The sequence below is a fragment of the Ralstonia insidiosa genome (assembly GCF_008801405.1).
Classification (GTDB): domain Bacteria; phylum Pseudomonadota; class Gammaproteobacteria; order Burkholderiales; family Burkholderiaceae; genus Ralstonia; species Ralstonia insidiosa.
The window spans coordinates 400872-458398 of the sequence record NZ_VZPV01000002.1; the positions used below are offsets into that span (position 1 = coordinate 400872).

Annotated in this window: 52 protein-coding genes (2 of these 52 cut by a window edge); 29 read left to right on the plus strand and 23 right to left on the minus strand. The window is 64.5% G+C overall.

The window, feature by feature from the left end; genetic code table 11:
• The 4 genes from F7R11_RS18545 to F7R11_RS18560 all read left to right on the plus strand — a co-directional run.
• Positions 1-1085: the 3' portion of a hypothetical protein gene (locus tag F7R11_RS18545; protein WP_231973340.1), read on the plus strand. The gene continues 508 nt to the left of window position 1, outside the view; only the last 1085 of its 1593 coding nucleotides appear in the window; its start codon lies beyond the left edge, outside the window; it ends in the stop codon at positions 1083-1085.
• 68 nt (positions 1086-1153) lie between these two features.
• On the plus strand, positions 1154-1573 hold the full coding sequence (locus tag F7R11_RS18550; protein ID WP_064808879.1) for a MarR family winged helix-turn-helix transcriptional regulator: 420 nt from the start codon (positions 1154-1156) through the stop codon (positions 1571-1573).
• Between the two features lie 78 nt (positions 1574-1651).
• Complete coding sequence (pcp, locus tag F7R11_RS18555) at positions 1652-2299, plus strand: pyroglutamyl-peptidase I (RefSeq protein WP_064808878.1); 648 nt, start codon at positions 1652-1654, stop codon at positions 2297-2299.
• A gap of 60 nt (positions 2300-2359) precedes the next feature.
• On the plus strand, positions 2360-2728 hold the full coding sequence (locus tag F7R11_RS18560) for a YXWGXW repeat-containing protein (RefSeq protein WP_082170187.1): 369 nt from the start codon (positions 2360-2362) through the stop codon (positions 2726-2728).
• Between the two features lie 54 nt (positions 2729-2782).
• Here F7R11_RS18560 and F7R11_RS18565 read toward each other — a convergent pair whose 3' ends face one another.
• From F7R11_RS18565 to F7R11_RS18575, 3 genes are read right to left on the minus strand one after another with little or no spacing between them, the layout of a single operon-like run.
• A complete protein-coding gene (locus tag F7R11_RS18565; RefSeq protein ID WP_064808877.1) occupies positions 2783-3409 on the minus strand; it encodes an FMN-dependent NADH-azoreductase in 627 nt (208 codons plus the stop codon).
• Positions 3406-3855, minus strand: a complete 450-nt coding sequence (locus F7R11_RS18570) for a GNAT family N-acetyltransferase (protein ID WP_064808876.1) — start codon at positions 3853-3855, stop codon at positions 3406-3408. Before F7R11_RS18570 ends, F7R11_RS18565 begins: the two co-directional genes overlap by 4 nt.
• Positions 3852-4355, minus strand: coding sequence for a carboxymuconolactone decarboxylase family protein (locus tag F7R11_RS18575; protein WP_064808874.1), 504 nt, complete (start codon positions 4353-4355; stop codon positions 3852-3854). Before F7R11_RS18575 ends, F7R11_RS18570 begins: the two co-directional genes overlap by 4 nt.
• An 88-nt stretch (positions 4356-4443) precedes the next feature.
• On the opposite strand from F7R11_RS18575, the gene F7R11_RS18580 reads away from it, so the two are divergent.
• From F7R11_RS18580 to F7R11_RS18590, 3 genes are all read left to right on the plus strand, one after another.
• A complete protein-coding gene (locus F7R11_RS18580) occupies positions 4444-4956 on the plus strand; it encodes a MarR family winged helix-turn-helix transcriptional regulator (protein WP_021192975.1) in 513 nt (170 codons plus the stop codon).
• A 110-nt stretch (positions 4957-5066) separates the two neighbouring features.
• A complete protein-coding gene (locus F7R11_RS18585; protein ID WP_021192976.1) occupies positions 5067-5747 on the plus strand; it encodes a PadR family transcriptional regulator in 681 nt (226 codons plus the stop codon).
• 86 nt (positions 5748-5833) lie between these two features.
• Entirely contained in the window at positions 5834-6658 is an 825-nt protein-coding gene (locus F7R11_RS18590) for a siderophore-interacting protein (protein WP_064808872.1), read from the plus strand.
• A 31-nt stretch (positions 6659-6689) separates the two neighbouring features.
• On the opposite strand, the gene F7R11_RS18595 is transcribed toward F7R11_RS18590, so the two are convergent.
• A complete protein-coding gene (locus tag F7R11_RS18595) occupies positions 6690-6920 on the minus strand; it encodes a hypothetical protein (RefSeq protein WP_021192978.1) in 231 nt (76 codons plus the stop codon).
• A gap of 240 nt (positions 6921-7160) precedes the next feature.
• Here F7R11_RS18595 and F7R11_RS18600 point away from each other — a divergent pair, with 240 nt between their 5' ends.
• Entirely contained in the window at positions 7161-8750 is a 1590-nt protein-coding gene (locus F7R11_RS18600; protein WP_021192979.1) for a methyl-accepting chemotaxis protein, read from the plus strand.
• 40 nt (positions 8751-8790) lie between these two features.
• Here the strand turns inward: F7R11_RS18600 and F7R11_RS18605 are convergent, their stop codons facing one another.
• On the minus strand, positions 8791-12342 hold the full coding sequence (locus tag F7R11_RS18605) for an EAL domain-containing protein (protein WP_064809128.1): 3552 nt from the start codon (positions 12340-12342) through the stop codon (positions 8791-8793).
• A 276-nt stretch (positions 12343-12618) separates the two neighbouring features.
• Between F7R11_RS18605 and F7R11_RS18610 the strand changes: the two genes are divergently transcribed.
• The 5 genes from F7R11_RS18610 to F7R11_RS18630 all read left to right on the plus strand — a co-directional run bounded on the left by F7R11_RS18610 (position 12619) and on the right by F7R11_RS18630 (position 18394).
• On the plus strand, positions 12619-15081 hold the full coding sequence (locus F7R11_RS18610) for a sensor domain-containing diguanylate cyclase (protein WP_064808870.1): 2463 nt from the start codon (positions 12619-12621) through the stop codon (positions 15079-15081).
• Positions 15082-15440: 359 nt separating this feature from the next.
• Entirely contained in the window at positions 15441-15752 is a 312-nt protein-coding gene (locus tag F7R11_RS18615; RefSeq protein WP_031328763.1) for a FeoA family protein, read from the plus strand.
• 47 nt (positions 15753-15799) lie between these two features.
• Positions 15800-17665: a ferrous iron transport protein B gene (gene feoB / locus F7R11_RS18620; RefSeq protein ID WP_064808868.1), complete on the plus strand. Its 1866-nt coding sequence runs from the start codon at positions 15800-15802 to the stop codon at positions 17663-17665.
• Positions 17662-17982 carry a DUF6587 family protein gene (locus F7R11_RS18625; RefSeq protein ID WP_064808865.1) on the plus strand — a complete coding sequence of 107 codons (321 nt, stop codon included), beginning with the start codon at positions 17662-17664 and terminating at the stop codon, positions 17980-17982. The genes feoB and F7R11_RS18625 overlap by 4 nt, the downstream gene beginning before the upstream one ends.
• Before the next feature lie 106 nt (positions 17983-18088).
• Positions 18089-18394 (plus strand): hypothetical protein, encoded by a 306-nt coding sequence (locus tag F7R11_RS18630; RefSeq protein ID WP_021192985.1) that lies wholly within the window; start codon positions 18089-18091, stop codon positions 18392-18394.
• A gap of 19 nt (positions 18395-18413) precedes the next feature.
• Here the strand turns inward: F7R11_RS18630 and F7R11_RS18635 are convergent, their stop codons facing one another.
• The 5 genes from F7R11_RS18635 to F7R11_RS18655 form a co-directional block, all read right to left on the minus strand.
• Positions 18414-18659, minus strand: a complete 246-nt coding sequence (locus tag F7R11_RS18635; protein WP_064808863.1) for a hypothetical protein — start codon at positions 18657-18659, stop codon at positions 18414-18416.
• Positions 18660-18757: 98 nt separating this feature from the next.
• Positions 18758-19216, minus strand: coding sequence for a ferric iron uptake transcriptional regulator (fur, locus tag F7R11_RS18640; protein ID WP_021192987.1), 459 nt, complete (start codon positions 19214-19216; stop codon positions 18758-18760).
• A 411-nt stretch (positions 19217-19627) separates the two neighbouring features.
• Complete coding sequence (locus F7R11_RS18645) at positions 19628-20854, minus strand: CynX/NimT family MFS transporter (RefSeq protein WP_064808861.1); 1227 nt, start codon at positions 20852-20854, stop codon at positions 19628-19630.
• Positions 20851-21306 carry a nucleoside deaminase gene (locus F7R11_RS18650; RefSeq protein ID WP_064808859.1) on the minus strand — a complete coding sequence of 152 codons (456 nt, stop codon included), beginning with the start codon at positions 21304-21306 and terminating at the stop codon, positions 20851-20853. The genes F7R11_RS18645 and F7R11_RS18650 overlap by 4 nt, the downstream gene beginning before the upstream one ends.
• Positions 21307-21338: 32 nt before the next feature.
• Positions 21339-22019, minus strand: coding sequence for an ankyrin repeat domain-containing protein (locus F7R11_RS18655; protein WP_064808857.1), 681 nt, complete (start codon positions 22017-22019; stop codon positions 21339-21341).
• A 99-nt stretch (positions 22020-22118) separates the two neighbouring features.
• Here F7R11_RS18655 and F7R11_RS18660 point away from each other — a divergent pair, with 99 nt between their 5' ends.
• A complete protein-coding gene (locus tag F7R11_RS18660) occupies positions 22119-23006 on the plus strand; it encodes a LysR family transcriptional regulator (RefSeq protein WP_064808854.1) in 888 nt (295 codons plus the stop codon).
• A gap of 73 nt (positions 23007-23079) precedes the next feature.
• On the opposite strand, the gene ahpF is transcribed toward F7R11_RS18660, so the two are convergent.
• Together ahpF and ahpC are read right to left on the minus strand one after the other, a co-directional pair.
• The gene (gene ahpF, locus F7R11_RS18665; protein ID WP_064808852.1) at positions 23080-24654 is read right to left on the minus strand and encodes an alkyl hydroperoxide reductase subunit F; all 1575 of its coding nucleotides are present in this window, start codon (positions 24652-24654) and stop codon (positions 23080-23082) included.
• 136 nt (positions 24655-24790) lie between these two features.
• The gene (gene ahpC, locus F7R11_RS18670) at positions 24791-25354 is read right to left on the minus strand and encodes an alkyl hydroperoxide reductase subunit C (RefSeq protein WP_021192992.1); all 564 of its coding nucleotides are present in this window, start codon (positions 25352-25354) and stop codon (positions 24791-24793) included.
• 389 nt (positions 25355-25743) lie between these two features.
• Here ahpC and treS point away from each other — a divergent pair, with 389 nt between their 5' ends.
• From treS to F7R11_RS18705, 7 genes are all read left to right on the plus strand, one after another.
• Positions 25744-29235, plus strand: coding sequence for a maltose alpha-D-glucosyltransferase (treS, locus tag F7R11_RS18675; protein WP_064808850.1), 3492 nt, complete (start codon positions 25744-25746; stop codon positions 29233-29235).
• Positions 29232-31181 carry a malto-oligosyltrehalose trehalohydrolase gene (gene treZ / locus F7R11_RS18680; protein ID WP_082932977.1) on the plus strand — a complete coding sequence of 650 codons (1950 nt, stop codon included), beginning with the start codon at positions 29232-29234 and terminating at the stop codon, positions 31179-31181. The genes treS and treZ overlap by 4 nt, the downstream gene beginning before the upstream one ends.
• 9 nt (positions 31182-31190) lie before the next feature.
• The gene (gene malQ / locus F7R11_RS18685; RefSeq protein ID WP_064808847.1) at positions 31191-33485 is read left to right on the plus strand and encodes a 4-alpha-glucanotransferase; all 2295 of its coding nucleotides are present in this window, start codon (positions 31191-31193) and stop codon (positions 33483-33485) included.
• Positions 33486-33611: 126 nt separating this feature from the next.
• On the plus strand, positions 33612-34859 hold the full coding sequence (locus F7R11_RS18690; RefSeq protein WP_064808845.1) for an MFS transporter: 1248 nt from the start codon (positions 33612-33614) through the stop codon (positions 34857-34859).
• A 65-nt stretch (positions 34860-34924) separates the two neighbouring features.
• On the plus strand, positions 34925-35854 hold the full coding sequence (locus F7R11_RS18695; protein ID WP_064808842.1) for an amidohydrolase family protein: 930 nt from the start codon (positions 34925-34927) through the stop codon (positions 35852-35854).
• Positions 35855-35979: 125 nt separating this feature from the next.
• Positions 35980-36732, plus strand: coding sequence for a class I SAM-dependent methyltransferase (locus tag F7R11_RS18700; protein ID WP_064808840.1), 753 nt, complete (start codon positions 35980-35982; stop codon positions 36730-36732).
• Positions 36733-36922: 190 nt separating this feature from the next.
• On the plus strand, positions 36923-38314 hold the full coding sequence (locus F7R11_RS18705) for a sensor histidine kinase (RefSeq protein WP_064808838.1): 1392 nt from the start codon (positions 36923-36925) through the stop codon (positions 38312-38314).
• A 20-nt stretch (positions 38315-38334) separates the two neighbouring features.
• Here the strand turns inward: F7R11_RS18705 and F7R11_RS18710 are convergent, their stop codons facing one another.
• Complete coding sequence (locus tag F7R11_RS18710) at positions 38335-38832, minus strand: acyl-CoA thioesterase (RefSeq protein ID WP_064808836.1); 498 nt, start codon at positions 38830-38832, stop codon at positions 38335-38337.
• A gap of 295 nt (positions 38833-39127) precedes the next feature.
• On the opposite strand from F7R11_RS18710, the gene F7R11_RS18715 reads away from it, so the two are divergent.
• Positions 39128-40513: a sensor histidine kinase gene (locus F7R11_RS18715; protein WP_064808834.1), complete on the plus strand. Its 1386-nt coding sequence runs from the start codon at positions 39128-39130 to the stop codon at positions 40511-40513.
• A 108-nt stretch (positions 40514-40621) separates the two neighbouring features.
• On the opposite strand, the gene F7R11_RS18720 is transcribed toward F7R11_RS18715, so the two are convergent.
• Positions 40622-40969: a hypothetical protein gene (locus F7R11_RS18720; RefSeq protein ID WP_151180545.1), complete on the minus strand. Its 348-nt coding sequence runs from the start codon at positions 40967-40969 to the stop codon at positions 40622-40624.
• A gap of 590 nt (positions 40970-41559) precedes the next feature.
• Here F7R11_RS18720 and F7R11_RS18725 point away from each other — a divergent pair.
• A complete protein-coding gene (locus F7R11_RS18725; RefSeq protein WP_064808830.1) occupies positions 41560-42357 on the plus strand; it encodes a DUF2491 family protein in 798 nt (265 codons plus the stop codon).
• 44 nt (positions 42358-42401) lie between these two features.
• Positions 42402-43157, plus strand: coding sequence for a hypothetical protein (locus F7R11_RS18730; RefSeq protein ID WP_064808828.1), 756 nt, complete (start codon positions 42402-42404; stop codon positions 43155-43157).
• A gap of 54 nt (positions 43158-43211) precedes the next feature.
• On the opposite strand, the gene F7R11_RS18735 is transcribed toward F7R11_RS18730, so the two are convergent.
• Positions 43212-44867: a GGDEF domain-containing protein gene (locus F7R11_RS18735; RefSeq protein ID WP_064809126.1), complete on the minus strand. Its 1656-nt coding sequence runs from the start codon at positions 44865-44867 to the stop codon at positions 43212-43214.
• A 326-nt stretch (positions 44868-45193) separates the two neighbouring features.
• On the opposite strand from F7R11_RS18735, the gene F7R11_RS18740 reads away from it, so the two are divergent.
• The 4 genes from F7R11_RS18740 to F7R11_RS18755 are packed head-to-tail and all read left to right on the plus strand — an operon-like array spanning position 45194 to position 49146.
• Positions 45194-46081 carry an ABC transporter substrate-binding protein gene (locus F7R11_RS18740; RefSeq protein ID WP_031328770.1) on the plus strand — a complete coding sequence of 296 codons (888 nt, stop codon included), beginning with the start codon at positions 45194-45196 and terminating at the stop codon, positions 46079-46081.
• A 53-nt stretch (positions 46082-46134) separates the two neighbouring features.
• A complete protein-coding gene (locus F7R11_RS18745; protein ID WP_080981235.1) occupies positions 46135-46848 on the plus strand; it encodes an amino acid ABC transporter permease in 714 nt (237 codons plus the stop codon).
• A complete protein-coding gene (locus F7R11_RS18750) occupies positions 46845-47606 on the plus strand; it encodes an amino acid ABC transporter permease (RefSeq protein ID WP_064809125.1) in 762 nt (253 codons plus the stop codon). The genes F7R11_RS18745 and F7R11_RS18750 overlap by 4 nt, the downstream gene beginning before the upstream one ends.
• A 58-nt stretch (positions 47607-47664) precedes the next feature.
• On the plus strand, positions 47665-49146 hold the full coding sequence (locus F7R11_RS18755) for an AMP nucleosidase (protein WP_021193005.1): 1482 nt from the start codon (positions 47665-47667) through the stop codon (positions 49144-49146).
• Positions 49147-49155: 9 nt separating this feature from the next.
• Here the strand turns inward: F7R11_RS18755 and F7R11_RS18760 are convergent, their stop codons facing one another.
• On the minus strand, positions 49156-50067 hold the full coding sequence (locus tag F7R11_RS18760) for a LysR family transcriptional regulator (RefSeq protein WP_031328772.1): 912 nt from the start codon (positions 50065-50067) through the stop codon (positions 49156-49158).
• 124 nt (positions 50068-50191) lie between these two features.
• On the opposite strand from F7R11_RS18760, the gene F7R11_RS18765 reads away from it, so the two are divergent.
• The gene (locus F7R11_RS18765; RefSeq protein WP_231973338.1) at positions 50192-51763 is read left to right on the plus strand and encodes a M20/M25/M40 family metallo-hydrolase; all 1572 of its coding nucleotides are present in this window, start codon (positions 50192-50194) and stop codon (positions 51761-51763) included.
• A 16-nt stretch (positions 51764-51779) separates the two neighbouring features.
• Here F7R11_RS18765 and F7R11_RS18770 read toward each other — a convergent pair whose 3' ends face one another.
• The 7 genes from F7R11_RS18770 to F7R11_RS18800 all read right to left on the minus strand — a co-directional run.
• Positions 51780-53312, minus strand: coding sequence for a carotenoid oxygenase family protein (locus F7R11_RS18770; RefSeq protein WP_064808826.1), 1533 nt, complete (start codon positions 53310-53312; stop codon positions 51780-51782).
• A gap of 19 nt (positions 53313-53331) precedes the next feature.
• Complete coding sequence (locus F7R11_RS18775) at positions 53332-53781, minus strand: DUF2141 domain-containing protein (protein ID WP_064808824.1); 450 nt, start codon at positions 53779-53781, stop codon at positions 53332-53334.
• A 219-nt stretch (positions 53782-54000) separates the two neighbouring features.
• Positions 54001-54804: a phytanoyl-CoA dioxygenase family protein gene (locus F7R11_RS18780; protein WP_064808821.1), complete on the minus strand. Its 804-nt coding sequence runs from the start codon at positions 54802-54804 to the stop codon at positions 54001-54003.
• 125 nt (positions 54805-54929) lie between these two features.
• The gene (locus F7R11_RS18785) at positions 54930-56000 is read right to left on the minus strand and encodes a glycosyltransferase family 90 protein (RefSeq protein ID WP_231973336.1); all 1071 of its coding nucleotides are present in this window, start codon (positions 55998-56000) and stop codon (positions 54930-54932) included.
• 421 nt (positions 56001-56421) lie between these two features.
• Positions 56422-56748, minus strand: a complete 327-nt coding sequence (locus F7R11_RS18790; protein WP_064808819.1) for a copper-binding protein — start codon at positions 56746-56748, stop codon at positions 56422-56424.
• A 34-nt stretch (positions 56749-56782) separates the two neighbouring features.
• A complete protein-coding gene (locus tag F7R11_RS18795) occupies positions 56783-57280 on the minus strand; it encodes a cupredoxin domain-containing protein (protein ID WP_064808818.1) in 498 nt (165 codons plus the stop codon).
• A gap of 36 nt (positions 57281-57316) precedes the next feature.
• A protein-coding gene (locus F7R11_RS18800) for a multicopper oxidase family protein (protein ID WP_064808816.1) crosses the window boundary here: on the minus strand, positions 57317-57527 show its 3' portion. The gene runs 1097 nt beyond the window's last position; only the last 211 of its 1308 coding nucleotides appear in the window; its start codon lies off the right edge, out of view; the stop codon is at positions 57317-57319.

Sequence of the window (57527 nt, forward strand, 5' to 3'; positions counted from 1 at the left end):
TGCGTGAAGGACGCCTGCTGCACGCGCTGGGGGCCGGCACCCACACCGGCAGCGCATCGGATGCCGAGCGCGGTGGTGCCTTGCTCGCCCTGCGCCACGCGGGGGATGCTGCCGACAACGATTTCCAACGCGCCCTCGTCACCCTGGGCGAGGCGATGGCCGCCCGCCGGCTGGGCGACTCCACGCGTGCCAGCGCCTTGCTCTCGCAACTGCGCGCGCACCGCCGCCAGCGGCACGTGCTGGGCAATGACTACCTCGCCGCCATGGAGCACGTCGTCACCGCCTGGTGCGCGTATGACCGGCGCGATCTCGACCTCGCCGCCGGCTTGCTCGCACGCATGGCCGACGCCGAACCCGGCCGCAGCCTGCTGCGCTATCACCCGCAGATCCGGTTTGAGTGGAACAACCTCAGTGCCCTGATCGAACGCGCACGGTTGCTCTACGCCGACACGGCTGACGTTGCGCCGGAAGTGCGGGGGCAAACAGCGCAGCGCATCGTCGCCCAGTTCGAAACTGCCCTGGCCGCCGCGCTGGAAAGCCAGGCCTCCGACGCCGTGCAGCAGGTTGCCGCCAACCTCGGCATGACATGCTGGCTGCTGCGGGATGCGCTGGGCAACTCGGCAACCGCCGACGGCACCACCGATGCCGTGCGCTGGCTGGCCATGAGCGAGTGGCAAGCGCTGCGTAACGGTGGGCCACTGCAGTCGGCCTGGAACGCCATCGCCCTGATGCGCATTGCGCGTGCCGATGCGCCGCGCGCTTCGCTCACGCTAGCAGACCTCCGGGCACAGGCCGGCCCGTTTGCCGAAGCCTTCGATGCGCGCTACTGGCCGCAACGCTGGGCCGATGTGGCGGCGCTGCGCCTGCGCGAGCACGACAGCGGCCGCCATCGATACGGCCACGTGCAAGTCAGCGGTTTGCTGCTGGAGCTGGCGTGGTTTGCCAAGGCCGACGGCGATCACGCCACCACCCGCACTGCCATGGAGCGGCTGTCGGAAACCACACAAGACCTCGCGCCGCATGACCGCGCCTACTTCGTGCAAGCACTCAAGCAACTTGCGCAGGCAACCGAGGCTGCACCCTGAACCTGTCGACCATGGATCGGCGGAAATATTCGTTGCATCCCTAACGATCTATCGCTAGACTGCCGCGCATGTTCGATCACTGCCTGTACTTCAACACGACTGCCCTCGCCCGCACCGTCGAGCGCGAATGGACCGCCGCGTACGCGCCGCTCAGCCTGACGCCGCCGCAGGGGTTCGTGCTGCGTGTGGTGCTCAAGCGGCCCGGGGTACTCAACCGCGAGCTGGCCGAGGTACTGGGCATTGCGCGGCCGACCGCCACGCGGCTTGTTGATGGCCTGATCGCCAAAGGATTGGTGGAACGCCAGCCCTCAGCGGAAGACGGCCGCGAGTGGAACCTGTTCCCCACCGATGCCGCACGTGCGATGGAAGCTGCGTTGCAGGCGGCCAGCGCCAAGGTGGCGCGGCGCTTGCGCGAACACGTAGGCACCAACGTATTTGACGACACGGTCCAGGCCCTCCGTGACGTACGCAGCGCACTGAACACGTAGCAAAAGCCAAAGCGGCATCTGCCGCCTTTTTTTATCACCATTTAGTTGCATCCCTACGCATTTTGCAAGGAGCCATGCATGACCACAGTCCTCGTCACCGGCATCGAGCCATTTGAATCCGACCCGACCAACCCCTCCTGGGATATCGCGCAGGCGCTCGATGGCACGCAAGTCGACGGCGCGACCATTGTGGCGCGGCAGTTGCCCTGCGTGTTCGGCGTGGCCAATGAACAGTTGGTGGCGGCAATTGAAGAGACGTCGCCCACGCTGGTGTTCGCGCTCGGGCTGGCGAGCGGGCGGGCGGAGATCTCGGTGGAGCGCGTAGCGATCAACATCATCGACGCGCGCATTCCCGATAACGCGGGCAACCAGCCGGTCGACACACCCGTGGTGGTAGACGGGCCGACGGCGTACTTCTCCACGCTGCCGATCAAGGCGATCGTGCAGACGCTGCGCGAGGCGGGCGTGCCCGCGGCGGTGTCGCAAAGTGCCGGCACGTACAACTGTAACCACTTGTTCTACGGTCTGATGCACCACATCGCCACGCGCGCGCCGCAGGTGCGCGGTGGCTTCATCCACGTGCCGACCACGCCCGAACTGGCGGCGCGGCATGCAGGCCGGCCAAGCCTGTCGCTCGATACGCAGGTCAAAGGGATACGCACGGCGATTAGCGTTGCGCTCGCCACGCGTGCTGATCTCAAGGTGAGCGGTGGTGCGGTGCACTAGGGCAGACGCGGCGCCCGATGCTACGATCCAGGCGACACTTCATTTCGCGAGGATCCTCACATGAAGAAGAATGCATGGATGCTCGGCATCTGCCTGGCGGTTGCAGGCGCGCTTGGTTCGATCACGTTACCTGCACAGGCGCAGGTGTCGGTGCACGTACGGATCGGCCCACCGCCGCCGCCACGCCACGAGCGGATTCCGAGACTGCCACCGGGCTACGTGTGGGCACCTGGCTACTGGCAATTGCACGGCAACCGTTACGTCTGGCGCCCTGGCCATCAGATGCGCGGGCGCCCCGGCCAACATTGGCGGGCCCCACATTGGGTGCACGGTCGCCATGGCTGGGAAATGCGTCAAGGTGGCTGGGACCGTAACCACGGTCACCCCAAGAACCGCATCCACGGCTGCCCTCCCGGCCGCCGGTGCTGAAGTAGTCAAGACAGGCCAGCCAAGCGCTGGCCTGTTTTTTTGGCCGCGGGCGACTTACGCCACCAGCGGCATCAGCAACCTGCGTGTCGCCAACTCTTGGCGGAAAACCTCAAACGCCTGCACCACCGAATCCGCACCGCGCGCCGTGTTCTGCAAGCGGATGCCCTCCACCTGCTGGATGCCCACGGTAGCAAACACATAGCGCAAATACGGCATCAGGAAATCCGTCTGCGCGTGGGCACCGTCAAAATTGCCGCCCGATGCCGACACCACCAGCACCGAGCGATCCGCCAGCACGCCCACCTTGCCTGTCGGCGTACGGCGGAACGTGCGCTCGGGCCGCACCACCAGGTCGATCCACGCCTTCAGTATCGACGGCACGGTGTAGTTGTGCACAGGCGTGGAGATCAACACAGCATCCGCCGCCTCCAGTTCACCGATCAACGTCTCGGACAGCGCCAGTTCCGCATGGTGTGCGTGGGTGCGATCGGCGTCGGGCATCAGGCTGGCCTCGACGAAGGCGGCATCGGGATGCGGCAGCGGCGTTGCCGCAAGATCGCGCTCGATGATGCGCAAGCCAGCGTTGGCCTCCGCCAGTTGATCGAGCATCAGCTGCGCAGCACGCCGGCTGTGCGATCGGCTCTCTCGCGGGCTCACGGCCACATGCAGCAGCGTCGTCATGCGGCGCCTCTTGCCGGCGTGTTGAACCCGAAACGCAGTGCACCAGCCAGCAGGCCATTGCGGTAGTAGAAGCGGTGACCAAGCACGTTGGACAAGGGCGTGTCGAGCACCAGCCGCGCGCATCCCAGGCGCTGTGCCGTGTCCTTCAGATGATCCATCAACACGTTGCCCAAACCGCTGCTGCGCAGGTTGGCGTCGGTCACCAGATCGTCGACGTACAGGAAGGGGCCGTAGACGAGGTTCTCCTGCAAGCGATAACCCGCCAGAGCGACAGGCATGCCGTCACGCCAGACCGCGATGAGGCGATAGCCGTCCTCGACCTGCCGGCGCCAGCGCGCGACCAGCTCATCGGCGTCGGCCAGATGCGGCCGCAGCTGATGCATGACGGGAAAGCACGCACGCAGCGCGGCTTCGTCTTCAACGGGGCGGATGGTGTCCATGGTCATGCCTCCTGCGATGCATCCGGGGTAGTTGCGGGCACCGGCGGCGCAAAGCGCAACGACACGGCAATGCGGTTCCACGCCTGGATATTGGCGATGGCGGCTGTCAGGAATGCCACTTCGGTCTTGGAGAAATGCTCGCGCACGGCATCGTACGCGTGGTCCTCCACACCGTGATCGACCGGGCGCGCCAAAGCCGTCAACGCTTCCGTCCAGGCCAGCGCAGCGCGCTCGCGCGGGGTGAACACCGCCGGCGTGTCGCGCCACACGGCCACCAAGTCCAGCTTGGAAGATGCCACCCCAAGCTTGCGCGACAGGTTCAGGTGGAACTGCACGCAAAATGCGCAGCCGTTGATTTGTGAAGCGCGCACCTTGATGAGCTCGGTCAGCGGCTTTTCCAGCCCGGAGGCGTCCACCGCCTTGCTCAATGCTTGCAATGCGGCCGGCACACCAACGGCGGTGGCGACGAATTCTGTGTAGTCCATGCGAGGCGAGAGATCGTGCATGTAGGGCTCCTGTTTTGTGCGCTGTCTGTGACGAAGTTGTCGGAGTGGTAATATCAGTGCACGAACATCATATTCGAACTCTTACATTATGAGCAAGCGCGCCCCTACCACCAACGCGGGCAACACGTTGGACACACCCTTCATTCCCGAGCCCGGTCAGGGCAAACGCGGTGAAGAGGGCTATCTTGGCTACCTGCTGCGCCAGGCCAGCGCGGCACACCGCCTGCGCATGGAGCGCGCCATGACGGACGTGGGTGTCACGTTGCCGCAGTTCCTGGTGCTGACCATGATCCGCGCCTACCCCGGCGTCTCGAACGCCGACCTCGCCCGCTTGGCCATGCTGACTCCGCAAACCGTGAGCGTGATCGTCGCCAACCTGGAGCGCAGCGGCGCCATCACGCGCCGGCCGCATGCCGTGCACGGCCGCATCCAGCACATCGACGTGACGCCAGAAGGCGCAGCCCTGCTGGCCGCCTGCCGGAAGCGATCCGGCGGCATTGAACAGGAACTGCTCGAAGGCTTCACGCCCGAAGAAGAACAGGTCGTGCGGCGCTGGCTGGTGCACGCGGCCATGGTGGGCAGCGACAAAGCGGCAACCTAACGCCCTGCCTCTCAAACTTTTTTCGCCCTCATCCTTGACTTCAGGACGGTCGTCACTATCATTCGATGTATCTTAAGATATATCGAATGATGTTCAGCAGGAGCGTGACGATGCACGGATGGTTTGGACGCCACCACAAAATGTGGATGGAAAAGCATTTCATGATGATGGGCCGGCACGGCCACGGCCGCGGTGGTTTTGGCCGTGGGATGGGCGGTGTGGGTGGTTTTGGCGGCCCGGGCGGCTACGGCGAGGGCGATGACGACGGCGGCAGCCCCTGGCGCGGCCGGCGACTCAGCTCGGCCGACCTGCAGCTCGTGCTGCTGGCGCTGCTCAAAGGCAGCCCGCGTCACGGCTATGAGCTCATCAAGGCCGTAGAAGAACACTCGCTGGGTTTCTACACACCGAGCCCTGGCATGGTCTACCCGGCGCTGTCGTATCTGGAAGATCACGGCTTCGCCTCCGTCACGGCCGAGGGCAACAAAAAGCGCTACGGCATCACGCCCGAAGGCGAGGCTTGGCTGGCCGAACGCCAGCACAGCGCAGACGCCATCCTCGCGCAACTGCGCGCCATGGGTGAACGCGTCAAACGCATGAACGAAGCCATGGCCTTCGACCGCGAAACCGACGGCTCGGCTGAATGGGCCGACACCGGCAACGACCCGCTGCGCACCGCACGCTGGCGCCTGAAGTTCGCCATCATGGAAAAACGCTTCGCCTCGCGCGAAGAGCAACAACGCGTGGCAGACATCCTGCTACGCGCCCTCAAGGAAATCACCGGGGAACGTTGAGCCGTGCAGCCTTGATCCGGGGTGGCCTACCGCCACCTGGATAACACCTGCGCAGCCATGTCTCCCTGCCTTTCCGCAGCCCAACTATGTTCGCCTTCTACCGCACACAAGGTCTCATGTCGCAGCTGCTTAGCCCTCTCAAACCCGCCACGCGCCGTGTGCGCGTGCACGCCATCCACACGCTGTCGCCGCGTATGCGCCGTGTGGTTTTTACCGGTGTCTCGCCGACCGACCTTGCCGATCTGGCCGACATGTCGCCGGGCGCCGCAATCAAACTGATGTTTCCACTCAAGGCAAACGGCGCCGCCGATCGCACACTGGGCCGCGCCTACACCATCCGCCGCTACCACGCCGAGCGTGCCGAGCTGGAGGTTGACTTTGTCGTGCACGACGAGACACCCACCGCGCAACACGGCCCCGCCGCGCGTTGGCTGGAGCACGCCGCCCCGGGCGATGAAGTGGAGTTTGCCGGCCCCAAACGCGGCTTCCAGGCGGATCCCGCTGCACCGTGGACGTTGCTGGTGGGGGATGAAACCGCGCTGCCGGCCATCTTCGCCATTCTGGAGAGCCTGCCGGAGCGCACGCCCGTACATGCCTTTATCGCCATCAGCGATGCCCGGGCGCGACTGCCACTCGAAGGTGCATTTGCAGGCCACCCGCGCAGTCACGACATCCACTGGATCGAAGCGGACACGGCACACGCAGGCGCCATGGTGGTGGGTGCGCTGAGCGCGCAGACGCTGCCGACAGGCACACCGCAAGTCTTTCTGGCGGGCGAAGCGTCACTGCTCAAACAGGTGCGCACGCTGCTCGAAGACACCTGGGCGGTACCGCGTGACGCCATCGATGCCAAAGGCTACTGGACAGCCGGACTCACGCGCGAGCAACGCAAGGCGCAAGAGCGCCGCTAAACCCACCTGACGTTTTCGGGGGCCGGTGCGTTCACGCCGCGCCGCGCACCCAGTCACTCAGTACGCGCTGCCCATACAGCAGCGCGGCATCCATCGCTTCACGCGGTGAGCCGAACGTGCAACTCGGCAGCACGGGCTGCGAGCCCCTCAGCGACTGCCCCTCCGCGCTACGGAAAACCACGTCGATACGGGCCTCCCAACCACGCTCGCCCACCGGGATCACGCGAGGGACGATCTCCACGTCTCCACAGATCTTGACCACCGTGTTCCTCCCTCTTCGGCAGATGCGCCCGTTGCCTTCGATTTAGCAATGGCTATGCCCACGCCTGCCCGTTCTGGGCGACTGGAGGAACCACTCGCCGATTTGATCTGGATCAAGTCGCGTCACATTTCAGCCTTCTTCGCCCTTTAGCACCGCGCCAGGCGTGCCGTTGCAAAGGAGGACTCCCGCCCATTCCTGCTGATTTCCGCTTACCTGCGCGCCCATAAGGCGCGGCACATCATGCGCACGAACCTCCCGGTCACCCAAGCCGAAACCGCACTCGCCCCCACCGATTACCTCATCTCCCGCACCGATCTCAAAGGCCGCATCGTCTTCGCCAACCCGGCGTTCGTGCGCGTGAGCGGCTACTCGCACGAAGAGCTGATGGGCGCGCCGCACAACCTCGTACGCCACCCCGACATGCCCGAGGCCGCCTTTGCGGACTTGTGGGCCACGCTGCAAGCCGGCAAGCCGTGGCGCGGCTTCGTCAAGAACCGCCGCAAGGACGGCGGCTTCTACTGGGTGCTCGCCAACGTCACGCCCGTGTTCCAGGGCAGCAACGTCGTCGGCTATACGTCCGTGCGCTCGATGGCCACGCCCTCGCAGATTGCACGCGCGCAACGCGCCTACGCCGCCATTAACGAAGGCGACACGTCGTACACCGTGCGCGCGGGACGCATCCTGCGCACAGGCTGGCGGCGCGCCGTCAATCTGTTCCAGCACGACAGCCTGCGCGTCAAGGTCATCGGGCTGCAAAGCCTGATTGCCGTGGCCATCCTGATCGGCACGGTGTGGGCGCACATCGCATTGGAAGCAGCGGACCTGCACGACAAAACGTGGCTGGTACTCAGCCGAGACTGGCTGTGGCTGACCGGTGTGGGCTGCGCGGGGTTGGCGACGATGTCAGGCGTGCTGCTGGCGCGCACGCTGATCCGCCCGCTGGAAGAAGCGGCCACGCTGGCCACGCGCCTGGCCGCGGGTGACCTGACCACGGCCGTGGAAGTCCGCTCCAACGACGAGCTGGGCGAAGTGATGCGCGCCATGGGCACCATGCGCGCGAGCCTGTCGTCCATCGTGCGCGACATCCAGGATGGCGCCACCAACGTCGCGCACAGCACGCTGCAGATTTCCGCCGGCAACCATGACCTGTCGGCCCGCACCGAGCAGCAGGCCGCCGCGCTGGAAGAAACCGCGTCAAGCATGGAAGAGCTCACGTCCATGGTTGCGCAGAATGCCGATCACGCGCGCGAAGCCAGCACACTGGCCGAACAGGCATCCCACATCGCAGCCGACGGCGGGCAAGTCGTGCAGCGCGTCGTGCAGACCATGGACGCCATCCGCGCTGACAGCCAGCGCGTGACCGAGATCATCGCCACCATCGAAAGCATCGCCTTCCAGACCAACATCCTCGCGCTCAACGCCGCGGTGGAAGCCGCCCGTGCCGGCGAAGAAGGCCGCGGCTTTGCCGTCGTGGCCGGTGAGGTGCGCAGCCTCGCGCAACGCAGCGCGCAGGCTGCTGCCCAGAGCAAGGAGATCATTCGCGCGTCGGATCAATCCGTGCGCGATGGCGTGGCGCTGGTGCACCAGGCCGGCGCCACCATGACGCAGATCGTGCAGTCCGTGCAGACCGTCACGCAGCTCATGTCGGAAATCTCGGCCAGCTCGCGCGAGCAAAGCAGCGGCATTGCGCAGATCAACGCCTCGGTCTCACAGCTCGATGGGGTGACGCAGCAGAACGCCACGCTGGTGGAAGAAGCCGCAGCAGCAGCCTCGGTGCTGGCGCGGCAGTCGGAAGATCTGAAGCACGCGGTGGCGGTGTTCCGCGCGTGACAGCAGGGCAGGCGCACCTTGCGTGCACCTGCCCCAGGCCCTAGATGGTAAAGCGCCCGTCGCGTTCCAGCAGCGCGGCCACGGCATCGGGCAGCAGTGGCTCGCTGAAGTAGTAACCCTGCAGCACGTCGCACTGGTGCGATGTGAGGAATACGGCCTGCGCAGCGTCTTCCACCCCTTCCGCGCACACCTTCACGCCCAGGTTGTGGGCCAGCACCACCACCGTCGTACAGATGGCGGCGTCATTGGAGTCGCGGTCAATGTCCTTGACGAAGGCGCGGTCGATCTTGATGAGGTCGATCGGCAGGCGCTTCAGATACGCCAGGCTCGAATACCCCGTACCGAAATCATCAATGGCGATACGCACGCCAAGCTGACGGATGGCGGTCAGGTCTTCGATGGTGCGCTCGGTACCTTCCATCAGCATCGACTCGGTCACTTCCAGCTCCAGGAAGCCCGAGCCGAGGCCGTATTGGCGCTGCAGCTTGAGCAGCGTCGGCAGCACGGTGCCGCGCTTGAACTGCAGCGGCGACACGTTCACGGCAATCGTCAGGTCGTCGGCCAAGCCGCGCGCATGCCAATCCGCGCGCTGCTGCGCTGCCTCGGCCAGCACCCAGTTGCCGATATCGACAATCAGCCCACTCTCTTCGGCCACCGGAATGAACGCTGCCGGCGGCAACAGTCCGCGCGTCGGGTGAATCCAGCGGATCAGTGCTTCCAGCCCGCACACGCGGCCGGTCTGGGTGTCGATCTGCGGTTGATACAGCAGGCGGAACTGGCCCTGCTCCAGCGCGGCCCGGATCTGGTGCTCCAGGTTCAACCGGTACGACACGCCGATGTCCATCTCGGGCGCGAAGAACTCCAGCCGGTTGCGGCCGTTCTGCTTGGCGTAGTACATCGCCATCTCGGCATGACGGATGAGTGTGTCGGCATCCGAGCCGTGTGTGGGGTACTCCGCCACGCCAATGCTCGCCGTCACGAACACTTCATGTCCTTCCACGCGGATGGCCTCGGCAAAGAGATCGAAGCCGAAATCGACGCCGTGCGAGCCGGCATGGGAGATGACCAGCGCAAACACGTCGCCGCCAAAGCGCGCCACAGTATCCACCGTATCGGCCGCGTCACGCAGGCGCTCGGCCACACGGCGCAGCACCTCGTCGCCCAGCAGATGCCCCAGGCTGTCGTTGATGACCTTGAAGCGGTCGATATTGACCAGCGCCACATAGAAGCGGCTGCGCTGGCGCGCGGCCATCTCCACCGACTGCTGCACACGGTCGGCCAGCAGCGTGCGATTGGGCAGACCGGTGAGCGGGTCGACCGTGGCGTGCTGCGCCAGGCGCGCGCGCGTCATCTCCTGCTCGGTCACATCGTCCTGGATGCCGACGTAGTGCGTGACCGCGCCCTTGGCATCGCGTACAGGCGAAAGCAGAAAGTTGTTCAGGAACGGGTGGCCATCCTTGCGGAAATTGCGCAGCAGTACGCGAATCTCACTGGCATCCCGCAGGGCGGTGCGCACTTCGTTCAGCGCCGGCTGCCCCGGCTCGGAGGAATGCAGGAAGCGGCAGTTGCGGCCCAGCACCTCATCGGCGCGGTAGCCGGTCATGCGCTCGAAGCCGGGGTTCACGTAGACCAGCGGCATGTCGGGCTGCTGCGCATCGGCCACGGCAATGCCCGATGGCACGGACTCCACCACACGGCGCAGCAGGCGCAACTGTTCGTCGGACTCGCGGCGCTCGGTGATGTCCTGCATGGTGCCGAAGAGCGCCACGACCTCGTCACGCTCGTTGCGTTCGATGTTGCCGCGCGAGAGCACCCACCGATGCTCGCCATCGCGTCGGATCATCTCCAGTTCCAGCGAATAGGGCTCGCCTTCGGTCACGGCATGGCTGGCGGCTTCGCGCAGGCGGTTGAAGCTGTCGGCCGTGAAGAACTGCGATTGCTGCGCAAACGTGGGCGGCGCCCCCGCCGGCACACCGGTCAGCACGTACATGCCAGAAGACCACGTGGTGGAGTCCCGCAACACGTCCCAGCGCCAGCTGCCGAGTTGCGCGATCTGTTCGGCCACGCGCAGGTTGGCCTCGCTCGCGCGCAGTTCCTGCTCCATGGCCGAGCGCTGCGAGATATCGCTCACGCCACCGACCATGCGCACGGCCCGGCCATCATTGCCGCGATAGATGCTGGCGCGGATCTCTACCGTGCGCGTGGCGCGGTTGGCGTCGATGACACGGCACACGCTGTGCCAGCTACCCCGGTCTGAATGCAGCACCGCACGCAGCTGCTGGCCGAACGCATCCACATCGTCGGGATGCACGAACTGGTGGAAAGTCAGCGTGCGCGAGGTGCCGCCACCCATGCCGTCGTCCTCGCCGGGGCCCAGCAGCGCGTCGCTGCCCAGTAGCCGGTGCAGGCTGGCATTGGCCCAGGATTCTCCGGTGGCGATATCCCAGTCGAAAATCCAGTCGTTGGTGGCACGTGCCACACGTTGGAAACGCTCGGTCAGGCGATGGACAGTGGCGTCGTGCCGCTGGATGGCCGCGCGCATCTCGTTGAACGTGCGTTCGAGCAACGACAGCTCATCGCGCGTGGTGCCCTGCTCGACCACGCGCGCGGAGAAATCACCCGCAGCGTAGTGGCGCGCCGCATCCACCAGCGCATCGACGCGCGGCAGCACCAGCCGCCGCATCGCTATCTGAATCAGCGCCAGCAACAGCACGATCATCAACAGGATGGCACCGCCGCCGGCCAGCGCGATGTCACGCTGCTGGCGAATGATGTCGGTCGCGTCCACCCCTCGCACGATGCGCAGGCGCCCGGCGGCAGCATGCGGCACCACCATGGCGGCATAGGCACGCTTCACGCCATCGGTGTCGTCCACCAACATGGGGTCGCCCGGCTGCTGGCCAGCCATCGCCACGAGCGTTCCCTTTGCAATCGTGGGTGCCTGCCCGGGCGTCATCGTGGCGTTGATCGACAGCACGTTGCCGGACGCGTCGATCAGGTAGACCGGCGCACCCGGCATACCACCGGAGGCTGCCGCAATCAGGGCACTCTGCCGCACGGCCGCATAGGCCACGCCCCGGATGGCGCCGTCGACGGCCACCACCGGCCGCGCAGAAACGATCACGGCCTGGTTGGACGCCCTCCCAATGACGAAGGTCGACAGCGCCGGCTGACCGGTCGTCAGAACCTCGTGGACATATTCACGATCCGACACGTCGATACCGAGACTGGCCGGATCGGGCGTGCACACCAGCTTGCCGTGCGCGTCAATCACGCCGAGGTTGGAAAGCTCGTTCTGGTTATGGAAAACGCGGTTGACGAAGCGGCTGCATTCCTGCTGGTCCATGCGCAGGGCCGAATCGTCGGCCACCAGCACGGAGAGCAGCTCGTTGGCATTGGACAGCACCATCCCGACGCGCGCGGCGGCGGACTCGGTCTCGTGGGTCAGGCGCTGGGCAAGATGATCGTTGAGCCGGTCACGGTAGAGCGCCACGCCGGCAATCGCCACAACAATGGCCGGCAAGGCGGCCACCGCAGCCAGTGCAAGCAAACGGCCGCGCAGCGTGGTGGGAAAAAAAGCGTGCTTCGGCACTTGAATGACCGGTAGAGCCTTGGTGTGGAGAGCGGATGCACTCTGCGGCTGCACCTCAGTGACGGCACGACATGCGGCTCAGAGGCCGTACGCCAAGGCACACGATGCAGTTGCGGCATCGTGCCGGCTGACGGCTGACGCAGTGCGCAAGCATTTTGCTTGCAATTCCTATCGCACGCAACTTGTGGAAACTGTGTACGCAACTGTTGCAATCTAGGTAGCTTTGTTGACGTTTCGGGGTTTCCACGGGGCCGACTCGCTCTAAAATCCGGCCACATGCCAAATACGCCCGAATTTCGCCCCGTAGGCACCGCCCCACGCCGCCTGTTGTTCCGCCTACTGCCGGGCGTGGTGTTTGCCGCGCTGGTACCGTTTGCGGGGTTGATTGCGGTGGCCGTCTCCACGGTGTACGACGACACCCGGCAGGAGATCGACAGCCGCCTGGACCAGGCAATATCGCAGGCGGCCCGCCCGATCGACGCGCGGCTGGCCAGCATCATCGACCGCCTCTCCGCCGCCACCGAGGGCGCCAGCAACCTGCACAAGCCTGCCGACGGCCAAGCCTGGCTCGACACGCATGCCGACTTGCGCGGCGCTTTCGACAACGTACTGGTGGTCGGTGCCGACGGCACCCTCCTGGCCGACGCACCGGCGCTGCCTGAACGGCGCGGCGACAACATGGCCGACCCCCCCATCTTCCAGACCGTGCGCGACACGCGCCGGCTCTACATGCCGGAGCCGTTCCTGGCACCGTCGGGCCAACGCCCGGTGGCCTCATTTGCGGCGCCGCTGCACGGCAATGACGGCAGCTTTGCGGGGCTGGTGATCGGCTCGATCGAGCTGTCGCGCAATCCAATGCTCGCCGACTTGGAAGCCGTCCGGATGGGACGCACCGGGCGCCTGGTGGTGGTGTCGGAAGGGGGCAAATACATTGTTGCGCCGGATCGCTCGCGCCTGCTGCAGCAAGCACCGGATCTGGCCGCCCTGCCCACTTCGGCGCGCGCGCTCGCGCAGGGCTGGAGCCAGGGCGCTGAATTCACCCCGCCGGGGCAGGCTCCCGTCATCGTCGGCTATCGCCGGCTGAGTGCCGTGCCCTGGAGCGTGGGCGTCTGGTGGCCGGTGCAGGAAGCCTACGCGGGCGCGGCACGTACGGCGCGCACGCTCATCGCGGCCGGCATTGCCTTCGGCGCCGTCTGCCTGCTGTTTGCCTGGTTCTGGATCGAGCGCGCGGTCAGCCCGCTGGAGCGCCTACGCCATGAGGTGGAAGGCGGCCTGCCGATCCACCCGGTCACGCCCACTTCCGGCCGCCCACCCTTGCACGATGCCCACCCGCCCGGCCCGCTCACCCGCCTGGGCGAGCTGGCAGACCCGCAGGTCTCCACGTTTGACCCGACCACCGAGGTCGGTGCGCTGGCCGTGCGTGTCGGCCACCTCGCCAAGTATTGGGAACAGGCACTGGAGATCAGCGAGCAGGACGTCGCCTTCTTCCGCGCATTGGCCGAGCAGGCCCCGGTCGGGCTGGCGTTTCTGGATCGCGCGCTGGCGGTGCCGTTTGCCAACGTGCGTTTCGAACGGCTGCTGGGCGCGAGTGCGCAGGCCATCAGCCTGGCATTGCAGGCCAAGGAGGGCGACCCGGTTCCACCTGCCGCGCGGGCCGTGGCCACCGCGCTTGCCCATCTGCCGCGCGCACCGCTGGCACTGGCGGATCAGCCGGTGGTGATTGCCACGGGGCAAGGTGCCGCTATTGGCGCGGTGCTGCTGACGGCGCGGCCCATCGGTGGCGCCGGTGCGCCGCTGGCCGGGTGGATCGTCGCCGTGGTCGACAGCACGCGCGAGCAACGCGCGAAGGAGGCGCTCGAACAGGAGGTCCGCGCCGCGCTGCTGGTGCTCGATGCCATTCAGGAGCCGCTGCTCACGATCGACGGCGATGGCATCGTCACCCACGCCAGCCGCGCCATTGAAACGCTCGTTGGCACACACCCCGCGCGCGCGGTCGGCCAATCGATCAACCGCCTGCTGCACCTGGTGGAGCACGACAGCGGCAGACGCGTCATCCCCACGCAGTTGTTGCGCTCGGGCGGCAGGCTCTCGGGCAACCTGCGGCTGGAACGCGCCGACGGGCGCCGGCACGATGTGGAGTTGTCATGGGGCCCGCTGCCAGGCACATCGGGCAGCGGCGTCCTGGTGCTGCGCGATGTGTCGGCCACGCGAGAGACCGTGCAACGTATCGCCTGGGATGCCACGCACGACGTGCTGACCGGGCTGCTGAACCGCCGCGGCTTTGATGCGACCTTGCGCGCGCAGGTCGAAGCGCATCGTGGCGGCAACCCAGTCACGCGTGCGCCGCTGGCCCTCATCATGATCGACCTGGATGGCTTCAAGACCATCAACGACCGCTATGGCCATGCCGCCGGCGACGACGTGCTGCGCGGCGTGGCCGAGCTGATCGTGCAGAACACCCGCACGCAAGACTACGTGGCCCGCCTGGGCGGCGACGAGTTCGCGGTCATCCTGCCCAACTGCGACATGCAGGCTGCCGTTACGTTTGCCGACCGCATCCGCGCGGCGCTGGCCCGTCAGCCACTGCTGGCCGCCGGTGCACGGGCAGAGATTGCGCTTTCGCAGGGGGTGGTTGAATTGCATGCAGACGATGCCGACGTGAGCACCTTCCTGGCACGTGCGGACGCCGCTTGCTACCGCGCCAAGAACGAAGGCCGCGGCGCGATCGCCAGCGACTGAATACCCTACACTCGGCAGGCACCAAAGAAAAAACCACCGGATAGCGGTATCCGGTGGCTTCAAGAATACGCTTTGAACGGGGAAGTTCAGCGCACTTGAAGGATAGGCAATGACCCCCGCCCGGCCAATACCCAGGATAGGGTAATTTGGCAAAAACCCAGTACCAGTAGCGGTTTTACGCGCACCCTGCCTTTTTGTGCCTTCGGCGCAACGCCCCTCCCCCGCGTGAATCCCTCGTCCAAAATAACCATCGCGGCGACCCGGTGCCGCAGCCCCTCACGCTTGATGTTGCGATATAATGAAAACGATTCGCATTTACGTAGTAATCAACGCACTCAGCAAGTGAGCGACTAGGCACGATGCGGCTTTCCGAGCTTTCCCGCCGGGCGACGGCGGTGGTGGATCACGTTGAAGACCGTGAGCCCGCCGATCCCATCAGCCAACGCCTGCGCGAACTCGGGTTCGTCACGGGCGAAGTGGTGCGCGTGGTGGCCGTAGGCCCGTTCGGCGGTGATCCGCTGGTCGTGCAGGTCGGCTTTACGCGCTTTGCGCTGCGCCGTCAGGAGGCTGCCCGTGTTCGCCTGCGCGCTGAAGCGGCCAAGCAACCCGCCGCTGAGGCGATTGCCGCCACCGAGGCGGCCCCGCCCGCGCAGGTACGCGAGGCGGCGTAGCCCGTCGCCCGCCGCCGACACTTTCCGGCCCCGCTTATCCGGTCTTCATGCAGATGCACGCCTCTCCCGCCTCCTCTTCCTCGCCAGCATTGCGCGTTGCCCTGGTCGGCAACCCCAATTGCGGCAAAACCGCGTTGTTCAACCTGCTGACCGGCAGCCGCCAGAAGGTGGCCAACTATGCGGGTGTGACGGTCGAGCGCAAGGAAGGCCGCTTCACCGCGCCGTCGGGCCGGCACGTACAGATCCTGGACCTGCCCGGCGCCTACAGCCTGGTCGCCACCAGCCCCGACGAAGCCATCACGCGCGATATCTGCCTAGGCACGTTCCGTGGCGAACCGCGCCCCGACATGCTCATCTGCGTGGTGGACGCCACCAACCTGCGTCTGCACCTGCGCTTCGTGCTTGAGTTGCAGCGACTGGGCCTGCCGATGGTGCTGGCATTGAACATGGTGGATGCTGCCGAACGGCGCGGCATCCGCATCGACCGCGCCAAGCTGGAAGCCGCGCTGGGCATGCCCGTGGTGCAGACCGTGGCCATCAAGCGCAATGGCGCGGCAGAGCTTGTCGCCCATATCGATCACGGGCAACTGCCGGCCGTTCCGGTGGGGCTGCCCGCCGACGCCGACCCGCATACTGAGGTCAAACGCCTGCTCGACGCTGCCGTCACCATGCCGCGCAGCACCGCCGAGTTGGATGACCGGCTCGACCGCATCGTGCTGCATCCGGTGCTGGGCCTGCTGCTGCTGGCCGTGCTGATGTTCTTCATGTTCCAAGCGGTGTTCTCCTGGGCGCAGCCGCTCATGGACGGTATTCAGGGTGCCGTGGAAGCCGTGGGCGTGTGGGTCGGCACGGTCATGCCCGACGGCATGCTCAAGAGTCTGCTGGTCAACGGCATCATCGCCGGCACGGGCAGCGTGCTGGTGTTCCTGCCGCAGATCCTGATCCTGTTCCTCTTCATCCTCTCGCTGGAAGAGTCTGGCTACCTGCCACGCGCGGCCTTCCTGCTTGACCGGCTGATGGCGGGCGCCGGATTGTCGGGGCGCTCGTTCATCCCACTGCTCTCCAGCTTTGCCTGCGCGATTCCCGGCGTGATGGCCACGCGCACGATTCAGGACCCGCGCGACCGGCTGGTGACGATTCTTGTGGCACCGCTGATGACGTGTTCGGCACGGCTGCCGGTGTATGCACTGCTGATTGGCGCGTTCATTCCGGTGCGTCAGGTGTGGGGCGTGTTCAACCTGCAGGGGCTGGTGCTGTTCGGGCTGTACATGGCCGGCATCGTGTCGGCGCTGGTCGTGGCCTACGTGCTCAAGTACCTCAAGCGCGATCGCAACGAGCACCCGCTCATTCTCGAACTGCCATCGTATCGACTGCCCAGCGTGCGTAACCTCATCGTTGGCCTGGTCGAGCGCGCGCGTATCTTCCTGCGCCGCATCGGCACGGTCATCCTGAAGATGATGGTGGTGCTGTGGTTCTTGTCGACGTTCCCGTCGCCGCCCGCCAACGCCACCCTGCCGGCCATCGATTACAGCTTTGCCGGCATGATCGGCCGGGCGCTGGAAGTCGTGTTCGCGCCGATCGGCTTCACGTGGCAGATGTGTGTTGCGCTGATTCCTGGCATGGCCGCGCGCGAAGTGGCCGTGGGTGCGCTGGCAACGGTGTACTCGCTGTCGGCCACGCATGAGGATGCGGCTGCGCAGCTGGCGCCGATCATTGCTCAGCAATGGTCGCTGGCCACGGCGCTGGCCTTCCTGGCGTGGTACGTGTATGCGCCGCAATGCATCTCGACGCTGGCCACCATCCGCCGCGAAACCAACTCGTGGAAGGTCATGGCAGCCACCGCGGGTTATCTGTTTGCGCTGGCCTACCTGGCCGCCTTTGCAACCTACCAGATCGCACGGGTGCTGACATGAGCGTGTACCACGTTGTCGAAACCGGCGTTGTTGCTACGGTCGTGGCGCTGAGCGCGCTGTCGATTACCGGCCGCTATGCACCGGTCATGCGTGCGCGCACGATGGCGCGTGTGGCAGGCTGGTGTGATCGGCCATCGCGACCGGACTGGATGCGTGCTTTCGGGCAACGCTTGCTTGCGCCGGGAGCATCGCCGTCATGCCACTCCGATGCGCTCTCGGGCAGCGCATGCGGCAGTGGTTGCAGCGGCTGTGCATCGGGCGAATCGTCATCCGCTGCCGCGGTTGAGCAACCCATCCATTTCGTGCGCCGCAAATAACGGCCGACGCAACATCACAACACCAACGGGCTCGCATCATGCGGGCCCGTTTTATTTTTGTGGAACGCAGGCGTAGACTGGTCCAAACCTGAACGGGGGACGCGTCATGACCGAAGAACTGCTGGTCCAGTTGATTGCGGAAGTCGAGAAGGAAGACCCGGTGGATTTCGCCAACCTGCCCTTCGACGAGCAGATGCTGCGCGACCTGGTCTGCAAGCTGGTCTCGCGCCAGCTCACGCAAATGGAAGATGCCCACTTCAGCCAGGACGAGGTGATCGTCTCACTCACGGCGAGCATCGCTAAACTGGTGCTGGAAAATCTCGTGCTGAATGCGCGCCTGCTGGCACAGCAGGGACACGGCGAAAGCGCCCGCGCACTCCTCGAGCGCATCGCCCGACAGGCGAAGGGCTGACGACGCCCACACCTGAGCGTTACGACACGACGTTGTACTGGGTGCGCGCCCGCGTCAGCAGACGCTTGGCGACCGAGAGGCCGCGAATGGCGGCCGCGTCGTCATCGCTTGGGAAATCGAATTCGGCGCTCCAGTTGCAGCCGGTGTGATCGGGCCGGTGAATGCACATGGTGCGCAACTCGCAGTTGGCGCATTCCGGATGCTGCTGAACACAGCGGGCCAGCAGGGTCTTGAGTTCATCTTCGGACTTCAGACGGCGTTGCATCGGCATCTCCTGGGTAACACGATGTGTTGGAACCCACGGCAGCGGATGAGTTTCGCCACGATCCCGCCGATGATGTTTCCAGGCGTTACGGGATCACATCAATGTGAAGCGCGCTCCGAAGCCAACGGCGCACCTGCTTTGGCCTGGCATGCAGGGCACACGCCATACAGCGCCAGCGCGTGATCGCGCAGCACAAAGCCGCGCTCACTTGCCACACGCTCCTGACGGGCCTCGATGGCATCGTCGTGAAACTCTTCCACGCGGCCGCACGACATGCAGATCAGGTGATCGTGATGCGCACCCTCGTTGATCTCATACACCGCATGGCCGGCCTCGAATGTATGACGCAGCAGCACGCTGGCATCCACCAGTTGGTTGAGCACGCGGTAGACCGTCGAGATGCCGACGTCGAGGTCCGACGTCAGTAGCTGACGATAGACGTCTTCCGCACTCAGGTGACGGCCGTGGTCCGTGCCGGCAGCAAGGATTTCCAGAATCTTGACGCGCGGTGACGTGGCTTTGAGCCCAGCACGGCGCAGGTCGGTCGAGTTTGGCATGGCGTTCGGGGGCGTAAGGCAAGGAGGTCAGCGTAGACAGCGCAGCAGGGCCGGAAGCGGCGTCGCAATCGTGCAGACGGGGGTTCCGAAAAAAGACGGCATGGCTGGCGGCCCGGGAAAGTCGCAGTCGGGAAAGCGGGGTCTGAGTGCTTTCCCGACTGTCGGGCGGCTTGCTACTGCCAAACGCTCTGTGTGTCAGAGCGGTCCCCACAAAAGATCGGTTGCTGGGGCGCTAGGCATTCAACGGCCGGCACACTCACAGCGGAATTCGGTTCGACAGGTTGCGCTTGGTGGCTTGTCCATCGGCTGCAGCGCTGTCGATGGACAAACTATAAATGCGAATGATTCGCATTACAAGGACTTTTTTGAAAGTCGCCGAAAACCCTTGGGGAGGACGGGCTGAAAAACGGGCTAGAGGCGCCCGATAGCCTGCGCATAGCCGGCTGGCGCAAAGCGTAGCGTCGTGGCCACGGAGACGATCACGATGGCGATCAGCATCAGCCATGGCACCTGGAATCCGCCGGTCGCTTCGCGCAGCAAGCCCACTGCGTAGGGAATGATCCCTGTGATGATGAAACCAATGCCCTGCACGAATGCCGCCAGATAGCCTGCGGCGCGTGCATCAGACAGATGGTCCAGCGTAAGCGTCAGGCACAGCGAGAACATGGAGCCCAGGCCGCAGCCGATCAGCGCGACCCAGAGCAGCGTCCCGCTTTGCGGAGCGAGCAGCAGACCAGTCATGCCCATCAACTGCGCCAGCAACATGGCCGCCAGCCACGGGCGGCGATCCGGTTGCCGCCGCGCGAGCAACGGCGCCCCGAACGCCCCGATCACCTGGAAGATCGTCATCACGCCGATGAGGCCGCCGGCATCCTGCGCGCTCCAGCCGAGTTGGCGATAGAACATCGGCAGCCACGCAATCATGCTGGTGTAGCCAGCGTTGGTTGCCCCAAAGTAGAACGCCAGCAGCCACGCGCGCCGATTGCCGAAAAAGTTGATCACGGGCCCGTGCTGCGTGGTTGGCAGTGCCTCGCGCGGGCGGGCAGTCACCCACAACACCAGCGCGGCCAGCGCTGGCAACACCCAGATGCCAAGGCCCTCGTGCCAGTCGGCTACGTGTGCAATGCGCGGGCTGAGCGTGGCCGCCACGCCACCGCCCGCCATGAGCGACGCGGAATACAAACCCAGCGTGAACGGCACACGCTGCGGAAACCAACGCTTGATGATGCCTGGCGCCAAGCCCTGGATGATCGCAACACCCGTGCCGGCCAGCGCGGCGCTGGCAATCAGTGCGGCGCCGTGCTCGGCCCACAACCGCCACAAGCACGCTCCTGCAATTGCCAACAGGCTGCACACGACGCCGCGGTGCTCGGCCATCCAACGCGCCAGCCACGGAATGAACAACGCGATGCTGCCCATGCACAGCACCGGAATCACGGTCAGCATCGACACACCCTGCAGGCCGAGGCCCGTGTCTGCGCGAATCTCCGCCAGCAGCGGGCCGATCGTCGTGAGGATGGGGCGCAAGTTCAGGCCGAGCGCAATCACGACCAGCACGCCGATCCAGCCGGCATCGGCGCGCGCAGGCGTTGCAGTGGATGCAGCCGATGCAGCGTGCTGAGCAGTTGCCTCGGTCACGATTGGTGTGCCTGCCACGCTTCGTACAAGCCCTGCTCGCCCGTCGGCCGCAGTGCACTCATCTGCAGAGCGCGCGCTTGTGGCTCACGCTTGAGCTCCTCGTAGATGGCGGCGGTGGACATACCGAACGGCTCGCCGTCTTCGTTCGAATACGCAAAGTACGCGGCGCGGATGCCGCAACGATGCATGGCGGCAAAGCACATCGGGCACGGATGGCCGCTGGCATACATGACGGCGCCGCGCATGTCCGGTGTGGCCAGCGCGTGGCTGGCCTGACGGATGGCCTGCATCTCGGCATGGGCGGTGGGGTCGTTGGTGGCATGCACCTCGTTGACGGCACGGGCGACGATCTTGCCGTCGCGCACCAGCACGGCACCAAACGGCGCGCCGCCGGCGTTGATGTTGGCACGGGCCAGCTCAACCGCCTCGCGCATGTACTGTTCATCGGACATCGTGATCTCCTGAATCTCTTGGAAAAGGGGAGTTAGCGGGCGCCGGCAGCGACGAGCATGTCGGCAATCGCCTTCTGGCCGCGCTCACGCGCATGCTGCAGCGGCGTCACGCCCATGCTGTCGGCAAGATTGACGTCAGCACCGTGGTCGATCAGCAGACGGACAATCTGCTGGTGGCGCGGCCCGCCGTCGCTCAGCAGGATGGCTTCGAGCAGCCCTGTCCAGCCGAGGTTGTTGACGTGGTTCACGTCGACACCGGCGTCGATCAGCGCCTTGACGACCGCCACGTGGCCACGCTCGCAGGCCGGGATCAAGGCTGTGCCGCCGTAGCGGTTGGTGCTCTTGAGGTTGGCGCCATGGCTGAGCGTCATGCGCAAGATGTCCAAGCGCCCTTCTGCACCGGCCAGCAGATAGGCGCTGTCCAGGCGCTTGTTCTGGGCGTTGACATCGGCGCCGGCATCAATCAGTGCACGGGCGGTATCAACGTGATTGCCTTGCGTGGCGAGCAGCAATGGCGTGTTGTCGCCGCCATCACGCACATCCACGGGCACGCCCTGCTTGAGTTGCTCGGCCACCTTTGCTGTCTCGCCCTTGGCTGCAGCATTGAGCAGCCACGCCGGCTCACCGGCTGCAACGCACCCCGTTGTCGCACCTGCTGTAACACCAGCGGCACACATCGTCACCATCCAGCGCTTCCAGACACACAACGCCATCTCGGCTCCCTCCTGGCAATCGGAATAACCGGCCGATTATGGTTGCGCGCTGATGTATGTTCAAATTAAATGATTGAATGCACATCAGTGGATTACCAAATGATTGATCTGATCTTGCTGCGCAGCTTCGTCACGGTGGTCGACACCGGCAACTTCACACGGGCGGCGGAGCACCTGCACCTCACGCAATCGACGGTGAGCCAACAGATCCTGCGGCTGGAGCAGCAACTGAACTGCCGCCTGCTCGATCGCAGCCAGCGGCAGGTGCTGCCCACCGAAGAAGGCGACCGCCTGCTCGGCTATGCGCGCCGGCTGCTACGCCTGGCTGGTGAGGCCAGCGAGGCGCTCAGCCCGGAACACACCGAGGGTGTGCTGCGCCTGGGCGTGCCGGAAGATCTCGGCAGCGGCGCGTTGATGCCGCTCATCGCCAGCTTTGCGCGCGAGCGCCCGCGCCTGCGACTGGAAGTGGAAAGCGGCCTCTCCCACCACCTCTTGCGGCTGTACCGCAATGGCGATCTGGACATGCTGCTGGTCAAGCAATGGGGCACCGACAGCGACTGCCATGCGCGCTGGGCGGAACCGGTTTGCTGGATCGACAGTGCCGAGCGGCCACATACGCTGCCGCTCGGGCCCACGCAGTCCGCGCTGCCGCTGGTGGTGTTTCCGGTGGGCGCGCTGTATCGGCAGGAGATGCTGCACGCGCTGGAATCGCTCGGCCAGGCGTGGCGCATCACGTATTCGAGCCCGAGCCTGGCAAGCCTGTGCGCGGCGGTCAGTGCAGGGTTGGGCGTGAGTCTGCTACCGGCCAGCTGCATGCAGGCCGGGCATCGTGTTCTTGGCGCTGCCGATGGTTTTCCGGAGATCGGCGGGTTGGAACTGGCGCTCTTTGCGCGGCCCGACCTCGACAGCGCGGGGCGCGTGTTGCGCGACCGCCTGGTGGAGATGTGCAGCGAGCGCGCGCAAGCGCTGCAGTCCGCCGCGGGCTGAACACCAAAGAAAAAGCCGGACCCGCTCATCGCAAGGTCCGGCTTGGTCCGGCTTGGTACGCCTCCGTTCAGCTTCAGGCAGCTTCAGCCAACGGCACGCGGATCAGATGATCAAACGCCGACAGTGCAGCCTTGGCGCCATCACCCGTGGCGATGATGATCTGCTTGTACGGCGTAGTGGTCGCGTCGCCTGCAGCGAACACACCTTCCGCGCTGGTCTGGCCGCGTGCATCGACAACGATCTCGCCGAAGCGGTTGCGCTCTACCGCGCCATCCAGCCACTCGGTGTTGGGCACCAGGCCGATCTGCACGAACACGCCTTCCAGCGCGATCTCGTGCTCGACGCCACCCACGCGGTCCTTGTAGCGCAGGCCGTTCACCTTCTCACCGTTGCCGGTGATCTCGCTGGTCTGCGCGTTGGTGACGATGGTCGCGTTCGGCAGGCTCTTCAGCTTGCGCACCAGCACGGCGTCTGCCTTCAGTTCTTCGGCAAACTCCAGCAGCGTGACGTGGCTGACCAGGCCAGCCAGGTCGATGGCGGCTTCCACACCAGAATTGCCACCGCCAATCACGGCCACACGCTTGCCCTTGAACAGCGGGCCATCGCAGTGCGGGCAATAGGCGACGCCCTTGTTCTTGTATTCCTGCTCGCCGGGCACGTTCACATTGCGCCAGCGTGCACCGGTCGACAGGATGATCGAGCGGCCCTTGAGCACCGCACCGTTGGCCAGCGTCACCTCGGCAAAGCCGCCCGGCGCATCCGCCGGCGTGAGCTTGACCGCGCGCTGCGCGTTCATGATGTCGACCTCGTACTGACGCACGTGCTGCTCCAGCGCGGCGGCAAACTTCGGCCCTTCGGTTTCCGACACGGAGATGAAGTTCTCGATGGCCAGCGTGTCCAGCACCTGACCACCAAAGCGCTCGGCCACCACGCCGGTGCGCACGCCCTTGCGTGCCGCGTACACGGCTGCAGCCGCGCCAGCGGGGCCACCGCCGACGATCAGCACTTCATACGGTTCCTTGGCAGCGAGCTTTTCAGCATCACGTGCGGCAGCGCCGGTGTCGATCTTGGCGAGGATCTCTTCCACGCCCATGCGGCCCGTGCCGAACGTTTCGCCGTTCAGGAACACCGTCGGCACCGCCATGATCTTGCGCTGCTCGATTTCGTCCTGGTACATGCCGCCGTCAATGGCGACGTGCTGGATGCGCGGGTTGATCACGGACATCACGTTCAGCGCCTGGACCACGTCCGGGCAGTTCTGGCACGTGAGCGACATGTAGGTCTCGAAGCGGAAATCGCCTTCGATATTGCGAATCTGTTCGATGACGTCGGCTTCAAGCTTGGGGGCATAGCCGCCCACTTGCAGCAGCGCCAGCACCAGCGAGGTGAACTCGTGGCCGGTCGGGATGGCGGCAAAACGCACGCTCACATCAGAGCCGGTGCGGCGGATCAGAAACGACGGTGCACGCTCGGCTGCGTCGCGTTGTTCGGTCAGCACAATCATGCTGGACTGCTCGGCCACATCACGCAGCAGGTCCATCATGTCGCGGGAGCCCTCGCTGTCATCGACGTTGGCGACCAGCTCAATGGGCTGCACGAGGCGTTCGAGGTAGGCCTTCAGTTGGGCCTTGACATCAGCATCCAGCATGACGACTTCCTTTATTCGTTTTGAGTCCACAACGGGACAAATCAGAGGGCGCGACACACGTCGCTGCCCTTAAGCAAACGGCCGGCAGAGCCGGCCGTTTTTCACGCTGCATTTCTGCAGCAACAGCCTTGACAACTTAGATCTTGCCGACCAGGTCGAGCGACGGCTTGATGGTCTTGGCGCCTTCGTTCCACTTGGCCGGGCACACGTTGCCCGGGTTGTTGGCGACGAACTGGGCAGCCTTGAGCTTGCGCAGGGTTTCCTTCACGTCACGGGCGATGGCGTTGTCGTGCACTTCCAGCGTCTTGATCGTGCCTTGCGGGTCGATCACGAACGTGCCGCGCAGAGCCAGGCCTTCTTCCGGAATGTGCACGCCGAAGGCGTTGGTCAGTGCGTGCGTGGGGTCGCCCACCAGCGGGAACTGTGCCTTGCCCACGGCCGGCGACGTTTCGTGCCACACCTTGTGCGAGAAGTGCGTGTCGGTCGTAACGATGTAGACCTCGGCGCCGGCCTTTTGGAATTCTGCGTAGTTGTCAGCAGCGTCTTCCACTTCGGTCGGGCAGTTGAACGTGAACGCGGCCGGCATGAAAATCAGCACGGACCACTTGCCCTTGAGCGACTCTTCCGTAACGGTGATGAACTTGCCGTTGTGGAAAGCTTCGGCCTTGAACGGTTGAACTTGAGTATTGATCAGCGACATAGTGGTTGGGTTGGTTGGGTTGACGACGGGAGTGATCGTATCGTGACCCGTCATATTGTACAAATTGATTGATACGATCAATTCGATTACTAAATACTATTATACACCGATGCGGTGACAGCTTGCTGGGCGCACTCTCGCCCAAAATTACAAACCTGCGAGCAAGCTGCGCACGGCTCACCCCGAAGGCGAACCACCACCTACGCCAGCTCAACGGAATCTGCGGGTTTTGCAAGCCACGCGCGACTGCAGCCCTGCAGGCACGGCATTTGCGCAGGACATGAATTCGCCAACCCGCCGCGCGCCGATCGCATCACGCCTCCGGTGGAACGCTCGCTCATGCACGTTCACCGTCTGGTGCAACGCCGGCTCATGGAGGATCTCCTGTCATGACGCGCAACCCGACCGCGCTACTGGTGGATGACCCGCTCTGGTACAAGGACGCCGTCATCTACCAGTTGCACGTCAAGTCGTTCTGCGATTCGGACAACGACGGCATCGGTGACTTCCCCGGCCTGATTTCCAGGCTCGACTACATTGCCGAGCTGGGCGTGGACGTCATCTGGCTGCTGCCGTTCTATCCCTCACCGCGGCGCGATGACGGCTACGACATCGCCGAGTACCGCGGCGTTCACCCCGACTACGGCTCCATGGCCGACGTGCGCCGCTTCATTGCCGAGGCGCATGCGCGTGGCCTGCGCGTCATTACCGAACTGGTCATCAACCACACGTCGGATCAGCACCCGTGGTTCCAGCGCGCCCGGCGGGCCAAGCCGGGCTCGGCGCTGCGCGACTTCTACGTGTGGTCAGACCACGACAAGAAATACGCTGGCACGCGCATCATCTTCATCGACAGCGAGCCCTCCAACTGGACGTGGGACCCGGTGGCCAACGCCTACTACTGGCATCGCTTCTATTCCCACCAGCCCGATCTCAACTTCGACAACCCGCGCGTGCTCAAGGCCGTGATCGGCGTGATGAAGTTCTGGCTGAATCTGGGCGTGGACGGCCTGCGGCTCGACGCGGTGCCCTACCTGGTGGAGCGCGAAGGCACCTCCAACGAAAACCTGCCCGAAACGCACGCCGTATTGCGCAAGCTGCGCGCGGCCATGGATGCCGAGTTCAAGAACCGCCTGTTGCTGGCCGAGGCCAACCAGTGGCCCGAAGACACGCAGGAATACTTCGGCGCGGGCGACGAGTGCCACATGGCGTTCCACTTTCCGCTGATGCCGCGCATGTACATGGCGATCGCGCGCGAAGACCGCTTCCCGATCACCGACATCATGCGGCAGACACCGGAAGTGCCCAACACCTGCCAGTGGGCGATCTTCCTGCGCAACCACGACGAGCTGACGCTGGAGATGGTGACCGACGCCGAGCGCGATTACCTGTGGGAGGTCTACGCCAGTGACCGCCGCGCTAGGCTGAATCTCGGCATCCGCCGTCGCCTGGCGCCCCTGCTGGAGCGTGACCGCCGCCGCGTTGAGCTGATGAACAGCCTGCTGTTCTCGATGCCCGGCACGCCCGTCATGTACTACGGCGACGAGATCGGCATGGGCGACAACATCCACTTGGGCGACCGCGATGGTGTGCGCACGCCCATGCAGTGGTCGCCCGACCGCAACGGCGGTTTCTCGCGCGCCGACCCTGAGCAGCTCGTGCTGCCGGCCATCATGGGCTCGCTGTACGGCTATGAATCGGTGAACGTGGAGGCGCAGAGCCGCGATGCGCACTCGCTGCTCAACTGGACGCGGCGCTTGCTGGCCACGCGCAAGCAGCATCGGGTGTTTGGGCGCGGCAGCATCCACTTTCTGCAGCCGTCCAACCGCAAGGTGCTGGCCTACATCCGTGCACTGGAAGATGAACCACCCATGCTGTGCGTGGCGAATCTTTCCCGCGCTTCGCAGGCGGTGGAGCTGGATCTGTCGAACTACGCGCAGCGCGTGCCGATCGAGCTGATTGGCGGCACGGCGTTCCCGCCCGTGGGGCAACTGCCGTATCTGCTGACGCTGCAGCCCTATGCCTTCTTCTGGCTGGAGCTGCGCGAGAACGAACCCGGCCCGAGTTGGGCGCAACCAGCTGCCGAGCAGTTGCCAGAGTTCATCACACTGGTCTTGCGCTCGGGGCTGGATACGCTGTCCGACACGCGCCAGCGCGAAACGCATCGCCAGTCGATCGAACGTGAGGTGCTGCCCACCTACCTGCCCATGCGTCGCTGGTTTGCCGACCGCGACAGCGCGCTGCACGAGAGAGATGGGCTGCATGGCAAGGATGTACTGCGCAGTGCCCGCTTCGCCTGGGGTGCGGCGGTGCCTGTGGATGCTTCGTCCACCAACCGGCCGCTGGAGGGCGCGACACGGCCGGAGGTGTTCTTCAACGAAGTCGTTGTCACGCTGTGCGACGCGGATGGCGTAGAGCGCATCGAGCGCTATCTGCTGCCGCTGTCGATCGCGTGGGAGTCCACCACCCTGCCCGCGCTGCCGGTGCAACTGGCGCTCGCCCGCGTGCGCCGCGGCCGCCACGTCGGCTACCTGACCGACGCCTTCACCACCGAAACCTTCGCCCGTGCGCTGCTCGCCAATCTCGTGCGCGGCGCCACGCTGCAAGCCAGTGACGGCGCGGTGCATTTCCTGCCGGAGCCCGGCGTTGCCGACGCCGCCACATCCACCGCGCCCGAAGCTCGCTTGCCATTGGCGCCCGACGCACACGTGCAGTGGCTGGCGCCGGAGCAGTCGTACAGCGTACTGGTGATTGATGACGCGGTGACGATCAAGCTGATGCGCCGCGTCCACGCGGGCACGCATCCCGAGGCGGAAATGGCGCGCCACCTCACGCGCGCCGGCTACGCCAACACCGCCGCACTGATCGGCGAGATCACACACGCTGGCCCGGTGGGTGAACCGGCCACGCTGGCAGTGCTGCAGCGTTACGTGCCCAACCAGGGCAATGCCTGGAACTGGGCGCTCGACTATCTGCGCCGCACCATCGACGAGTTGGCCGTGCAGGCGGAAGCCGTGGCCTCGGGCGACGGCGAGGTCGCGCCGATCGCCGCATCGGAATCGCGCACCGATACCAACGAAGCGCTGGCGAGTTATCTGGCACAGATCGGCGCCATCGGCACACGCCTGGGCGAGCTGCATGCGTTGCTGGCGCAACCGAGCGATGACCCACGCTTCGGCACGCGCCCGGCGGACACCGACGATGTGCGCAACTGGACGGCGCGCGTGCGCGAACAAGTCACGCAAGCGTTGAACCACGTGGAAGCATGGCAAGACGCCCACGCACCGCACGAACCCGCCGAGTGGCTGCTGTTGCAACGTGACGCCCTGCCCGCGGCCATCAGCGCATCGGCCCAGGCCGGGCTGGGCGCAACGCTGTCGCGCCTGCATGGAGATTTCCACCTCGATGAGGTACTCGTCTCACAGGGCGACGCATTCCTGATCAACTTTGGTGGCAACCCGGCATTGCCAGTCGAGGTGCGACGCCGCAAGGACAGCCCGCTGCGCGACGTCGCCAGCCTGCTGCATTCGCTGGACGATGTGGCCGAGGCCATGCGGCAAGGCCCCGAGCACGTGACGGGGCCGGTGCAGGAGCGTCGCGATCAACTGCTCGAACGCTTTCGTGCGGCGGCTGCGGCGCACTTCCTGCAGACCTATGCAGATGCCGGCGGATGCCCGATCCACCCAGAACTGCTCAAACTGTTTCTGCTGGAAGACGCAGCCCGCCACCTTGATGCGGACACCGCCAGCCGGCCAGCCTGGCTGCCGGTTCCGCTGGCGGGCCTTGTCCGTGCGGCACGGCGCCTGCTTGGCGTAGAACCCGAGCCCGCAGCGCTCTCCACCGTCAGCCCCGTCGATGATCGCCCGGAATCCACGCTATGACTGCAGCTGCTGTACCCACCCCCACGTCACATCCCCTGCACGCCACGCAGCATGCGGCGTGCTTCACGCATGACCTGCCGTTTGGCGCGACGTGCCTCGGGCCGGAGCGCACGCGCTTCCGCCTGTGGGCGCCGGACGCCACCGAAGCGTGGGTCGAAATCGACGCTGGCCACGAGCGCAACGGCGGCAACGGCGGCAACACCATCCGCATGGACGCGGAGCCCGACGGCTGGTACGCAGCCATCGCCCCCATCGGCGCCGGCTTGGGCTACCGATACCGCGTAACCGACCGCAACGGTGTGACCCTCACCGTGCCTGACCCGGCTGCACGTGCGCAGTGGCAGGACCTCTATGGCCCCAGCCTGGTGGTCGACCCCGCACGCTACCTATGGCGCCACGCCGACTGGCAAGGCCGGCCGTGGCACGAGACCGTGCTGTACGAACTGCACGTCGGCGCGATGGGCGGTGCGATGGGTGGATTTCGCGGCGTACGTGCACGGCTGCCCGAGCTGGCGCGCCTGGGCGTCACCGCCATTGAACTGATGCCGCTGGCAGAGTTTCCGGGTGCGCGCAACTGGGGGTACGACGGCGTGCTGCCGTTTGCGCCAGACGCCAGCTACGGCTCGCCCGACGAACTCAAGGCGCTGATCGACACGGCGCACGGCCTCGGGCTGATGGTCTTTCTGGACGTGGTCTACAACCACTTCGGGCCCGACGGCAACTACCTGGCCCACTACGCGCGCCGCTTCTTCCACGAAGGCACGCACACGCCGTGGGGCGCCGCGTTCGATTTTCGCGAGCCGGTCGTGCGCGAGTTCTTCATCCAGAACGCACTGATGTGGCTGATGGAATATCGCTTCGATGGCCTGCGCCTGGACGCCGTGCAAGCCATTGGTGAGCGCGACTGGCTGGGCGAGCTGGCAGCGCGTGTACGCCAGGCGGTCGAGCCGGGGCGCTACGTGCACCTAGTGCTGGAGAACGAGAACAACGCCGCCTCGCTGCTGCGGGGGGCCACAACGTTGGCTACCGGACCGGTTGATCACGCAGCGGCCACGGCGGGCGCATTCGAAGCCCAGTGGAACGACGACGGCCACCACGCGCTGCACGCCCTGCTCACGGGCGAGCACGAAGCGTATTACGCGGCCTACGCCGATGCGCCGGCCAAGCGTCTTGCACGCGTGCTGCAGGAAGGCTTCTGCTATCAGGGCGAGCCCTCTGCGCTGCACAACGGCGCGCCGCGCGGCGAGCCCAGCGGCACCCTGCCGCCCACGGCCTTCGTGCTGTATCTGCAGAACCACGATCAGGTCGGCAACCGGCCGCTCGGTGAACGGCTCACGCGCCTCGCCCATCCGGAAGCCCTGCACGCCGCGCAAGCGCTGCTGCTGCTGTGCCCGCAAATCCCCCTGCTGTTCATGGGCGAGGAGTGGGGCAGCCTGCGGCCGTTCTACTACTTCACCAGCCACCACGGTGCGTTGGCCGATGCAGTGCGCGAGGGCCGGCGGCGCGAGTTCGGCCGGTTCTCGGCGTTCGCCGATCCGCTCAAGCGCGAGCGCATTCCCGACCCGAACGACGAGCGCACCTACCAGGCGTCCTGGCCCGGCGAGGCCGAACTCACCAACCCTGAGCACCTCGCCTGGCTCAACCGCACCCACCGGCTGCTGACACTGCGCCAGGCGCAGATCGTGCCGCGCCTGGTGGGCGCACGCGCGCTAGATGCCGTGCCGCTTGGCACCACGGGCGCACTGGCGCGCTGGCGACTGGGCGACGGCAGCGTACTGACACTCGCCGTCAACCTGGGCGCGCAGCCGGTATCCGTGCCGACTGCATTGGCGGGCAATCCCTCTGACCTGCTCTATGAATCGCGCGATGGTGCCGCCGCCACGCTGGCCACGCGTCACGTGCCCGCGCACGCCTGCATCGCGCTGCTGACGTTACCTGCTGACTGAGCCATCACGATGAACCACGTGCCCGACAACACCCTGCATGCGCTTGCCCAGCAGGCTGGCCTGCAGATCGAGTGGAACGACACTGCCGGCCGCGCCATGCACGTGAGCGACGACGTACTGCGCACCGTGCTGGGCTGCCTGGGCCTGCCTGCCGCCACGGCGGCAGAGGTTGCGGACAGCCACGCGCATCTGCAGGCCGAAGCCGATGACTTGACCGTGCCCGGGCTGATCACCGGCGTGGTCGGCCAACCCATCGTGCTGGAGACTGCGCCGCGCCAATTGGCCGTGCTGGCGGGGCAGCCCTATCGCGTGGATTACGAAAATGGCGGCGGCACGGTCGAAGGTACCGTCGGCGCCGACCGCGCCGCGCTGCAGTTGGCGCCGATACCTACAGCCGGTTATCACCGGTTGCGCATCGACACCGGGGCAGGCAGCAGCATCGACGCCACTCTCGCCATAGCGCCACCGCGCTGCTATGCCGTGGCCGATGCGCTGACAGCGCGTGGGCGAGCGCCCGACGCACGCCTGTGGGGCAGTTCGGCGCAGCTCTATGGCCTGCGGGCCCCCGGCGCTTTGGCCTCGCTTTCCGCCGGGCTGGGCAGCTACGCAAACGCGGGCACGCTGGCGCGCAGCCTCGCACAACACGGTGCCGATGCACTGGCCCTGAGCCCGGTGCACGCCATGTTCAGTGCAGACCCACATCGCTACTCGCCATATTCGCCATCGAGCCGATTGTTTCTCAACGCAATGATGATCGACCCCGCTGCGCTGTTCGGTGAACACGCCGTGCGACAGGCGGTGGCGGATTACAGCCTGGGCGACATCCATGCGCGCACGGAAGCCGCCACGCTGATCGACTGGCCCGCGAGTGCCACAGCACGGCTGACAGTGTTGCGCGCATTGCACCAGCAGATGCAGCAGCAGGTGGCCGCAGGCGATGCGCCCGCCCTCCGCCTACATGAAGACTTCCAAGCCTTTTGTACCGCGCGCGGCCAGAGCCTGCTCGACCATGCGCATTGCGAAGCGCTCGATGCCCACATGCGCGAGCACGATCCGCAGATCTGGCATTGGAAGCAATGGCCCGCGGCGTATCAGTCGCCATCCGACCCGGCAGTGCACACATTCGCCCGCGATCATGCAGATGCCGTGCGCTTCCACCTGTTTCTGCAATGGGCGGCCGCACGCCAGTTGGCCGCTGCACAGCGCACTGCAGAAGACGCCGGCATGGCCATCGGCCTGATCGCCGATCTGGCCATCGGCACCGACAGCGCGGGCAGCCATGTCTGGAGCCGGCAACAGGACGTGCTGATTGGCGTGACGGTGGGCGCCCCGCCCGACCTCTTCAACACGCAGGGGCAAAACTGGGGCCTGACCACCTTCAGCCCACGCGCCATGCGCTCGCAGGGTCGGGAGGGATTGCGGGCCTTCATCGAAATGCTGCGCGCGGTCATGTCCACACCCGGCGGCGTGCGCATTGACCACGTGCTCGGGCTGATGCGGCTGTGGGTGATTCCGGACGGTGCTCCCGCGCTGGATGGTGTGTACCTGCGCTACCCGCTGCAGGACCTGCTGCGGCTGATTGCGCTGGAGTCGTGGCGCAACCGCTGCATCGTCATCGGCGAAGACCTCGGCACCGTGCCAGGCGGGCTGCGCGGGCAACTGGCCGAGCGCGGCCTGCTCGGCATGCGCATCCTCTGGTTCGAGCGCGAGGAGGAAGTGCCCGGGCAACCGTTCCGCCCACCGCAAGACTGGGCGCGCACCTCCGTGGCGATGACCAGCACGCACGATCTGTCCACGCTGGCCGGCTGGTGGGTCGGCAACGATCTGCGCTGGCAAGGCAAGCTCGGTCTGCTGCCTGCCGGCATGGACGAAGCCCAGGCGCACGTGCAGCGTATGGCCGATCGGCATGCCCTGGTGGAAGCCTTCGCGCACCACAATCACGCGATCGAACAATCCGGCAATCCACCGCCGTTGCACATCACCGCGTTGAAGTTGGCGCTGGAACGCGCCAGCACGGCGGATTCAGTCGATGCCGATGTCGATGCCGACATCGCACTCGACGCCACCGCCGACGATTTCACCACGGCCGCCACGGCCTATACCGCCGCCGCGCCGCTGCCACTCACCATCGTGCCGATGGAAGACCTGCTCGGCCTGGTGGAGCAGCCGAACCTGCCCAGCACCGTCCATACGCATCCCAACTGGCGCCGCCGACAACCGGGGCCCGCAGACACGGTGCTGGATAACCCCACCGTGCAAACCCGCCTGACGGCGCTGGTCCGCGCCGGCAACAACATCGCCTAACGCTTTCCGCACGGGTTAACACCAACTGCATCACCTGATCGGCGGCCCTAGAATTCCTCTATTCATATAGATGACTAGAGCAATGTGCTTTTCAGTACATCGCCCACGTCACTCGGAGGAGACCGCATGTTCGGCTGGTTCAAAGAGATTTCAAAAGGGGAGAAGCGCACCTTCTGGGCGTGCTTTGGCGGCTGGGCGCTCGATGCGCTCGACGTGCAGATGTTCAGCCTCGTCATTCCCACCATCATCGCGGCGTGGCATATCGACAAGACCGAGGCCGGGCTGGTGTCGGGCGTCACGCTGGTGGCCTCCGCGCTGGGCGGCTGGATTGCCGGTGCGCTGACCGACCGCTTCGGCCGGGTGCGCACGCTGCAGATCACGGTGTTGTGGTTTTCCATCGCAACATTCGTCTCGGCGTTTGCGCAGAACTTCGAGCAGTTCCTGGTGCTCAAGGCCATCCAGGGCTTCGGCTTTGGCGGGGAATGGGCAGCAGGCGCCGTGCTGATGGCCGAGAGCATTCGCGCCAGCCACCGCGGCAAGGCCATGGGTACCGTGCAAAGCGCATGGGCCGTGGGTTGGGGTGCGGCCGTGCTGCTGTACGCGCTCACGTATTCCTTCATCGAGCCGGACCTTGCCTGGCGCGTGATGTTTGCCGCAGGCCTGTTGCCGGCGCTGCTCATCATCTACATCCGCCGGGGTATTCAGGAACCCGTGCCGGCGGCCAAGCCGGAAGCGAGTGCCAATGCCATGCCGGTCTCGCGCTTCCCGCTGCTCGACATCTTCCGCCCACAGGTGCTGCGCATGACGCTGATTGGCGGCCTGCTGGGCGTGGGTGCGCATGGTGGCTACTACGCGCTGATGACGTGGTTGCCGACGTATCTGAAAACGGAGCGCCACCTGTCTGTGCTCGGCACGGGCGGCTACCTGGCAGTGATCATCTTCGCGTTCTGGTGCGGCTGCGTGGCCAGCGCCTGGCTGCTGGACGTGATCGGCCGTCGCGGCAACATCCTACTGTTCTCGTGCTGCTGCGTGGTCACGGTGCTGGTGTACCTGCTGGTGCCGCTGTCTGACGGCGCGATGTTGGTGCTGGGCTTTCCGCTGGGCTTCTTTGCCGCTGGCATTCCGGCCAGCATGGGGGCGCTGTTCAACGAGCTGTATCCGCATGGCGTGCGCGGCACGGGCGTGGGCTTTTGCTACAACTTTGGCCGTGTAGTGTCTGCCGCCTTCCCGGTGCTGGTGGGCAAGATGAGCGCATCGATGTCGCTCGGCACGGCCATCGGCATAGATGCGGCCATCGCGTACGCCATCGTCGCCGTGGCCGTGCTGATGCTGCCCGAAACACGCGGCCGCGATCTCGCCGCCGTGACAGCCTGAGCCCTGATCTTCCAGAACAACACCATGTGCCCGACGCTCTTCATCCGTCGCCACCAGGAGACCCCATGCCCACACGCCGTGCCTTCAACACCGGGTTGCTTGCCATGCTAGGTTCCACTGCCCTCGCCGGATGCGCCACCACCGGCACGCGTACGACCTCCACAACGAATGCCGCGCGCATCACCGGCATCGATACGCACGCCCACGTGTTCGAGCGCGGCTTGCCGCTGGCCAATGCGCGCCGCTATGCGCCGGGCTATGACGCGCCGCTGTCGGCCTACCTCGCGCAGCTCGACGCGCATGGCCTGTCGAACGGCGTGCTGATCCAGCCGAGCTTTCTGGGCACCGACAACAGCTACCTGCTGGCCGCACTCAAACAGGCACCGCAGCGCCTGCGTGGCGTGGCCGTCATCGACCCGTCCGCGCCCGACACCCTGCTCGCGCAGATGAGCACCGAGGGCATCGTCGGCATCCGCCTGAACCTGATCGGTGCACCGGACCCGCAGTTGACATCGCCCGTGTGGCAAGCCGCGTTGGCGCATCTGCATGCACTCGACTGGCATGTCGAGTTGCATGTAGAAGCCCGCCGCCTGCCCACCTTGCTGCCGCCGCTGCTGGAAGCCCAGGTGAACGTGGTGGTCGACCACTTCGGCCGCCCCGAGCCCACCCTGGGCGTGGACGACCCTGGCTTTGGCGCGTTGCTCGCCGCCGGCCGCACGCGCCGCGTGTGGGTGAAGATTTCGGGGGCTTACCGTAACGGCGGCAATGGCGACAATGGCCGCGGTGAAGCCATCGCCGTGGCCGCCATGCCGCGCCTGAAGGATTCGCTGGGACTGGACCGTCTGGTCTGGGGCAGCGACTGGCCGCACACGCAATTCGAATCGCACATCACCTACGACAAGATGTGGGCCTTTGTTGACGTGCTGTTGCCCAACGCGGCAGATCGCAAGCAGGTGCTGGTCGACACGCCCGCGAAGCTGTTCCGCTTCGTCTAAGAGGGCCCTCGCGATACCCGCAGAGCACTCGCGCGATACCCCATTTCGCCAATCGCGAATTTCGCTGCACGGGCCACGCTCCTACACTGGCCGCTCCTCGTCCTCACAAGAACACAGGAGCAGCCATGCAGCAGCATCGACTCGTCGACCAGCAGTTCGGCCAGGTGGCCCAGGCCTATCTGACGAGCGCCGTACATGCCCAGGGCGCCGACCTGGAAGCGCTGGCCGCGCTGGCGCAATCGATGCCGCATGCCAAGGTGCTCGACCTGGGCTGCGGCGGCGGGCACGTGAGCTTTGCCATGGCGCCGCATGTGGCAGCCCTGGTGGCTGTCGATCTGTCGGAAGACATGCTGGCCGTGGTGGCGGCTGAAGCGGCCAAGCGCGGTCTCAAGCAACTGCATACGCAGGCCGCCCGCGCGGAAAGTCTGCCTTTCGACGACGGCGCATTCGACATCGTCGCCACGCGCTTCTCCGCCCACCACTGGTACGACGTACGCGCCGGGTTGGCCGAGGCGCGCCGCGTGCTCAAACCCGGCGGCAAGCTCGTCATTGTCGACATCGTTGCACCGGAAACACCGCTGCTCGACACGCTGCTGCAAACTGCCGAGGTCCTGCGCGATGCGTCACACGTGCGCGACTACCGTGTCTCCGAATGGCAGGCCATGCTGACCGATGCCGGCTTTCAGCCGGGCACGCCGCGCACCTGGAAGCTGACGATGTCCTTTGATACCTGGATTGCCCGCATCCGCACGCCGCAGGTGCGCGCCGATGCCATCCGCGACCTGTTCGACCACGCCGCCGATGAAGCCCGCCAGTACTTTGCCGTGGCACCGGACCATTCGTTTGCCATCGACGCGATGATGATCGAAGCGGTCTAGTACGTTTTGTTCCATCCGTTGGAGGGGGGTCCTTGCAAGGCGCCCTTTTTAGGATTTCGTTTAAGCCAGAATAAAAAAGATGTGACATCGGAACCCGTGCGCGGAGGCAGAGAAAGACAGTACTCTTGAGGGTCGCCGACAGTCCGTGTCGGTAGTGGTACCCGGCACGTTGCGCCGGCTTCCGACCCACATGTACGCCCTCCTCCCTGCCTTCGTCTCGTCGCTGTTCCTGTTCTACGGCGTGTATGTGCTTAGCACACGCGGTCGGACGCGTGCCAGCTTGGCATTCTTCAGCATGACCGCGCTTACCAGCCTCTGGCAGGGGCTGTGGGCGTTCCTGTTTCAGACCACCGATGCCGACGTGGCGCATCTCCTGGCAAAACTCGGCTGGATCGCCATTCTGATCGTCCCGACGGCGTTCTATCACTTCATGGCAGAAGTCGCTGAGCGGGTGGAAGAGCGCCGCTGGATCATCGCCTCGTACACGCTCAATGCGGTGCTGATCGCGCTGCTGCTGGGCGGCCATTGGGTGATCGCGGGCGTTTGGCATTTTCCGTTCGGGTTTTATCCGAAGGCGGGCCCGCTTGAGGCCGTTCATGTTGCCCAAACCGTAGTATTGGCGCTGCGCAGCGCCTGGCTGCTCTATGCCGCCCAACAACATGCCACCGCAGAAAAGCGCAAACGCCTGTGGGTCTGCCTGTTTGGTCTTGGGCTCTATAGCCTCTCTGCTGCGGACTACGCGGTCAACTACGGTGTCGCACTCTATCCGCCCGGTGTGATCTTCATTGCCACCAGCCTTGGCATCATTGCCGTGGGCGTCGTGAAGTTTGACCTGATGCATCCGTATGCACTGGCCGCCACGGTGGCGCACGAAGTCCGCACGCCGCTGGCGACTATCCGGCTGCAGGCAAGCGAGATCGCGCGCGCATGGCCCGATCTGTTCCGGGGCTACCAATTGGCTGTCGACAACGGACTGTGCAATGACCGAGAACCGCTTTCTCCGGCCATGCTCGAGCGCGTGTCGAAACTGGCTGGTGCAATCAGCACAGAAGTTGCCAGCGCACACAGCATTATCGAAATGGCGTTGGCCTCTGTCACGCTGGAACGCCTCGACAAGCGCACGTTCAGCGCACATTCGCTGCACGGCTGCGTTGCGATGGCGGTTTCACAATACCCATTTCAACCAGGCGAGCGTGAGCGAGTTCGCGTCCGCGAGTTCGACGCCGGCTGGCATTTCGTCGGGTCAGATACGTTGCTGATGTATGTGCTATTCAATCTCATCAAGAACGGCCTGCACGCCATCCAGATCGCAAGGAAGGGGCAGATCGAAATTTCTGCCCGGCGCGACGGCGATGCCTATGTGCTGGAAGTGCGTGACGATGCGACCGGCATTCCGCCAAAGGTGCTTCGCCGCATTTTCGACCCGTTCTTTTCCACTAAGCACCATGGCAAGGGGGCAGGCGTGGGCCTGATGTTCTGTCGCCGCGTCATGCATGCGTTCGGTGGCCGCATTCAATGCGAGTCGGTAGTTGGGGAATACACGCTGTTCTCCATGCGGTTTCCCCAACCCTCAACGATTTAGCAGGGCTTTACGCCACAGCGTTATGCAGCCATCTGCGCAGGCTCCATCAACTCATACTGCTTGGCGCGCTGCATGATGTGCGCCGGTATGCGTTGGATGTTGCGATCCGTGCTCGCAATGACAATCTGCTGATACCCCAGCGACACCAGTCGCCCGCCGGACATGAAGCGGAACACCAGATACGCCGAGCAGGACCGAACACGGAACGTATTCAGATAGCAGTCGACCCGCTGGAACGGAAACGTTTCCTGCACAAACTCCTGATGCGCCCGCTTTGTGATGAAGATCAGATTGCCGCCCACCAGGTTTGCATCAATGCACTCATAAAACCACCGCTCACGCGCCACCCCCTGCCATTCGAAATAGCGGGAAAAATAGGTGTTGGCAAAAGCGTTCGAATCTTTCAAGTACACGTCGAAAGCATGATGGAAAGTCTGTTGTGCAGAAAATGGCGTGAAAAGATCTGCGCTGCGCAGGTACTGATCAACGACTGCGTCAATGGATTGGCCTGTCGGCATTGTGTGCTCCATGAATGGATTGACTGCATGCGGCAGCCACGCATGCGCGGAAACCCGCGCACACCCCCATTCTTGCGACGCTTGTTAAGCTTTGTAACAGGCAAATTGACTACCCCACGCGATACGCTCTATTTCTGTTTCGATGCACAACACCTAGTGCGGCAGCCAACCTGATTCAAACAGACCCGTAACAACACACACGACTCCTGCACACGGAAAACCCCACAATTACCGCTTCCGAGAAACGCCGACATTTTGCGTCGTGAATACTGCCTTTTCACCGGCCTCTAATTCCATGTACGCGCTGTTACCGATCTTTGTTTCCTCGCTCTTCCTGCTCTGCGGCATCCACGTGCTTACGACGCGATGGCAGACGCGAGCGGGCCGGGTATTTTTCTGCCTGACCGTTCTCATCGGCGTGTGGCAGGGGCTATGGGCGTTCCTGTTTCAGGCGAACGACGTCGACACAGCGCAAATGCTCGCCAAAGCAGGCTGGGTAGCGATTCTCATATTGCCCACCGCGCTCTACCACTTCGCAACAGAAGTGGCGGAATGCCGGGAGGAGCAACGCTGGTTGACAGCAGCGTACGCGCTGGACGCCGTGCTGATTGCCCTCTTGTTGTGCAGCGAACTGGTGATCGCCGGCGTGCGGCATTTCCACTTTGGTTTCTATCCGAAAGCCGGCCCGTTCGAGGCCGTGCACATCGCACAGACCATTGCGGTGGTATCACGCAGCATGTGGCTGTTGTATGTGGGCCAGAAGAATGCCACCGCTGAAAGGCGCAAACGGTTGCGGACGTGTCTGTTTGGCGTTGGGCTGATTTCGCTGTCTGCGGTGGACTACGCGACAAACTATGGCGTTGCGATCTACCCGCCCGGCGTTTTTCCGCTTGCCATTGCCCCAGGCACGATCGCTGTGGGCATCATCATGTTTGATCTGATGCGCCCCTACGCGCTCGCCGCCACCGTCGCACACGAAGTACGTACACCGCTGACGACCATCCGCTTGCAGGCTGCAGAAATCGCACGCGCGTGGCCCGAACTCTTTCACGGATACCGATTGGCAGTCGAGCACGGCCTATGCCAACCGCCCACGCACCCAGGCATGCTGGAGCGCGTGTCCAAACTGGCAGGAACGATCTCGTCCGAGGTTGCTTCTGCGCACGGCGTGATCGACATGGCGCTTGCCTCTGTCACGCTGGAGCAACTCGATCGCCGCTCCTTCACTCGGCATTCGCTGCGTGAATGTGTGGATACGGCGCTAGCCCAGTATCCATTCCAATCCGGTGAGCGGGAGCGCGTGGAGATCCACAATATCCGCCCCGATTGGTACTTCAATGGCTCCGACACCCTGCTCGTCTACGTACTATTCAACCTTCTGAAGAATGCACTGCACGCCATTCAGATCGCGCGCAAAGGGCATATCGAAATTGCATGCCGGCAAACGGAAGATAGCTACATACTGGAACTGCGTGACAGCGCGACGGGCATTCCGCCCACGATTCAACGCCGCATCTTCGATCCTTTCTTCTCCACCAAGCAACATGGCAAGGGCTCAGGCGTTGGGTTGACCTTTTGCCGGCGCGTCATGCAAGCATTTGACGGCAGCATTCAGTGCGAATCCGTCGTGGGGGAATACGCACTGTTTTCCATGCGGTTTCCCAAAGGGTCGTCAGTCTGACCACTTGTGGTAGCCATGCTCAAGAGGGGATCCCTCCTGAAAGACTGTTTGAGATGATTGCCATTTTCACCAACATGGACGGAATTTGTCCTGGATAATGGCACCGCATCAATATAGCTCCCTGATTCGGACATTCTGATCGCCGAAATATATGACACGCGCACGTCTTGTTGTACTGGCAGCCTCGGTTGCCCTGCTGGCTACGCCGCTCAGTTGGGCGAAAAGCTCGGGGTTCAGCTCAAGCTCCAGTTCGAGCTCAAGCAAGTCGTCATCCAGCAGCGCTTCGAGTTCAAGCCGATCCAGCGGATTCGGCTCGTCCAGTTCATACAGTTCTTCCCGCTCATCTGGTTCATCGGATTCCTCCAGTTCATCCTCTAGCCGGAGCCGGCCATCCGGCTTCAGCTCGGGCGATTCGGATGCGCCGAGCCGGTCTGGATCCACAGGATTCGGCAGCAAGCTTTACACTTCGCAGGCCAGCAAGTCGGCGGCAGCGACTTACTCAAACAACACCGCCAAGACAGATACCGGTGGCACTACTCGCGATACTGGCTACACGGCGAAGAACGCACCAGCTGCTGACAACACATCCTCATCCTACGCAGCTACGCCGTCCTATCAGCGGCAAGCACCTCCACCCACCGTTGCGGCGCGCAACAAAAGCGGCATAGCTCTCGGAACTGCCGCCGTCGCGGGCGGCGCAGCGGCGGGATACATGATGAGCAGGCCAACCGATGCAGATGCCGCGACAGGCGCACGCCAATCGGTATCCGTGCAATCCGGCGACCCGCTATCCGAAAACACGCAAGCACTCAACGGCGCCACAGGACAGGTGAGCCACCAACCCCAGTCGGTCGACTCCGCCCAGCCCGCCGAGTCCGCGGCAGTTGCGAACGATAAGCCGGAAGAATCGTCCGGTAGATTCTGGAATATTTTGGGGATCATAGTCGGGCTGCTTAGCTTTGGATGGGCAGTCCGCAGAGATCACAAACTGAAGGCGAAGCGCAAGTTCGCCTCCGCACCGAAGACCAACTACCGGTTGTAACCCCATGGGACTGTTCAACCTGTCACGCCGCGTTCTTGGAAAGACCCTCGACAACACCGCAAGCAAGTACGCACTGCAGCCGGAGCGCGTTGACATCGGCCTGCCACTCAACGCACAGATCGGCGCGCTTCTGGAACTGCAGCGCGCGGAGTTCGCACTGCTGAACAGCACACTACTGACGGTGCCCAGTTCATCGCAAATGCCCATCGTGGCGGTCAGCCGACTGCGCCTGGAAGGTGACGAAGATCTCCAGATCTATCGTCTGTATACGGACACCGGCACCGAGCGCAGCGGCATCGGCGCGAGCTTCCTGCAGATACTCTGCGGACAGGGAGGAGTCGATACCATCCTTGACCTCGCTTACTACCAGTTCCTGTGCCGCCAATATCCGACCACGGAAGCGGAGCAAGCACCTTACCGGGGCGAAGGCTTCGGCCTTGGGGAAAGCGACTACTACATGGCGGACGACCAGCTCGCCACGATCCCTCAGGCTGCCAACCAGATTCCGGCATTGCTTGGCGAAACCGACGCGCTGCACTTCATCCGGGATACACCGGGTGGCAACTACGTAAGACCGTTCACTGCGCGCGAAAGTCGGCTGGACGACCCCATCGGCGAGAAAGGGGTGAGCAAGCAGTTGTCGTTCATGCCCTACCTACGCCCCCTCCCCGATGGCCACCAAGAACGCTTGCTGATCTCGTTCGACTACGTCGAGACCATGGACGGACACGCCGCACCCGCGGCCTACGTTGATTTCATTGCAGGCGTTGCCTTCGACCGCCATAAAGTCAAGGTTCTCTGAGCCTGAGCACGATCCAATCCATTCCCTCTTCAAGGAGCTTGACCATGTCTGGCTGGAAACTCACCGCTGCCCTCATCACCAAACACGTCGGCGTTATCGGGGATCGGATCGCCACAGCTATCGCATCTTTCGACCCGGAAACCGCCACACAGGTCGACCGGGAAAACCTGCAGGACAAGCTGCGTGAGGTTGCGTTGAAGCTGGCTGACGCCAAGCACAAGAACGATGCAGCGCAAAAAACGGCGTCGGACCTCGAAACCAGCATTGCGAACGATAGGAAAGCCGCCGACATCCTCATCGGCAAGTTCGAAGCAAAGCAGATCGACAAGGCCACGCTCAACGAATTTGCGAGCAGCCTGGAAGCCGACCAAGCGCGCCTGCCTAGCGTCAAGCAGGATGCATCAGACGCACAGCAGTTGGTCGATACACTGCAAGAGATTCTCGACACCGTTGAGAAGAACCTGAACGATTTCGATGCGAAGGCCAAGGCCGCAATCCGCAATCTGGAGCAAGCCCGCGCCGACCAGGAGCGTGCAGATCTGCGACAGCAGCACCAAGCCGAGCTAAACCAACTGCGTACCGGCACTGGCGGAACGTCGAGCGGACTCGCCGCTCTGAATCGCGCTGCGGACAAGGCGCGCGTGGAGGCAGATGCCGCGCAGACTCTGGCTGATATCAGCCAGAAGCCCATTGACCGTGCCGCAGTGGTGGAAGAAGCTCGCCGCATTGCCAGCGGTGCTACGCCGGCTGCTGGTGAATCTGCGACAGAACGCCTGCGCCGCATTGCTGCGGGAAGCTAAGCAGCACGTGTCGGCCAAGAGCCCCACCAAACGGGCCGGCACGCTGCAATAAAGTCAGTCCCCACCCACAACACTGCGCAACCCCGGCGCAGCATGATGAAAGCGCAACGTATTCCGCCCGTTGCGCTTGGCTTCATAGAGCGCCGTATCCGCGTGCTCGAACAGCGCGTCCAGGCGCTCACCATCCGGCGTTACCGTTACCGCGCCGGCTGACAGCGTGACATACGGCGCCACGACGGAAGCCGCATGTGGACGCGCCCGCTCGGCCACCGTGGCCACCACGCGCGCCACGGCACTGCGCGCGTCGTCCAGGCTGAGGTCGAACAGCATGGCGATGAATTCCTCGCCGCCCACGCGGGCGATGAAATCGTCGGGATGGCGGCAGGCCATGCCCAGCGTGTCGGCCACCATGCGCAGGCAGTCGTCGCCCTGCAGGTGGCCGTAGGTGTCGTTGTATTGCTTGAAGCAATCGATGTCGAACAGCGCAAGCGTGACAGGGCGACTGTCGCGGCGCGCGTGGTCAAGCAGGCGCGGCGCCTGCGTCTCGAAAAAGCGACGGTTGAACAGATGCGTGAGCGAGTCACGGTTGACGTCGTTCTCGAGCAGGCTGAGCTTGGCCTGCGTACGTTGCAACTCGCCACGCAGCGCATCTTGCGCACTGGCCATGCCGGCACGCTGCAACTGCTCGACGGTCACGTCGCGCAACAGCAGGAACACGCCGGTATGCCTGCCACGCGCGTCGATCAATCCTTCGAGCGTGATCTCCAGCGTGCGGCCCGTGTCATGCAGCCAGACCTGGTGGCGATTGGGCAGCCGCGTGCGCTCAAACTCGCGCAGGATGCTGGGCACGTTCAGCACATCGGGTGGCAATGCGTGCAGCCGCGCGGTCGGCAGCAGGTAGCGCGCTGCAGCGTTGATGCTGGCGATGGTTCCATCGCGCGCCAATACGATGCAGCCATCGCGCATGGCCTCGATGATCTTGCCGCGCGCGTAGGCGGCGGTATCGCGCAAGCGCGGGCGTAAGACGATCCAGCCGAGCAGCGCGGTGCTGATGGCGAAGGTGGCGGGTGTAAGGTCACCGCCCAGGGCCGTCGTCCAGCGTTGCAGATAGGCCAGATGCGCCACGAGCGGCAGCAATTGCCCCACCACAAGCGCCAGCCGCACCTGCGTACGCGTGGCGGCGTGGGCATACAGCGCGTTGACGGTTTCGCTGGCGGGCAACGTCAGCAGCACCAGGCTCATCGCCAACAATACGTAGTTGTAAGCCGTGCCAACCCAGAACACCGGCCCATGGGCAAAGACCGCCCGCTGCACGCCGTCAATGACGACAAAGCGCGCATCAAGCCAGACCAGGTGATGCAGTTCGTTGGTGGCAACCAGCCCCAGGAAGGCCGCGGCCACCAGCAGCGCGACCACCCAGCCCACGCGCACGACGGGCAACGCATTCAGCTCGGGCCGCGTGAGGCCAAGCACCAGGCGCAGCCAGGCGGCCGGCACCATCATGATCCCGAGGTAAGCCACCTTGGCCCAGCCCACGCGCACGGGCATGTCGAAGGTGACCACCTCCATCAGCCGCGCACCGCTCCACAAGGCGGTGCCCAACGCCAGCAGCATGAACGCGGAGACTTCCGCGTCGTCGCGGCGCGGCCATGACAGGCCGATCAACGCTATGGAAACAAGGGCGGCACAGGCCAGCGCGGCGATCAGCATGATCCGCGCTCCCAGCATCCACAATGCCCGAGAGAATGCTGGCGGAGGTTGTCGCCAGCCGGTTGATCCACGTTGAACTCCCCCGTCTGTTTGTGCCTGTTTTTCTTTTTTGCCAGTGTATCGGCTGCGCCGCTGCGATGGGTAAACGCCTGGTGCACGCTCGATCACCTGTCAAGCGCTATCGGCGGTAAATGTGAAAACTGAAGCACCGTATGGGGCCGCTTGCCCCACAACGGGGCAGCACGCATATCGATCTGCCAACGAATTCGTTTGCGCGGTGCAGCATCCACCGTACGCTGGGCCCCTCAAAATCTTCAGGGGTCGTCATGCAAACAGAATTTACGGGGCGTTTTTCGTTGCAGGGGTTGGCACAGGGGTTGGCCAAATCGTCACGTCAGGCAGCAGGCGTGGTCATCGGGGCTGCGCTGGCGGTGGCGGTGTTGCACGCGCCGGCCGCCCGAGCCGATCGTCTGGACGACATCAAGAAGGCCGGCGTGCTGCGCGTGGGCGTGTTCGATGCCAACCCGCCGTTCGGTTATGCCGATGCCAAGACCGGCCAGCCGGTCGGCCTGGATGTCGACTACGCACAGGAAATCGCCAAGAAGCTGGGCGTGAAGCTGGAACTGCGCGCCACCAACCCGGCCAACCGCGTGCCGCTGCTCACCTCGGGCAAGGTCGACCTGATTGCCGCCAACTTCACCATTACCGACGAGCGCAAGAAGCAGATCGACTTCAGCACGCCGTACTTTGCGAGCGGCCTGCAGTTCATTGCCAAGAAGGGCTTCCTCAAGCAGCCGGATGATCTGAAGAAGGATGGCATCCGCCTGGGTGTGGACAAGGGCACCACGCAGGAGACCACGCTGCGCGAGGGTTACCCCAACGCCCGCGTGATTGCCTATGACGACTCCCCCCTGGCACTGACGGCGCTGCGCAGCGGTGCCATCCAGGCGTTCGCGCAGGACGGCGCCAAGCTCGGCGCGCTGCTGGCCACACTGCCCAATCGCAGCGAGCTGGAGATCTCGCCGTTCGTGCTGACGCGTGAATACATGGGCGTTGGCGTGCCCAAGGGCGAGGCGCAACTCACCGCCACGGTCGACCAGATCCTGCAGGGCCTGGAAAAAGACGGCACCGCCGCCCGCATCTATGACCGCTGGTTCGGCCCGAAGAGCACCGCACCGCTGCCGCGTGACTTCGTGATTGGCAGCACCAAGTGAGCTTGAGCCTGCCGGCGTTCCTCCAGCCCCTGCCGCCGCGTTATCTCGGCTGGATGCTGGAGGGCTTTGGAATGACGCTGCTGGTGTCGGCTGCCGCCATTGCCGGTGGCCTGGCGCTTGGCCTGCTGCTGACCGCACTGCGCGCCAGCAGCCAACCGTGGCTGACCGTACCGGCGCGCGGGCTGGTTGGCTTTCTGCGCAAGACGCCGCTGCTGGTGCAGCTGTTCTTCTGGTATTTCGGGGCCGCGCAGTTGCTGGGCGAGAACGTGGTCGGCGCCATTACGGGCTGGAACGGCATCGCACTGGGTGGCTGGCGGCTGCCGGCACCGTCGTTTGAATTCCTAGCGGCGGCATTTGGCATTGCGCTGTATGCCGGTGCCTTCTTCTCGGAAGAACTGCGCGCCGGCATCCGGGCGGTGCCGCGCGGCCAGCGTGAGGCCGCCTTGTCGCTCGGCTTCACACCGCGAGCGGCCTTTTTGCGCGTGGTGCTGCCGCAGGCGCTGCGCGTATCGGCGCTGCCGTTGCTGGGGCAATGCGCCAACACCATCAAGAACACCTCGCTGGCCATGGGCATCGGGCTGGCAGAACTCTCCTACAGCGCGCGGCAGGTCGAAACCGACACGCTGCTCGCCTTCCAGGCCTTTGCTGTGGCAACCGTGCTGTATGCGGTGGTGATCCTGCTGCTGCAGTGGGCAGCGCCGCTGGTGCTGCGGCGACTGGGGTGGGTGGCCGCTTCGGCGGCTGGGCCGATTGGAGCCGCGGCATGACGGCAGAAGCCATCCTCCTGCACCTGCGGTATCTGCTGGTCGGCCCGTATCCGAACGGGCCACTGTCGGGGGCCGCACTCACCGTGTGGATGGCGCTGCTGGCCTGCGTGGCCGCAACAGTGGTGGGCGTTGGCTGTGCAGTGTTACTGGATCGCCTGGAAGCCATGCCGAACCTGCGCTGGCTGGCGCGCGCCCTGCGCGGCATGTTGGCAACGCTGCGTGCCATCCCCGTGCTGATGCTGATGTTCTGGGCGTACTTCCTGATCCCGATGGCGATGGGCGTGGCGGTGCCAGAAACCGCCACGGTGGTGACCGCGCTGGCCGCCGTGGGCGCCGCCTACATCGCGCAGAGCATGGAAGCCGGCCTGCGTGCAGTAGGCGCCGGACAGCGCAATGCGGCACTGGCACTGGGCATGCGGCCTACACAGGCGCTGCTGACGATCGTGCTGCCGCAAGCGTGGCGCATCATGCTGCCGTCGTTGGCCAATCAATGGGTGTCGACGGTCAAGGACACGTCGCTGGCGTACATCGTGGGCGTGGTGGAACTGTCCACCGCCGCAGGCCAGGTCAACAGCCGCACGGTGGCGTACCCGGCCGAAGTGTTCGGCGCGGTTGCCGTGCTGTACTTCCTGCTGTGCAGCGGAATTGAGGCACTGCCCAATTGGTTGCGTGCAACCTCCACGCCGCAGGCGGAAATGTCGACCTGGAAGCGCTTCCTGCGCTGGCGAGCCCGCCCCGTTGCAGATGCGGTGACGTAGCGCAGTTGCGTAGGTAAGTGGCTATCTTGCGTTCACAAAACGCCGGTATCATCGAAACATGACCGATACCCGCGCCACCGCCCATCTCTATCCCGCGCACGACCTGGCGATCTGCACCGACGCCAACACCGCTGTCGAGCGCATTACCGCCATTTACGAGCGCTCCGCGCAGACGATTCGCGATCGCTTCCTCGCCTTCGCCCGCGGTGAAGACTGTAGCGAAGACGGCTCCGCCTGCTACCCGTACCTCGGCATCACCGTCGACCCGAAAACGCTGGTGAGCGATGCGCGGCCGGCCTGGGGCACGGTGGCGTATCCGGGGGTGTACGGCACCACGCTGACGCGGCCGGATCTCTTCCGCGAGTACTACCGCACGCAGATCGAGCGCCTGCTGCACTATCACAACAGCCCGGTGGTAGTCGGCGTGAGCAACCGGCCGATTCCGCTGCCGTTCGTGGTGGAAGCCTCCACCGTGGACATCACGCCCGAACAGGCGCGCGCACTGGGTGGCGCGTTCACGTTGCCCGACCTCGCGCAGATCGACGACTCCATCGCCAACGGCACCTTCCGCCCCGAGGGGGACGAGCCGCAGCCGCTGTCGATGTTTACCGCCGAGCGCGTCGACCTGGCCCTGCAGCGCCTGTACCACTACACCGCCACGCACCCGAAGCACTTCCAGCGCTTCGTGCTGTTCACCAACTACCAGCGCTACGTCGATGAGTTTGCCGCGCTCGGCCGCAAGCTGATGGAAGACGGCAACGACGAGGGCTACATCCGCTTTGTCGAACCCGGCGACACGGTGCACGAACTTGGCACCCCGGCGCCCGACGATGCGCACCGCATCAAGGGCCTGCCGCAGATGCCCGCCTACCACCTTGTGCGCGAAGACCGCCTGGGCGTGACGCTGGTCAACATTGGCGTGGGCCCGTCCAACGCCAAGACCATCACCGACCACCTGGCCGTGCTGCGCCCGCATTGCTGGATGATGATCGGCCACTGCGGCGGCCTGCGCCGCTCGCAGCAACTGGGCGATTACGTGCTGGCCCACGCCTATGTGCGCGACGACCACGTGCTCGACCAGGACCTGCCGCCGTGGGTGCCAGTGCCGCCCATCGCTGAGATTCAGGTGGCGCTGCAGGAATCCGTCGCGCGCATCACCGGGCTGTCCGGCGCCGACATGAAATCGCGCATGCGCACCGGCACGGTGGTCTCCACGGATGACCGCAACTGGGAGCTGAAGTACCAGGCGTTGTACAGCCGCTTCAACCAGTCGCGCGCGATTGCCATCGACATGGAAAGCGCCACGATTGCCGCCAACGGCTTCCGCCTGCGCGTGCCGTACGGCACCCTGCTGTGCGTGTCGGACAAGCCGCTGCACGGCGAGCTGAAGCTGCGCGGCATGGCCAACCTGTTCTACCGTCAGCGCGTGAGCCAGCATTTGGCCATCGGCATGGAAACCGTGCGGCTGCTGCGCGAGAACGGCGTTGAGGCGCTGCACTCGCGCAAGCTGCGCAGCTTTGACGAACCGGCGTTCCGATAAGCCCTGGCACTAGTCCTGCGCCGGCAACGCCTGGCGCAGGAAGTCCAGAAAGGCCCGCACCACCTCGGGCAAAGTGCGGCCAGCCAGTGTCTGGAGTTCAACCGCCCGCCCCCGCATGCCGCGCTCGCGAATCTCTGCGGCATGCAACTCGCCACGCTGGACACGGTCGCGCACCGTGATCTCCCCCGCGATGGCCAATCCACCCCCGTGCTGCACGAAACTCAACAGCCCGTCGAAACGGTTACTGATCAACACCGGCTCGAACACCAAGCCACGGTCGCTGCAGCTCATGTCAAAGAGTTGGCGCACCGTGTTGTCTGGCCCCGAGAGCGCAATCGGAAACGGATGCATCTGCGCCAGTGTCACGCTGGAGAACTTCGCCAGCGCGTGGTCAGGCCGCATGATGGCGAACACCGTGGCACGCTGCTGATACTCCACACGAATGCCCTGAACGGCTGCGCGGCTATAGGTCAAGCCGATGTCCGCATCGCCACGCAGCACCGCCTCCGTTACGCGCATGGGCTCCTCGGCCCGAAGGTCAAACTGGATGCCCGGATGCTGCTCACGAAACGCCGCGATGACGCGCGGCACAAACTCGATCGCAAAACCATCGGAGCAGGCAAGGCGCACCCGCCCGCGTTGCAGCCCTTGCAAGCCCTGAATATCGGAGACCACGCGCTCGGCCTCCAGCGCCTCGCGCAGCGCGTGCGCGGCGAGCAGTTCGCCCGCTGCGCTGGGCCGCATGCCGCGCGGCTGACGCTCGAACAACGGCACACCCAGCAGTTCTTCGAGCATCGCCACTTGCCGGCTGATGGCTGACGCACTGACATGCAGACGCGCCGCCGCATCCGTCAGCGAACCACTGCGAACGACTTCAAGGAAATAGCGCAAGGATGTTTCCTGCAGGCGATGGGGCGTCATGGGCGATGTCGGCAGGAATGCCGAGCTTTGCGTAAAACGCAAAGGTATCCCGAAAAAATTTCGATTGTCAAAAAGGTCGCGCCTACCCAGACTGCCACCGAACATTGACCAGCCGAGGTACCACATGCCCCGCCACTGCACAGTCCGCCATACGCCCACGTCCCAGAATCAGCACCGGCTGCTGGCCTTGCTCCCCGCCCTTGTGCTCGGCGCCGCCGGGCTGGCTGGCGCCGCCGAACTCTCGACGGCAGACGCCGAGCACCGCGCGCAGGCAACCTACCGCGAATACTTCGACCTGCTGTCTCTACCCAACGATGCCATTGCTCCGGAGGACATCCGCAAGAACGCCGATTGGCTGGAGCGGGCCTTCCGCAATCGGGGTTTCACGACAAAGCAGTTGGCAAATGCCGGCAAACCGATGCTCTATGCGGAACTGCCGGACAGCGATCCCAAGCGCAAGACCGTGTTGTTCTACATGCACCTCGACGGCCAGCCGGTGATCCCCGCACAGTGGGCGCAAAAGAGTCCATGGACGCCGGTGCTCAAGCGCAAGACCGCACAGGGCGGCTGGGAAGAGATCGACTCGGCCCAGCTCTTTAGCGGCCCGCTCGACCCCGAGTGGCGGGTGTTCGGCCGCTCGTCTGCCGACGACAAGGGCCCGATCATGATGATGCTGGCCGCCATCGACGCGCTGAAGGCCAGTGGTGACCGGCCGGCGGTCAACGTCAAGGTGATCCTCGACAGCGAGGAAGAAAAAGGTTCGCCCTCGATCAGTCAGGTCATGCAGGCAAACCGCGATCTCCTGCGCACCGATGCCATCGTGATCCACGACGGCCCCATGCACGCGAGCAACCTGCCGACACTGGTGTTCGGCAACCGTGGCGCGGCCGAAGCCAGACTCACCGTCTATGGCGGCAAGGTGCCGCTGCACAGTGGGCACTACGGCAACTACGCCCGCAACCCGGCGCAGCAACTGGCCAGCCTGCTGGCGTCGATGAAGAACGACCAGGGCCGGGTGACCGTGCCGGGCTACTACGACCACGTCAAGATCAGCGAAGCCGATCGCAAGATCATGGCGGCCGTACCCGACGACGAGGCCGCGCTCAACCGGCGCCTGGGCATTGCCCACGCAGACAAGGTCGGGGCCAACTACCAGGAGGCCATGCAGTACCCGTCATTGAACGTGCGCGGCATGGCCTCCGCCGCCGTGGGCGACAAGGTGGCGAACATCGTGCCCGACAAGGCTGTCGCTGAGCTGGACCTGCGCACCACGCCGGACTCCAGCGCGGCCTACCTCGGCAAGCTGATCGAACAGCACATCGTGCGGCAGGGCTATCACCTCGTGAAGGACGCACCGACCGACGAAGAGCGCAGCCGCTACGACAAGCTCGCCAGCTTCTCGTATCAGAGCGAGGGCGCAGACGCCGCCGGCTCACCGATCGACTCCGTGGTGGGCAAGTGGGCCTACCAGTCGCTGACCGACAGCTTTGGCACCAACCCTGCGCCCGTGCGCATCCGCATGATGGGTGGGACGGTGCCCACCGCAGAAATCGTGCATGTGCTGCAAGTGCCCTTTGTGATCATTCCGCTGGTCAATGCCGACAACAACCAGCACGCTGCCAACGAGAACCTGCGCATGGGCAACTACGTGAGCGGCGTACGCACGATCTACAGCCTGCTGACCCACCCGCTTTGATGACCACGCACACCGGCTAAGCCGCGCAAAACAGCCCGTGCAGGCCGAGCGGCGCCACGCCGTTCAGGCTTGCCACGGCTACCGGCCCTGCAGACAAGTTGCGCGCATCGAACGCCGTCAGCTTGGTGCGACCGGCATCCACATCAAACACGGTACCGATCAGCCAGCCCTCACCCTCACGCGCACTGGTCGAGGCCGGCACAAACAGGTGCTCTTCCACCATCACGCGGTGCCCGAAGCGGTACTGCTGTGCCTGCCCTGAATCCGAATCGAAACGCATGATCGTGTCGAACCCATGCAGCGCCTGCGCATTGCCGGACGGCGCCGTGTGGGCCACGGTAAACAATGCACGATGGCGCAAGGCCGTACGGCGCGTATCGACTTTCGGGAACTCCGCCACGTGCTCCGTCACGACCTGGTCAGCACGGCCTGTGCGCAAGTTCAGATGCAGTTGCGTCAGACGCGCGCCGGGTGCTGGGCGAATCTGCCCGCGCATCAGTTCACGCAACGTGGTGGTGACGATGGTGGCGTCGTCCGAGCGTACGTAGTCCAGGTGGATTTCCTGCCCATCTGGTGACGACCACGCATTGCCGAGGTGGAACACAAAGCCAGCAGGCAGCTGCAGCCAGCGCATGCGTGTGACGTCGTTCTTGTCGAGCACGAGCGCGCGCATGCCAAGCTCAGGTCGCCACACGTGCGCGTCGAGAAACGACATCCCCTCACGCGAACGCTCCACGTCATAGATGAACGACGGCAGCAGGAACACCAGATGGTGCTGCGTCACGGCAAAGTCATGCACCATCGCCACATCGGGCACCTTGACCGATTGCACACGCTTGAGCGCACCATCCGCGCCCACGCAGTACACCGTCAGCAGACCCGCCGCGCTGCTCACGCCAAAGTTCCACAGCGTGCCATCGGGCTCCACCTTGGGATGGGCCGAGAACGGCATGCCCTTGTAGTCGTCGCGCCAGGTCTGCACACCCAGCGTGCGCAGCGAATCCGGATCGACGCGCGTGGCCGAACCGCCTTCCCACAGCGCGAGCATCTCATTGCCGTGCATCACGAGGCTGGTATTGGCCACGTTGATGCTGTCGGGCGTACTGACGGGCTCCATGTCGGGGTTGGCGGTGCCGAAGGTCGCGCGCAGCGGCTTACCGGCGGCAGTGTCGGCGACAAACTTGTCGGTGCGCACGAACACGCCGCGATGCGTGACACCCTGCTCGCTGATGTCGTAGCGCTGGATCATGCCGTCGCCGTCGAACAGGTGGTGGTAGCGCACCCCACCAATCTCGTGCCGCGCGGGGCCGTTGCGGTAGAACGCACCTCGCAGGGCGAGCGGGAACGTGCCCTCCACCTTGAGCGCGCTGGTTGGCATGTCCGTGCTGGCGCCCTGGTAACCCGCCAGCCACGGGTACTGCGCGCGGGCGGCGGCAAACCCTGCGGCCCACGGGTCCATGCTGGCCGCCATCACGTCTTGCAGCGTCAGCCCAAACGGTGCGGCACCCAAGGCCGCCAGAGCAGCCCCAACAAACGATCGGCGTTGCATGGCAAGCCCCGGTTCAATGTCAGTGCAGGTGGATCGTCACACGCTGGTCGGCTTGTACGTCGATCGCAGCATCGTCAAAGGACGGCGCGCCGAAGCGGCCTTTTGCGTCGCGGCTGAAGCCGTAGGGCTCGACGGGAATGCCGGCCGGATTGGTGCCGAGCTTGCCGTCGTTGTTGACGTCATGAAAAACCGACAGCGCGTAGCGCCCCGCCGGCAGATCCGGATAGACGAAGGTGACGCTGTTGCCGGACACGCTGTCGAGCACGGCAATGTCTGCGCGGACGGCGGTATCGGGCTTGAGCCAGCCAGCGGCATCGCGAAACATCGCAGCGCGCACCGCGCCCTGGCGACCCTGCGCGCCTTCAACGACAACGGTGAGCGTGGCGGCGGATGCGCCAGCTGCGGCCAGCATCAACAACAAGGCGGCGCCCGCGCGGGACATCATCGGCACCGAGAAATCTGCGGTCATGGAAGTCTCCTGAATTGGCATGGCCGGATTGGGCTCCGGCGGTCAGGAGGCAGTCTAGGAACATGCCAGGGGGGCGTCGCCCGCGGTGCGACGAAGTGCAGGCTGCTGGGTGCAAACGGTCACTCGCGTGCGATGAATGGGGCATCCCAGGATTTGCGCACCCGCAGCAAGCGCAGGAACGTACATGAAAAAACGCCCGCTGCACGGCGGGCGTTCTGATCAACCAACCAGTGGATCCTGCCGCGCAGACGACCGCGTGCCCGGTAGTGGGTAGTTGTCAGGGCCGTAGTACGTGAAGACCGCGGAGAACTTGACCGTGCCGGTCTGGTTGGCACGTGCTGCGTGGAAGGTGTTGCAATGGAAGAGCAGTACGTCGCCGGGCAGCAGCGGCACGGGGCGCGCGGTGTCGATCAGATCCCGGTTCTCGGGCAGCTCCTGGCGCAGGAACAGCTTGGCGTCGAAACGCTCGGCGGGCAATTCAAGCGTGTGGCTACCGGGAATGACCCACAAGCAGCCGTTGTCGACGGTCTCTTCCACCAGCGCCAGCCACGACGACACCAGCGCATTGCGCGCAAACGACCAATAGCGGCTGTCGCGATGCCAGTGCGTGGCCGTGCCGAAGGCCGGGTGCTTGGTCATCACGCAGTTGTGGTGCGCAAGCGAGAGATGCACGGGGCCGCCAATCAGTTGGGCGATCGGCCCGGCTACGCGCGGATCGCGTGCCCATTCTGTGTAAGGCGTGCCGCGCGAATCGGCGTCGAGCAGGCGGCGCACGGTGTGGCCGCCCTCTGACTCGCGCGAGGTGGGCGCACCGGCATAGCCGACGTCAGTTTCCAGTTCTACGGGCGGGATGGCGCGCGCCAGCGCATCCTGGGCGGCCGCCAGCAATGTGGCGCACTCATGCTGACTGGCCAGACCACGCAGGACGAGGTAGCCGTGCTCGTTGAAAAATGCCTGTTGCTCGGGGGAAAGCGATTGCGCGGAAGTGGGCGCAGCGGTGCGCGTGTCGACAGACGCGGTCATGGCAGGGAATGGTACGGAGACGGCGAAAGAGAAAGAGTGTAGCGCGCCGCCGCACTGCCTGCCGATCAACCCTTACGCCAACCCTGCCCTGGATCAAACGTTATACGCGTCGACCCGGCCGCGCCTTACCAGAAGGCCTGTTGACCCGACAGACGGAAATACTTCGCGATGACCATCAAACCGAGCAGGCGCTCCTGGTCGCGGTTCAGGAACTGCGCCACCCACTGGTTGGCGTTGCGAATGATCCTCAGCGCATCTCCCGGGAATTTTTGGTAATGCTCCATTTTCTCCTGGAGATCGGAGAAATCATCCTTCAGCAGGACATAGTGCACATCGGGAATCAGCCTCCCCTCCATAAACCACGTCTCATACCGGGGCCGCCGCATGAAGCACAACGAATTGGATGACATGATCCATTTCAGATTGGTGGCAACATCATTCCCTTCAACGCTGACGATGTACTTGTATTGCAACTGTTCAGCAATCGTCATCGGCGCCTTGTAGAACGCCTTGCCCTGCACGGATTTTCGAATATCACCGATATCAACGTTCGGCAAGTCATGGCACCGTTCAACAAACGCCTGGCGATGCTCCTGATGACACGGCCCTCTGAAAACCGCCATTGATTTTTTATCAGCAAAATCAATGTTGTCACGCGCAAAGGAAAAATGCCGGATTGCATCCAGCTTCAAAAGAATCCCGTTGTGGGAAGAATTTTTGATTGGACGGCTTTTTACGAAAGCGGGAGCGGTCGGCTCGGTGATTACATCTCCGCAGTCATAGTCGAAGTTGTAGCCCGGACCAAAATAGTCCATCAGATCGACCAGATCATAAAAATACGTGCTACCGATATTCCGATCTTTTCTCTGAATGGTGCTCGTTGAGGACTCCAACAGGAAGTTGGAATATTCAACTGCATTTCCGCTTGGACCGAATGTTTCCGAAATGGAGTTGTAGTAATTCAGGCGATCCAGCACATCCTGACGGCTGCAGTGATGACCTTTTCTCTTCAGAAACGCCTCAGCTCTTCCGTGCTTGGTCGCGCGAGCCAGAAAATGACTCGATGCATTCGAGAAGTAGTACCAGAACTTTTTTGCGGAGACCCGGCTCAGGCGATATTTGAAATGCGGCATGAAGCAAACAAGCAATTGCGGAGATGGTTCCCAAAGATGAAGCGCGCCGACGCGCTTCTTCAACAGGTGTGATGGCAGGACGTTGTTTTCGAGTGGAAGTCGCCAACTCACGCATGACTACACGTGGCACATGAGCCACTTTTTATATTCCACTGACGCGCCGCGCCACTGATCGCGCTCCCCATCAGGCAGCGTTTCAGCGCCAGTCGCCATTCGCGTCTGCGGCGGGCCTTACTCTACCGTAAGTCGCTTGCAGCGCCTTCTGTTTCTTGGGGCAATGTCGCCCGCGCCAGCACCGGGCCCAATCCACGGTCCAGTGACTGTTGCCATGACGTCACACTTCGACACCCGTGCGCAGGGCCGGCTGCGCATCCAGTTTCAGCAGGTGGTCGGTCAATCACCTCGGGGATGCGGTTTGCGCCGCACAACCGGGCAGGAGGCCTGGGCCATCTCTGCCGACCAGCCCAGCCTCCCCATCGCCCGATTACTGCACTTCCAGCGCTGTCACCATCAGCGCACCGCCCACCTTCTCGGCGGTAAAGCGGACCTTGCTGCCAACCTGCACCTTGCTAAGCATGGCCGGGTCCTGAACGCGAAAGACCATGGTCATCGACTCCATGTCGAGATTGACCAGCGGGCCGTGCTTGATGGTCAACTTGCCGGCGGCGGTATCAACTTTCTTGACCTCGCCTTCAGACAGCGGTGCGGCTGCCGCAACAGCAGCCGGTGCAGGCGCAGCGTCATCCGCGGCGTTGGCAAATGGGGCACCGGCCAGCAGCGCAACCAGCATCAGGGCATGACGAAACGACATGTTGGACTCCTTATAAGCAAGAGATAGAGCGCGATCAGGACTTGCTGGCACGTGCCTGCTGCACCTGTACGGCACCACGCATGCCGGCTTCGAAATGCCCTGGCTGTAGGCAACCAAACTCGACCGTACCGGCCTGCGTGAAGCGCCAGACGATCTCGCCAGTCTGGCCGGGGTCCACAGTGACAGCGTTGGCGTCGGCATGCTCCATCTCGGGGTGTTTGCGCATCTGCTCGGCGTGGGCGATCAGGTCGGCCGGCGAGCCAAGCGTCATCTCGTGCCGCACGCGACCGCTGTTGATGACCTGGAGGCGGATCGTCTCGCCGCGCTGCACGGTGATCTGCGCAGGGGTGAAGCGCATGGTGTCGGCCATGTCGACGCGCACGGTGCGCGTGACCCGCGCGGCGTCGCCCAGCTCGCCGATGGCGGCATCGCCGTGGTCATGGCCCCCGGCATGATTGCCGGATGCGTGCGCAAGGGCCGCCATTGAGAGGAGCGCGGCCAGGAAGGTGGAACGGATCAGATTGCGTTGCATGTGTGGTCTCGTATTCGGATGCGGTTCAGTTGTCGCTCATTCATCGATGCCGTTGCCGGTGTATTCGTAGGCGACGGTGCCTTTGGGGTGCTTGTACCAACCGGGGTCGGCGTAGCTGTTGCGCGGCAGGTCGCGACGCACCTTCATCACCGTGAACATGCCGCCCATCTCGATGGCGCCGAACGGGCCTTGGCCGGTCATCATCGGCAGCGTGTTGTCGGGCAGCGGCATTTCCATCTCGCCCATG

Bases quoted from the DNA above. Each gene is read 5' to 3' on its own strand.
- F7R11_RS18550 (WP_064808879.1), top strand. From the start codon at position 1,154: ATGTTCGATCACTGCCTGTACTTCAACACGACTGCCCTCGCCCGCACC.
- pcp (WP_064808878.1), top strand. From the start codon at position 1,652: ATGACCACAGTCCTCGTCACCGGCATCGAGCCATTTGAATCCGACCCG.
- F7R11_RS18560 (WP_082170187.1), top strand. From the start codon at position 2,360: ATGAAGAAGAATGCATGGATGCTCGGCATCTGCCTGGCGGTTGCAGGC.
- F7R11_RS18565 (WP_064808877.1), bottom strand. From the start codon at position 3,409: ATGACGACGCTGCTGCATGTGGCCGTGAGCCCGCGAGAGAGCCGATCG.
- F7R11_RS18570 (WP_064808876.1), bottom strand. From the start codon at position 3,855: ATGACCATGGACACCATCCGCCCCGTTGAAGACGAAGCCGCGCTGCGT.
- F7R11_RS18575 (WP_064808874.1), bottom strand. From the start codon at position 4,355: ATGCACGATCTCTCGCCTCGCATGGACTACACAGAATTCGTCGCCACC.
- F7R11_RS18580 (WP_021192975.1), top strand. From the start codon at position 4,444: ATGAGCAAGCGCGCCCCTACCACCAACGCGGGCAACACGTTGGACACA.
- F7R11_RS18585 (WP_021192976.1), top strand. From the start codon at position 5,067: ATGCACGGATGGTTTGGACGCCACCACAAAATGTGGATGGAAAAGCAT.
- F7R11_RS18590 (WP_064808872.1), top strand. From the start codon at position 5,834: ATGTTCGCCTTCTACCGCACACAAGGTCTCATGTCGCAGCTGCTTAGC.
- F7R11_RS18600 (WP_021192979.1), top strand. From the start codon at position 7,161: ATGCGCACGAACCTCCCGGTCACCCAAGCCGAAACCGCACTCGCCCCC.
- F7R11_RS18610 (WP_064808870.1), top strand. From the start codon at position 12,619: ATGCCAAATACGCCCGAATTTCGCCCCGTAGGCACCGCCCCACGCCGC.
- F7R11_RS18615 (WP_031328763.1), top strand. From the start codon at position 15,441: ATGCGGCTTTCCGAGCTTTCCCGCCGGGCGACGGCGGTGGTGGATCAC.
- feoB (WP_064808868.1), top strand. From the start codon at position 15,800: ATGCAGATGCACGCCTCTCCCGCCTCCTCTTCCTCGCCAGCATTGCGC.
- F7R11_RS18625 (WP_064808865.1), top strand. From the start codon at position 17,662: ATGAGCGTGTACCACGTTGTCGAAACCGGCGTTGTTGCTACGGTCGTG.
- F7R11_RS18630 (WP_021192985.1), top strand. From the start codon at position 18,089: ATGACCGAAGAACTGCTGGTCCAGTTGATTGCGGAAGTCGAGAAGGAA.
- F7R11_RS18635 (WP_064808863.1), bottom strand. From the start codon at position 18,659: ATGCAACGCCGTCTGAAGTCCGAAGATGAACTCAAGACCCTGCTGGCC.
- fur (WP_021192987.1), bottom strand. From the start codon at position 19,216: ATGCCAAACTCGACCGACCTGCGCCGTGCTGGGCTCAAAGCCACGTCA.
- F7R11_RS18650 (WP_064808859.1), bottom strand. From the start codon at position 21,306: ATGTCCGATGAACAGTACATGCGCGAGGCGGTTGAGCTGGCCCGTGCC.
- F7R11_RS18655 (WP_064808857.1), bottom strand. From the start codon at position 22,019: ATGGCGTTGTGTGTCTGGAAGCGCTGGATGGTGACGATGTGTGCCGCT.
- F7R11_RS18660 (WP_064808854.1), top strand. From the start codon at position 22,119: ATGATTGATCTGATCTTGCTGCGCAGCTTCGTCACGGTGGTCGACACC.
- ahpF (WP_064808852.1), bottom strand. From the start codon at position 24,654: ATGCTGGATGCTGATGTCAAGGCCCAACTGAAGGCCTACCTCGAACGC.
- ahpC (WP_021192992.1), bottom strand. From the start codon at position 25,354: ATGTCGCTGATCAATACTCAAGTTCAACCGTTCAAGGCCGAAGCTTTC.
- treS (WP_064808850.1), top strand. From the start codon at position 25,744: ATGACGCGCAACCCGACCGCGCTACTGGTGGATGACCCGCTCTGGTAC.
- treZ (WP_082932977.1), top strand. From the start codon at position 29,232: ATGACTGCAGCTGCTGTACCCACCCCCACGTCACATCCCCTGCACGCC.
- malQ (WP_064808847.1), top strand. From the start codon at position 31,191: ATGAACCACGTGCCCGACAACACCCTGCATGCGCTTGCCCAGCAGGCT.
- F7R11_RS18690 (WP_064808845.1), top strand. From the start codon at position 33,612: ATGTTCGGCTGGTTCAAAGAGATTTCAAAAGGGGAGAAGCGCACCTTC.
- F7R11_RS18695 (WP_064808842.1), top strand. From the start codon at position 34,925: ATGCCCACACGCCGTGCCTTCAACACCGGGTTGCTTGCCATGCTAGGT.
- F7R11_RS18700 (WP_064808840.1), top strand. From the start codon at position 35,980: ATGCAGCAGCATCGACTCGTCGACCAGCAGTTCGGCCAGGTGGCCCAG.
- F7R11_RS18705 (WP_064808838.1), top strand. From the start codon at position 36,923: ATGTACGCCCTCCTCCCTGCCTTCGTCTCGTCGCTGTTCCTGTTCTAC.
- F7R11_RS18710 (WP_064808836.1), bottom strand. From the start codon at position 38,832: ATGCCGACAGGCCAATCCATTGACGCAGTCGTTGATCAGTACCTGCGC.
- F7R11_RS18715 (WP_064808834.1), top strand. From the start codon at position 39,128: ATGTACGCGCTGTTACCGATCTTTGTTTCCTCGCTCTTCCTGCTCTGC.
- F7R11_RS18725 (WP_064808830.1), top strand. From the start codon at position 41,560: ATGGGACTGTTCAACCTGTCACGCCGCGTTCTTGGAAAGACCCTCGAC.
- F7R11_RS18730 (WP_064808828.1), top strand. From the start codon at position 42,402: ATGTCTGGCTGGAAACTCACCGCTGCCCTCATCACCAAACACGTCGGC.
- F7R11_RS18735 (WP_064809126.1), bottom strand. From the start codon at position 44,867: ATGCTGATCGCCGCGCTGGCCTGTGCCGCCCTTGTTTCCATAGCGTTG.
- F7R11_RS18740 (WP_031328770.1), top strand. From the start codon at position 45,194: ATGCAAACAGAATTTACGGGGCGTTTTTCGTTGCAGGGGTTGGCACAG.
- F7R11_RS18745 (WP_080981235.1), top strand. From the start codon at position 46,135: ATGCTGGAGGGCTTTGGAATGACGCTGCTGGTGTCGGCTGCCGCCATT.
- F7R11_RS18750 (WP_064809125.1), top strand. From the start codon at position 46,845: ATGACGGCAGAAGCCATCCTCCTGCACCTGCGGTATCTGCTGGTCGGC.
- F7R11_RS18755 (WP_021193005.1), top strand. From the start codon at position 47,665: ATGACCGATACCCGCGCCACCGCCCATCTCTATCCCGCGCACGACCTG.
- F7R11_RS18760 (WP_031328772.1), bottom strand. From the start codon at position 50,067: ATGACGCCCCATCGCCTGCAGGAAACATCCTTGCGCTATTTCCTTGAA.
- F7R11_RS18765 (WP_231973338.1), top strand. From the start codon at position 50,192: ATGCCCCGCCACTGCACAGTCCGCCATACGCCCACGTCCCAGAATCAG.
- F7R11_RS18770 (WP_064808826.1), bottom strand. From the start codon at position 53,312: ATGCAACGCCGATCGTTTGTTGGGGCTGCTCTGGCGGCCTTGGGTGCC.
- F7R11_RS18775 (WP_064808824.1), bottom strand. From the start codon at position 53,781: ATGACCGCAGATTTCTCGGTGCCGATGATGTCCCGCGCGGGCGCCGCC.
- F7R11_RS18780 (WP_064808821.1), bottom strand. From the start codon at position 54,804: ATGACCGCGTCTGTCGACACGCGCACCGCTGCGCCCACTTCCGCGCAA.
- F7R11_RS18790 (WP_064808819.1), bottom strand. From the start codon at position 56,748: ATGTCGTTTCGTCATGCCCTGATGCTGGTTGCGCTGCTGGCCGGTGCC.
- F7R11_RS18795 (WP_064808818.1), bottom strand. From the start codon at position 57,280: ATGCAACGCAATCTGATCCGTTCCACCTTCCTGGCCGCGCTCCTCTCA.